The sequence below is a fragment of the Bacteroidota bacterium genome, from assembly GCA_013360915.1.
Classification (GTDB): domain Bacteria; phylum Bacteroidota; class JABWAT01; order JABWAT01; family JABWAT01; genus JABWAT01.
Genome location: JABWAT010000008.1, coordinates 57,672 through 115,342, shown reverse-complemented (window position 1 = coordinate 115,342; position 57,671 = coordinate 57,672). Strand labels below are relative to the sequence as shown.

At 49.6% G+C, this 57,671-nt stretch carries 46 protein-coding genes (2 of these 46 cut by a window edge); 29 read left to right on the top strand and 17 right to left on the bottom strand.

Annotated features, from left to right (window positions below; translation table 11 throughout):
* Nucleotides 1-764, top strand: the 3' portion of a protein-coding gene (locus tag HUU10_10480; GenBank protein ID NUQ82026.1) for a prohibitin family protein. Its footprint begins 94 nt before the window's first position; the window shows 764 of its 858 coding nt (coding positions 95-858); its start codon lies beyond the left edge, outside the window; its stop codon occupies nucleotides 762-764.
* On the opposite strand, the gene HUU10_10475 is transcribed toward HUU10_10480, so the two are convergent.
* On the bottom strand, nucleotides 765-1,538 hold the full coding sequence (locus tag HUU10_10475) for an inositol monophosphatase (protein ID NUQ82025.1): 774 nt from the start codon (nucleotides 1,536-1,538) through the stop codon (nucleotides 765-767).
* A gap of 57 nt (nucleotides 1,539-1,595) precedes the next feature.
* The gene (locus HUU10_10470) at nucleotides 1,596-1,919 is read right to left on the bottom strand and encodes a DUF971 domain-containing protein (GenBank protein NUQ82024.1); all 324 of its coding nucleotides are present in this window, start codon (nucleotides 1,917-1,919) and stop codon (nucleotides 1,596-1,598) included.
* Nucleotides 1,920-2,040: 121 nt separating this feature from the next.
* Between HUU10_10470 and sppA the strand changes: the two genes are divergently transcribed.
* From sppA to HUU10_10415, 11 genes are all read left to right on the top strand, one after another.
* Nucleotides 2,041-2,964, top strand: coding sequence for a signal peptide peptidase SppA (sppA, locus tag HUU10_10465; protein NUQ82023.1), 924 nt, complete (start codon nucleotides 2,041-2,043; stop codon nucleotides 2,962-2,964).
* Nucleotides 2,961-3,257 carry an HU family DNA-binding protein gene (locus HUU10_10460; GenBank protein NUQ82022.1) on the top strand — a complete coding sequence of 99 codons (297 nt, stop codon included), beginning with the start codon at nucleotides 2,961-2,963 and terminating at the stop codon, nucleotides 3,255-3,257. The genes sppA and HUU10_10460 overlap by 4 nt, the downstream gene beginning before the upstream one ends.
* Nucleotides 3,254-4,051: a tetratricopeptide repeat protein gene (locus HUU10_10455; protein NUQ82021.1), complete on the top strand. Its 798-nt coding sequence runs from the start codon at nucleotides 3,254-3,256 to the stop codon at nucleotides 4,049-4,051. The genes HUU10_10460 and HUU10_10455 overlap by 4 nt, the downstream gene beginning before the upstream one ends.
* Before the next feature lie 477 nt (nucleotides 4,052-4,528).
* On the top strand, nucleotides 4,529-4,843 hold the full coding sequence (locus HUU10_10450) for a YtxH domain-containing protein (protein NUQ82020.1): 315 nt from the start codon (nucleotides 4,529-4,531) through the stop codon (nucleotides 4,841-4,843).
* Between the two features lie 2 nt (nucleotides 4,844-4,845).
* Nucleotides 4,846-5,457, top strand: coding sequence for a hypothetical protein (locus HUU10_10445; protein ID NUQ82019.1), 612 nt, complete (start codon nucleotides 4,846-4,848; stop codon nucleotides 5,455-5,457).
* 140 nt (nucleotides 5,458-5,597) lie between these two features.
* Nucleotides 5,598-5,996, top strand: a complete 399-nt coding sequence (locus HUU10_10440) for a hypothetical protein (protein ID NUQ82018.1) — start codon at nucleotides 5,598-5,600, stop codon at nucleotides 5,994-5,996.
* Between the two features lie 9 nt (nucleotides 5,997-6,005).
* A complete protein-coding gene (locus HUU10_10435) occupies nucleotides 6,006-7,076 on the top strand; it encodes a D-alanine--D-alanine ligase (protein ID NUQ82017.1) in 1,071 nt (356 codons plus the stop codon).
* Nucleotides 7,077-7,080: 4 nt separating this feature from the next.
* Nucleotides 7,081-9,171 (top strand): elongation factor G, encoded by a 2,091-nt coding sequence (fusA, locus tag HUU10_10430; GenBank protein ID NUQ82016.1) that lies wholly within the window; start codon nucleotides 7,081-7,083, stop codon nucleotides 9,169-9,171.
* A 63-nt stretch (nucleotides 9,172-9,234) separates the two neighbouring features.
* Nucleotides 9,235-9,729 (top strand): HIT domain-containing protein, encoded by a 495-nt coding sequence (locus HUU10_10425; GenBank protein ID NUQ82015.1) that lies wholly within the window; start codon nucleotides 9,235-9,237, stop codon nucleotides 9,727-9,729.
* A complete protein-coding gene (locus HUU10_10420; GenBank protein ID NUQ82014.1) occupies nucleotides 9,726-11,996 on the top strand; it encodes an SLBB domain-containing protein in 2,271 nt (756 codons plus the stop codon). Before HUU10_10425 ends, HUU10_10420 begins: the two co-directional genes overlap by 4 nt.
* Before the next feature lie 145 nt (nucleotides 11,997-12,141).
* A complete protein-coding gene (locus HUU10_10415) occupies nucleotides 12,142-13,053 on the top strand; it encodes a hypothetical protein (protein ID NUQ82013.1) in 912 nt (303 codons plus the stop codon).
* Here HUU10_10415 and HUU10_10410 read toward each other — a convergent pair.
* Both HUU10_10410 and HUU10_10405 read right to left on the bottom strand, forming a co-directional pair.
* Nucleotides 13,050-14,009 (bottom strand): hypothetical protein, encoded by a 960-nt coding sequence (locus HUU10_10410; GenBank protein ID NUQ82012.1) that lies wholly within the window; start codon nucleotides 14,007-14,009, stop codon nucleotides 13,050-13,052. The two genes, HUU10_10415 and HUU10_10410, sit on opposite strands and share 4 nt — an antisense overlap.
* Nucleotides 13,999-14,793, bottom strand: coding sequence for an AMP nucleosidase (locus tag HUU10_10405; protein ID NUQ82011.1), 795 nt, complete (start codon nucleotides 14,791-14,793; stop codon nucleotides 13,999-14,001). Before HUU10_10405 ends, HUU10_10410 begins: the two co-directional genes overlap by 11 nt.
* 116 nt (nucleotides 14,794-14,909) lie before the next feature.
* On the opposite strand from HUU10_10405, the gene HUU10_10400 reads away from it, so the two are divergent.
* The 3 genes from HUU10_10400 to HUU10_10390 are packed head-to-tail and all read left to right on the top strand — an operon-like array spanning nucleotide 14,910 to nucleotide 17,327.
* Nucleotides 14,910-16,319: an MBL fold metallo-hydrolase gene (locus HUU10_10400; protein NUQ82010.1), complete on the top strand. Its 1,410-nt coding sequence runs from the start codon at nucleotides 14,910-14,912 to the stop codon at nucleotides 16,317-16,319.
* Nucleotides 16,320-16,322: 3 nt separating this feature from the next.
* The gene (locus HUU10_10395) at nucleotides 16,323-16,607 is read left to right on the top strand and encodes a 4a-hydroxytetrahydrobiopterin dehydratase (protein NUQ82009.1); all 285 of its coding nucleotides are present in this window, start codon (nucleotides 16,323-16,325) and stop codon (nucleotides 16,605-16,607) included.
* Entirely contained in the window at nucleotides 16,608-17,327 is a 720-nt protein-coding gene (locus HUU10_10390) for a hypothetical protein (GenBank protein ID NUQ82008.1), read from the top strand.
* Here the strand turns inward: HUU10_10390 and HUU10_10385 are convergent.
* The 4 genes from HUU10_10385 to HUU10_10370 all read right to left on the bottom strand — a co-directional run bounded on the left by HUU10_10385 (nucleotide 17,320) and on the right by HUU10_10370 (nucleotide 22,063).
* A complete protein-coding gene (locus HUU10_10385) occupies nucleotides 17,320-18,810 on the bottom strand; it encodes an FAD-binding oxidoreductase (protein ID NUQ82007.1) in 1,491 nt (496 codons plus the stop codon). The genes HUU10_10390 and HUU10_10385 overlap by 8 nt on opposite strands.
* A 113-nt stretch (nucleotides 18,811-18,923) precedes the next feature.
* On the bottom strand, nucleotides 18,924-19,529 hold the full coding sequence (locus tag HUU10_10380; protein NUQ82006.1) for a 2,3-bisphosphoglycerate-dependent phosphoglycerate mutase: 606 nt from the start codon (nucleotides 19,527-19,529) through the stop codon (nucleotides 18,924-18,926).
* Nucleotides 19,530-19,617: 88 nt separating this feature from the next.
* Nucleotides 19,618-20,832 carry an aminotransferase class V-fold PLP-dependent enzyme gene (locus HUU10_10375; GenBank protein NUQ82005.1) on the bottom strand — a complete coding sequence of 405 codons (1,215 nt, stop codon included), beginning with the start codon at nucleotides 20,830-20,832 and terminating at the stop codon, nucleotides 19,618-19,620.
* A gap of 7 nt (nucleotides 20,833-20,839) precedes the next feature.
* A complete protein-coding gene (locus HUU10_10370; protein NUQ82004.1) occupies nucleotides 20,840-22,063 on the bottom strand; it encodes a molybdopterin molybdotransferase MoeA in 1,224 nt (407 codons plus the stop codon).
* A gap of 29 nt (nucleotides 22,064-22,092) precedes the next feature.
* Between HUU10_10370 and HUU10_10365 the strand changes: the two genes are divergently transcribed.
* Nucleotides 22,093-22,605: an NUDIX domain-containing protein gene (locus HUU10_10365; protein NUQ82003.1), complete on the top strand. Its 513-nt coding sequence runs from the start codon at nucleotides 22,093-22,095 to the stop codon at nucleotides 22,603-22,605.
* A 3-nt stretch (nucleotides 22,606-22,608) separates the two neighbouring features.
* Here HUU10_10365 and HUU10_10360 read toward each other — a convergent pair whose 3' ends face one another.
* Nucleotides 22,609-23,103 (bottom strand): hypothetical protein, encoded by a 495-nt coding sequence (locus tag HUU10_10360; protein NUQ82002.1) that lies wholly within the window; start codon nucleotides 23,101-23,103, stop codon nucleotides 22,609-22,611.
* A gap of 148 nt (nucleotides 23,104-23,251) precedes the next feature.
* Between HUU10_10360 and HUU10_10355 the strand changes: the two genes are divergently transcribed.
* The 6 genes from HUU10_10355 (at nucleotide 23,252) to HUU10_10330 (ending at nucleotide 30,064) form a co-directional block, all read left to right on the top strand.
* Complete coding sequence (locus HUU10_10355; protein NUQ82001.1) at nucleotides 23,252-25,312, top strand: thioredoxin domain-containing protein; 2,061 nt, start codon at nucleotides 23,252-23,254, stop codon at nucleotides 25,310-25,312.
* Nucleotides 25,313-25,382: 70 nt separating this feature from the next.
* Nucleotides 25,383-25,709 (top strand): DUF4286 family protein, encoded by a 327-nt coding sequence (locus tag HUU10_10350; GenBank protein ID NUQ82000.1) that lies wholly within the window; start codon nucleotides 25,383-25,385, stop codon nucleotides 25,707-25,709.
* Between the two features lie 3 nt (nucleotides 25,710-25,712).
* A complete protein-coding gene (locus tag HUU10_10345; protein ID NUQ81999.1) occupies nucleotides 25,713-26,387 on the top strand; it encodes a hypothetical protein in 675 nt (224 codons plus the stop codon).
* A complete protein-coding gene (locus HUU10_10340) occupies nucleotides 26,347-28,092 on the top strand; it encodes a tetratricopeptide repeat protein (GenBank protein NUQ81998.1) in 1,746 nt (581 codons plus the stop codon). Before HUU10_10345 ends, HUU10_10340 begins: the two co-directional genes overlap by 41 nt.
* Nucleotides 28,089-28,850, top strand: a complete 762-nt coding sequence (locus HUU10_10335) for a DUF4292 domain-containing protein (protein NUQ81997.1) — start codon at nucleotides 28,089-28,091, stop codon at nucleotides 28,848-28,850. Before HUU10_10340 ends, HUU10_10335 begins: the two co-directional genes overlap by 4 nt.
* Nucleotides 28,847-30,064: a peptidoglycan DD-metalloendopeptidase family protein gene (locus HUU10_10330; GenBank protein ID NUQ81996.1), complete on the top strand. Its 1,218-nt coding sequence runs from the start codon at nucleotides 28,847-28,849 to the stop codon at nucleotides 30,062-30,064. Before HUU10_10335 ends, HUU10_10330 begins: the two co-directional genes overlap by 4 nt.
* 3 nt (nucleotides 30,065-30,067) lie before the next feature.
* Here the strand turns inward: HUU10_10330 and mtaB are convergent, their stop codons facing one another.
* The 3 genes from mtaB to HUU10_10315 form a co-directional block, all read right to left on the bottom strand.
* Nucleotides 30,068-31,369, bottom strand: a complete 1,302-nt coding sequence (mtaB, locus tag HUU10_10325) for a tRNA (N(6)-L-threonylcarbamoyladenosine(37)-C(2))-methylthiotransferase MtaB (GenBank protein NUQ81995.1) — start codon at nucleotides 31,367-31,369, stop codon at nucleotides 30,068-30,070.
* Nucleotides 31,370-31,450: 81 nt separating this feature from the next.
* Nucleotides 31,451-33,961: a 30S ribosomal protein S1 gene (rpsA, locus tag HUU10_10320; GenBank protein ID NUQ81994.1), complete on the bottom strand. Its 2,511-nt coding sequence runs from the start codon at nucleotides 33,959-33,961 to the stop codon at nucleotides 31,451-31,453.
* A 17-nt stretch (nucleotides 33,962-33,978) separates the two neighbouring features.
* Nucleotides 33,979-34,620, bottom strand: coding sequence for a hypothetical protein (locus HUU10_10315; protein ID NUQ81993.1), 642 nt, complete (start codon nucleotides 34,618-34,620; stop codon nucleotides 33,979-33,981).
* A gap of 119 nt (nucleotides 34,621-34,739) precedes the next feature.
* Here HUU10_10315 and HUU10_10310 point away from each other — a divergent pair, with 119 nt between their 5' ends.
* Nucleotides 34,740-35,345 carry a TrmH family RNA methyltransferase gene (locus HUU10_10310; GenBank protein NUQ81992.1) on the top strand — a complete coding sequence of 202 codons (606 nt, stop codon included), beginning with the start codon at nucleotides 34,740-34,742 and terminating at the stop codon, nucleotides 35,343-35,345.
* On the opposite strand, the gene HUU10_10305 is transcribed toward HUU10_10310, so the two are convergent.
* On the bottom strand, nucleotides 35,342-38,503 hold the full coding sequence (locus HUU10_10305) for a hypothetical protein (GenBank protein NUQ81991.1): 3,162 nt from the start codon (nucleotides 38,501-38,503) through the stop codon (nucleotides 35,342-35,344). The two genes, HUU10_10310 and HUU10_10305, sit on opposite strands and share 4 nt — an antisense overlap.
* Nucleotides 38,504-38,632: 129 nt before the next feature.
* Here HUU10_10305 and HUU10_10300 point away from each other — a divergent pair, with 129 nt between their 5' ends.
* The 4 genes from HUU10_10300 (at nucleotide 38,633) to HUU10_10285 (ending at nucleotide 48,584) form a co-directional block, all read left to right on the top strand.
* On the top strand, nucleotides 38,633-41,110 hold the full coding sequence (locus tag HUU10_10300) for a glycosyltransferase (protein NUQ81990.1): 2,478 nt from the start codon (nucleotides 38,633-38,635) through the stop codon (nucleotides 41,108-41,110).
* A gap of 442 nt (nucleotides 41,111-41,552) precedes the next feature.
* The gene (locus tag HUU10_10295) at nucleotides 41,553-45,050 is read left to right on the top strand and encodes a T9SS type A sorting domain-containing protein (protein NUQ81989.1); all 3,498 of its coding nucleotides are present in this window, start codon (nucleotides 41,553-41,555) and stop codon (nucleotides 45,048-45,050) included.
* A gap of 74 nt (nucleotides 45,051-45,124) precedes the next feature.
* Nucleotides 45,125-45,496, top strand: a complete 372-nt coding sequence (locus tag HUU10_10290) for a co-chaperone GroES (GenBank protein NUQ81988.1) — start codon at nucleotides 45,125-45,127, stop codon at nucleotides 45,494-45,496.
* A gap of 109 nt (nucleotides 45,497-45,605) precedes the next feature.
* Nucleotides 45,606-48,584: a fibronectin type III domain-containing protein gene (locus HUU10_10285; GenBank protein ID NUQ81987.1), complete on the top strand. Its 2,979-nt coding sequence runs from the start codon at nucleotides 45,606-45,608 to the stop codon at nucleotides 48,582-48,584.
* Between the two features lie 62 nt (nucleotides 48,585-48,646).
* Here the strand turns inward: HUU10_10285 and HUU10_10280 are convergent, their stop codons facing one another.
* Both HUU10_10280 and HUU10_10275 read right to left on the bottom strand, forming a co-directional pair.
* Nucleotides 48,647-49,105: an Hsp20/alpha crystallin family protein gene (locus HUU10_10280; GenBank protein ID NUQ81986.1), complete on the bottom strand. Its 459-nt coding sequence runs from the start codon at nucleotides 49,103-49,105 to the stop codon at nucleotides 48,647-48,649.
* Nucleotides 49,106-49,119: 14 nt separating this feature from the next.
* Entirely contained in the window at nucleotides 49,120-49,557 is a 438-nt protein-coding gene (locus HUU10_10275; protein ID NUQ81985.1) for an Hsp20/alpha crystallin family protein, read from the bottom strand.
* A gap of 253 nt (nucleotides 49,558-49,810) precedes the next feature.
* On the opposite strand from HUU10_10275, the gene HUU10_10270 reads away from it, so the two are divergent.
* Nucleotides 49,811-51,928 (top strand): T9SS type A sorting domain-containing protein, encoded by a 2,118-nt coding sequence (locus HUU10_10270; GenBank protein NUQ81984.1) that lies wholly within the window; start codon nucleotides 49,811-49,813, stop codon nucleotides 51,926-51,928.
* Between the two features lie 51 nt (nucleotides 51,929-51,979).
* Here the strand turns inward: HUU10_10270 and HUU10_10265 are convergent, their stop codons facing one another.
* Together HUU10_10265 and HUU10_10260 are read right to left on the bottom strand one after the other, a co-directional pair.
* Nucleotides 51,980-54,898, bottom strand: coding sequence for a T9SS type A sorting domain-containing protein (locus HUU10_10265; GenBank protein NUQ81983.1), 2,919 nt, complete (start codon nucleotides 54,896-54,898; stop codon nucleotides 51,980-51,982).
* A 95-nt stretch (nucleotides 54,899-54,993) separates the two neighbouring features.
* Nucleotides 54,994-57,165 carry a T9SS type A sorting domain-containing protein gene (locus HUU10_10260; GenBank protein NUQ81982.1) on the bottom strand — a complete coding sequence of 724 codons (2,172 nt, stop codon included), beginning with the start codon at nucleotides 57,163-57,165 and terminating at the stop codon, nucleotides 54,994-54,996.
* 197 nt (nucleotides 57,166-57,362) lie between these two features.
* Between HUU10_10260 and yajC the strand changes: the two genes are divergently transcribed.
* On the top strand, nucleotides 57,363-57,671 hold the 5' portion of the coding sequence (gene yajC / locus HUU10_10255; protein ID NUQ81981.1) for a preprotein translocase subunit YajC. The gene runs 39 nt beyond the window's last position; only the first 309 of its 348 coding nucleotides appear in the window; the start codon lies at nucleotides 57,363-57,365; its stop codon lies beyond the right edge, outside the window.

Here is a 57,671-nt window from a genome sequence, read left to right as displayed (position 1 = left end):
CCGGGCTGATTGTCATCGGAGCCATTCTGGCTGCCTCCACAGTGATCGTTCCGGCTGGTAATGTCGGAGTCAGAATCCTGTTTGGGGCCGTTGATTCGACCACCATCGGGGAAGGACTTCATTTTATCAACCCGTTGATGGATGTCAAAACCATGACGGTCCGTACTCAGGAGGCCTTTGAGAACGCCGATGTTCCTTCAAAGGAAGGTCTGAGCATCAACCTGGAAATTTCCCTCCTGTTTAAACTGGAGCCTGGTTATGCCGGTGAAATCTATCAGAAAACCGGTGAAGGGTATAAAGATATTCTTGTGACCACCACGTTTCGTTCGGCCATTCGGAGTGCGACCGTGAATTATGAAGCCAAGGATCTGTACACAAGTGGCCGGGAACTGATTGCCGGCGCCATTTTCAAAGAGTTGGAATCCAGTCTGAATCCGAAAGGAATTATTATTGAAAGTGTTCTGCTCCGCAGAATTACTCTCCCGAAACAGGTCGAAGAGGCGATCAATAACAAACTGGCTGCCGAGCAGGAGGCAGAGCGTATGCGTTTTGTGCTTCAGAAAGAAGAACAGGAAGCTGAACGGAAAAAGATTGAAGCAAAAGGTATTGCCAACTATCAGGAAACCATCAGGCGGGGAATTGATCAGAACCTGCTCAAATGGAAAGCGCTGGAAGCCGTTAATGAGCTGAGCAAGTCTTCAAATTCCAAATTTGTGATTCTGGGCGATAAGACCGGATTGCCGATTATTCTGAACGACAAATAATCAGTCAGTGGGATGACCTTCGTAGGCCTGCCGGATGGTTTCAAGCAGAAACCGGCAGGTATGCGGAGATCCTGCAATAATATTACCCGACTGCAACATCCCTTCGCCGCCACCATAATCGACCACCATCCCTCCTGCTTCCCTGACCAGCAGAATTCCGGCTGCCACATCCCACGGTTTGAGTCCGTATTCCCAAAACCCCCCAAAAACTCCTGAGGCAGTGTATGCCAGATCGGAGGCCGCTGAACCGGCTCTTCTCACACCGTGACTGCTCCTGATGACCGTATCCAGTGTCTGAAAAAACCGGTTCTGGTGAGAAAAATCCCTATAGGGAAATCCGGTTGCGAACAGGGATTCACTTACAGGACGTTCTGAAACGTGGATGGTTTTTCCGTTTTTCCAGGCACCCTCCCCGCTTATGGCATAAAACCAGTCATTTCTGACCACTTCATGAATGACGCCGAGAACTGGCTGACCCTCTCTGATCAGGGCCAGGCTGATGGAATATTGAGGAAATCCATGTGAAAAATTGGTGGTTCCATCCAAAGGATCCAAAACCCAGTATTCAGAGCCGGATAGGGACTGGCTCCAACCGGTTTCCTCTCCAAGAAAGGGAACAGATGGGAAAGTGGATTCCAGATAGTCCCTGATCACCGATTCACTTTCTCGATCGGCTGCGGTGACCAGGTCGTTCTGATTTTTCAGACCGATATCCAATTCGCCCCGGTCGCGCAGGTGCTCCCAGTGCCGGATCCGTTCCGCAGCTTTTTCCATGATCCTGATCAGGCCGGTAAGGGCAGGGTGGGGAGGAAGTGAAAACCCGGGCATGGCTTAGTGGTGATGTCCGGTGGGTGTTTTTCCCATCAGGTAGAGAAAGTCCCAGCTGTAGATACCTGTCTGGTGCCCGTCACCCCAGCGAAAGGTGACTGCATAGTTTCCCACCGGATCAATTCCGGAAAGAGTATACCGGCCAGGGGTATCCAGAAAAACCTTTGACGGTTTGGAAGTTTTCAATAAAACGGTTTCGCCGCTGCAGGTGGCACAGGGACACAGGTCTCTCAGTTTTTTAAACGGGAGATGATGTAAACTGCCATCCTGCCAGGTAATGGTTAGTTCATTCTCGCCTGTTTTCTCGATTTTTTTGGGTTGGTTCATAGCTGTTGATTTGGTTGCAAAGGTAATCACTAATAGGAAAGGAGTCATCTTAAAGTCGTTATATTGTTGATTATCAATAATCAGCCTTTTACCTTTGCCACTCTTTTTTCTAAAATTTTAAATGAGCCAGAACCGTCTTTCACCGCTTGCAATTATCGGACTGATCTTCGGGGGAGGAATCTTCCTGCTGGTCGTGCTTGTCATTTTTGCACTGGCAAATATAGATCCGACGGCCATTGGTGAGGATGAGTGGACGTCTGATCCATCATTTGGGAACAAGATTGGTGAGGTGGAACTGACTGGCGACCTGCTCGATTCACGTGAGGCAGTCGAACAAATCAATCACTTTAAAGACGCTCCTGGTATTGGTGCAGTGCTCATCCGGATTGATTCCCCCGGCGGAGGGGTGGCGGTTAGTCAGGAAATACACGATGCAGTTCGTTCCTGCATGCAGAATGGAAAGCCGGTGATAGCTTCCATGGGCAGTGTGGCTGCATCGGGGGGATATTATGTGGCGGCGGCCTGTTCGCTGATTGTGGCAAATCCGGGAACCATCACTGGTTCGATCGGGGTCATTATGCAGTATCCACAGGTCAAGGATCTGATGGACAAAGTCGGGGTGGGGATGGTAACCGTTAAGTCGGGTGATTTTAAAGATTCCGGAAACCCGTTCAGAAAATCGACCGACCAGGATCTGGACTATTTCAGGTCTGTGATTGATGATGCCTATCAGCAATTTGTTGAGGCTGTTTCTTCCGGAAGGAAATTGCCCGAGAGTGAAGTCAGGTCTGTGGCCGAAGGAAAGATTTATACCGGGCGTCAGGCTTACAAGCTCGGCCTGGTGGATACCTTGGGAAGTTATGATAGTGCGGTCCGTCTGGCAGCCGGCCTTGCTGGAATTGAGGGGACCCCTGAAGTGGTTCGTAAACGGCCCAGAGAAAGTTTTATTGACTGGCTGTTGGGAGCCGAAGAACCAGCAGCGCGGACCCTGGTAAACCGGTTAACCGCCGATAAACCCCTGATTCAATACCGGATGCTGCCATGAAAATAACCAAATCGGATCTGATCAGAGACGTGGTTCGCGGCAGCGGGGTCGAACGTGATGTGGCCGATGCAGTGGTGAATAACCTGTTCCGTGCGGTTCTGGATCACCTCGACCAGGATCATACCATTGAAATCAGGGGATTTGGCACTTTCCGGCTCGAAGACAGAAAGGGAAAACCAGCCAGAAATCCATACCGGAATGAAGTGGTCATGGTTCCTGCTAAAAAAGTACCTGTTTTAAATTTCACCAGGGAATTTAAAAAACAAATTGGCGGAAAGTACTCACTCGAATGACTCGTCTGATTTGTGTGGAATGCGGGCAGCCCCGTTTACCGGAATCGGACCGTTGCTCCGGCTGCGGACGGGAATCCATTTCCCATGAGGAAGGACAAGCCGGGTCTGCCTCACGTGAGCTGGCGTTTCCATCTTCCTGGCCGTCGGGCATCCTGTTGCTGGTGATTGCCGGAGTGCTGGCGGGTGTGGTTCTGACCTCGATGACGGTTCATGATCACAGTTCCCATTCACAGGTCAGCGGGGAACCGGTTGCTGAGGCTGTGCAGACCGCGCCGGATTTGTCGCGTGAAACGATGCATTTCCAGGCCCTGAATGCAAAAACAGAAAAGTTTGAATATGCCAGTCGTATTGCCGATTCCCTGAATCACCTGGGTCAGCCCGCTTTGGCTGCTGCCTGGTTGGAAAAGGCCTGGCAAACTGATTCAACCGATGCAGGACTGGCGCTCCGGATAGCCAATATCTGGTTTGATGCCGGAATCAAGAAAATGGCAGTACCGTATTACCGGTCGTTTCTGAACCGGTTTCCCGATCAGGCGAATGCCAGAGTGGATTATGCCACGGCTCTGATGGAAGCTGGAGAGGTGATGCAGGCGGTGACTGAACTGAAGCGGGTGCTAGAACGAAATCCGACTCATCAGGTCGCCAATCTGAACCTGGGAATACTGAACCTGCAGATCGGGCGCCCGGATCAGGCTCTGATGTATTTTGAAACAGCCCGAAAGGCCGATCCTGTCTCTCAGGCTGGGATCCGGGCCGCTGAAATGAAAAGTTTAATAAAAACCCAAACTAATTAACCAATAACGATAAGGAGACCTTCCCAGTGCCATGCGGTAGGAAAAGAAAAAGACATAAAATTGCCACCCATAAACGTAAAAAAAGACTTCGGAAAAACCGTCATAAAAAGAAATAATTGTTAAGTAACCGGGTGGCAGGGGTGATGTGGTCATCACCACCATCCGGATTCCTTTTTGGTGTGATACGTGGGCGTGTCGGTAAAAGAGGTGTCATGTTTGTGATATCTGTCACTTTATTGGCGCGTTCTTTCCGTTTTGTTGGTTATTGCTTGACATAATTGCTATATGAGCTATTATTAAGTCATTGACTGTTTTTAAATAGTCAGGCATTCCAGACTTTGGTTTTGTTGTCCTCTCTACCAGACAAAGCCACCCGTCAGGGGCATTCTTTCCGGATAGTCAGAATCAGGTGTGGAACTCCAGTGCCGGGTTACCGGCGGTCTAAACAATTCACCTCAATCTTTATGGAGGTAACAAATGGAAAGCGGTTTTGGCAAGGGCCTTTTCTGGGGTCTGGTTGTCGGGGGTGTGGCCGGAATAGTTGCTGGTGTGCTGCTTGCACCAAAAAGTGGCCGGTCTGTCCGTCATGATATTGCATCCCGCCTGAACGAGTTTATCGAATCGGACTATCCGGGTGAGGATCATCCGGAACCATCGGTTTATAACGAAGGCAAAGCCAAAGGGGAAGCACTGATTGCTGATGCCAGAGAGAAAGCAGAAGTTCTGCTGGCCGATGCTGAAAGACTTCTTGATGCGATCAAGCATAATAAACCGGTTGAGGCGACCGCCTGAGCATGAGTCTGATCTCGAAACCGGTATTCCTGATTGACGGAGCACCGCTCGGGTTTTCCTGGGATGTGGTATCGGCTCTTCTTGACAGAGGTTCCAAATTTATTGTGGCTGTTAAATCGGCTGATGGTAAATGGGAGCAGGAATTCGTGAAACAGATCCGGAAATCAAATGGCGATGGAATTGCCGTTGATCCTCCGGAAAGGACAGCTTCCGGTATTACTCAAATGCTGGATAAGGGGCTTTCCAGGTATGGCCGGCTGAACGGAATTATGTATTTCCGTCACATGAAGACCAACAATGCTGCCCAGTTTCTCGATGATTGCCAGAATAAAATTCTTCCTGGCGTTAAATCCACCCATGAGATCTACGAATCCCTTCTGAAGCCCAGAGGAGAATCCTACCGCACCTTTCTGATCCTGTCCGGTCTTCCGTATGATGATTCCCGTCATTTGATACAGGATAAAATTCAGGAAGAAGCCGGTGATCAGTTAACTTGTCTGTACACTGGATTACCACTTAAATCCAACCCTTTCCTTTCTGCTGACCAGGCAACAGATAAAGAAACGCTGTCATGGTTGGTTTCAAAGATTCAATCTTACTATCCTCCTTCCTGAGACGATCCGGGCTGTTAGCTGCCCTCCTGATCCTTTATATAGTCCCTGTCAGGGGACAGACCTTCTCTTTACTACCTGATTCAACAGAAAAACCCCGGTTTAATTGGGGCGAACCCGCCAGATCGAATGTGGTTTTCAGGATGAACCTTCCCAAATCCTACACGGAAATACGGAATCTCCCCACGGTCATCAAACCCACCAGTTACCAGATGGGGGATCTGTGGTGGTCATTTCACCCGATACAGGGGACGGCTAAAATCAGATATGAAATCACACCCTTGCCTCTTAAGGATGTCAGTTTTGGGTTTTCGAAAACCCGGCAGGTATATGAGAATGGACAAAACCTGCTCAGACCACGGTTTCTGCGTACCTTTTTTGAATTCAGTGAACCGGATCGGACGGAATTATTCTTTTTATGGCAGATAAAAAATCTCGAAATTTTAACTACTTTGCAGACTGGTTCAGTACCCGGTTCAGCCGAGCCCCGTTTTAATCCCCAGAGAGAAACCCTGACCATCCGGCTGACCTATCGGTTTTAACGGAGTGTTATGAAAAACCTGCTATTGGTATTCGGAGGAAGGTCCGCCGAACATACCGTATCCATCACATCGGCGAACAGTTTTATCAGAGGATTTACTGGCCGGCATCATCGGGTGGTTCCACTTTATATTTCTCTGGAAGGAACCTGGATGCTGCCCGGGGACAGTTCCCTGAAACTGGATCCGGATTGCCTCCGGAAGGTATCGGTACCCGAGGTGAGAGAACCCCTCTTCGACTGGATCAGACAACATGTGGATACAGTCTTTCCGCTGCTTCACGGAACCTACGGCGAGGATGGAACGATTCAGGGTCTGTTTGAAATGATCGGTGTCCCATACATCGGGGCCGGTGTACTCGGCAGTTCCATGGCCATGGATAAAGTGATAACCAAAAGTCTTCTCGAATTTAATGGGGTCCCGGTCGTCCCATACCTGAGTTTCTACAGAATGGAATGGGAAGCTGACCCCTCGGGAATTCTGAAGAGGATACCCGGGAAGCTTCCTTCCCCCTGGTTTGTAAAGCCCGCCAATGCCGGATCCAGCATCGGTATCACGAAAGTCAAAGCTGAAAAGGATTTGTCCCTTGCCATAGAAACGGCCCTGAAATATGATGACCGGGTTCTGATTGAACAAGGCCTGAATGTAAGGGAAATCGAAATTTCGGTGATGGGGAATATCAGCGCACGGGTGTCGGTTCCCGGTGAAATCATTCCGGGTGCCGACTTCTATGACTATCAGGATAAGTACCATGCAGGGAAAAGCCAGTCGGTGATTCCTGCTGACCTTTCTGAGGAAATGATTAGAAAAATATCGGATTGTGCAAAAAAAGCCTTCGCCGTATTAAATTTGGAAGGCATGGCCAGAATTGATTTCTTCATTGACCGGGAAACCGGGGCCATCTATCTCAATGAAGTGAATACGATTCCGGGATTTACACCGATCAGTATGTATCCGAAAATGTGGGTCGCCACCGGACTCTCATATGATGATCTGATTGAATCTCTGATCGATCTGGCTCATCAACGTTTCAGACAGCGTAAAGAAATCGCAAGCAACTTTTTAACCATCGGATCGAGGTAGCGTTATGAATGTGTCCAATCCCTCCGCAATCCGGAATGTGGCCCTAGTGGGACATAGTGATTCCGGAAAAACCACCATGACGGAATCGGTAGCTTTTTCACTCGGAATTACCCAGAAAATGGGTTCCGTTAATCAGGGAAATACCATTTCGGACTATCATCAGGATGAAATTGATAAGAAGATTTCGATCAATCTCGGTCTGATTCATGGGATGTGGAGGGATGTGAAAATCAATCTGATCGACACGCCGGGTTATCTGGATTTTGTTGGTGACGTTAAAAGTGCCATGCGGGTTGCCGATACAGTTGTTATCACCATAAATGCCGTTGGAGGAATCGAAGTCGGAACCGAACATGTGTGGGACTTTGCTCTGACGAAATACAAACCCACTGCTTTTCTGATCACCAAACTGGATCGGGACAACGCAGATTTTGACCGGGTTCTCGCGAAGCTGAAGGACTACTATGGCCACTATGTGGTTCCGATTCAATTTCCTGTTGATCAGGGCATCGGGCACAAAACCATCATCGACTGTCTGATGATGAAGCAGCTGACTTTTGAGCACGGTAAAAAGCAGAATATGACCGTTTCTGATATTCCCGAGCGGTTCATTGCCCGGGCCGAGCAATATCATACCGAACTGGTTGAAACCATTGCGGAAACCGATGAAGAACTCATGAACCGGTTTTTTGAAAACGGAACGCTGACCGAAGATGAACTCCGGAACGGCATTCAACATGCATTGGTTGCCCGTACGTTCTTTCCGGTCTTCTGTTGTTCACCCGAACTGTCGGTCGGAACGGAGCGCTTCCTGGATATCATCGTGAATTTATTTCCTTCTCCGGTTGAACGCGGACCAGAGCATGCCTATGTCACTGACAGCATGAAGGACCATCAGATACAACCAGATGTAAATGGCACACCCATTGCCTTTGTGTTTAAAACATCCAGTGAACCTCACCTCGGTGAAATGTCCATTTTCAGAGTTTACTCCGGACATATAGATCCGGGTATGGACCTGGTCAATGCAGAATCCCATCAGGAAGAACGGATTAATCAGATTTATCTGCTGAATGGAAACAAACGGATCGACGTCACCAAGGTTTATGCCGGTGATATTGGTGCCGTGGTCAAACTGAAAAACACCCATACCAATGATACACTCTCTGTAAAAGGAACCGAGTATCATATCCGTCCTGTCGAGTTTCCTGATCCCATGGTCCGGGTAGCCATTAAGCCCCGCTCCAAAAATGATGAAACCAGGATCAGTGCCGGACTTTACCATCTGCATGAGGAGGATCCATCCTTCAAAATCACCTTCGATACTGAATTTCAGCAGCATATCATAGAAGGACAGGGTGAATCACACATTGATGTCATTCTGAAGCGGCTGAAAGATAAATACGGCGTTGAGGTTGATCAGGAGGATCCCCGCATCCCATACCGGGAGACCATCAAGGGCAAGTCCCGTGTTCAGGGTAAATACAAGAAGCAATCGGGCGGACGCGGACAGTACGGAGACGTCTGGATCCGTCTGGAACCTCTTTCCCGTGGTAGTGGATTTGCATTTATTGATGAAGTCGTCGGAGGTGTGGTTCCCGGTAAATTCATCCCGTCTGTTGAGAAAGGAATCAGAGAGCGGATGGAACGGGGAGTCCTGGCAGGATACCCCGTTGTGGATGTTCAGGCAACCATTGATGATGGAAGTCATCACCCGGTCGATTCAAGTGACATGGCTTTCAAAATGGCCGGTTCCATTGCCTTTAAAAAGGCCTTTCTGGAATCGAAACCGATCATCCTGGAGCCGGTTTACAAATTAACGGTGAAGGCGCCGGAAGATTTTATGGGCGATGTGATGGGTGATATTTCTTCCAGAAGGGGTAAAATCGCCGGAATGGATTCTGATGGGCATTTTCAGATCATCAATGCCACTGTTCCGCTGGCAGAAATGTATAAATACCAAAGTGCACTCAGAAGCATGACGCAGGGTCGCGGAACTTTCCATCGGGAATTTAACCATTATGAGGAAGTTCCATTCGAAATTGCTCAGAAAATCATTGCTGATTACAAAGAGAAGGCAGAAGAGGAAGAATAACCCACTTTTTGAGATTCACCGGTTTACGGTCTATTTTTAACCAATAGTAATTGGAAACAAGACGTGAACCGATTGTGGTCTCCCTGGAGATCTGCCTACATTGATTCATTTAAAGATACAGCCGGTAACACCGGCTGTATCTTTTGTGACTATCCCAAGATGGACAAGGATTCAGAAAACCTGATCCTGTTCCGGGGTACCGATCATTTTATTATCATGAATCTGTACCCGTACAACTCGGGGCACCTGATGGTGATCCCCTACCAGCATACCACCCGCCTTGAAGATCTGAGCTCGGCTGCATCTGCAGAAGCTATTTCGCTGCTTTCCAGGTGCCAGGCGGCATTGGCAGCCGGGCTGAAGGCACAGGGATTTAATATCGGTGTGAACCTTGGCAAGGCTGCCGGAGCCGGAATCGATGATCACCTGCATTTTCATATTGTTCCACGGTGGCAGGGAGATACGAACTTTATGCCTGTTTTTGCCGATATAAAAGTGATACCTGAAGAGATGATCCGAACTTATCAGAAATTAAAACCCTGGTTTACCGACAAATGAAGTGCTTTGTTTTTACCTCACTCTTCCTGATGATGGCGAACCTTGTATACGGGCAGGGTGTCAATGTTGAACAGTTAAAACAACAGGCCAAAGCGGCAGGTTACTCGGACTCTCAGATCGAAGCTGCCATTAATCAGGTAAAGAAGGATCGGAACGAGGAACCTGGTTCTTCCCAAATCAAACCCGGGTCTGAAGTGATGACCGTTCCGGGGACTTCTCAGGAACCAGTATTTGTTAATCAACCGGCTCAGGCCGCCCCCCCTCACTCCGGGCAATCACAAATGGAATTGAAGAAATTCGGAGTGGATCTTCTTTCCTCGGTCCCATCATCCTTCGATCCGAACGAATATGGTCCGGTTCCTGATAATTATGTTATCGGAACGGGAGATAAGCTTCAGCTTTCCGTCTGGGGACAAAGTGAGTTTTACCTGGAGGCCGAAGTGGACCGCCGCGGAATGATACAGATTCCCACTGTTGGGCTGGTGGCCGTTTCCGGCTTAACCTTAAAAAAAGCGGAATCCGTACTCTCCGAACGGTTATCGAAAAGTTATGCAGGAATCCGTTCGGGAGAATCCCGTTTTTCGGTTACCCTGAGTAAGGTTAGAAGCATCCGGGTATTTGTGGGTGGGTTCGTTAACCGTCCGGGTGCATATAAACTGACAGCAATTGCCTCGGTCCTGACGGCTGTTTATGCTGCTGGCGGTGTCACTCCATCAGCAGATTTGAGGCAGGTCGCCATTATCCGCCCGGATGGGGAAGTCGGTGAAGTCGATCTATACAGTAATCTGCTGGGATTACCGGTTAAAGGGGATGACAGGCTTGATCATAACTACATTGTGATGGTTAAAGGGGAAAGTCGGCCCCTTATTGTCACCGGATCAGTGAACCGGCCTGGAATTTATGATCTGAAACCAGGTGAATCCCTGCTTGACCTGTTAGCCTTTGCCGGTGGTGCCACACCCGATGCGTGGCTTGGTAACGTACAGATAAACCGGTTAATCAATGGGGAAGGTCGCCGGATTTTATCGGCAGATGCAAGAAATCCGCTTGAACCGGTGGCTTTACAGGCTGGCGACGAAGTCTATATTCCGGTAACCCAAAAACGTCAGTTCGGAACCATTGAACTGACTGGTGCCGTCCGTCAACCCGGAAAAGTTGAATATAAACCCGGAATGACCGTCCGCGATGCCATTGAGGCAGTGGGTGGGCTGAACCCATGGACCTACATGGAACGGGGTCAGATACGGATTGTTGAACCAGATTCATCCTTCCGGATGGAAGTATTCCACCCGGAAAAAGCACTTGCAGGAGATCCTTCTGAAAACAAGATCCTTTCGGATAACAGTACCCTGATCCTTAAATCCATCTGGCAGGTTACCCCTCGGTTTACAATTGATGTGGTTGGTTATGTGAACTCACCGGGCAAACTTCCCTTTCACGAATCCATGACGGTGGGTGATGCTGTTTTTCTCGCCAATGGTTTTCAGGATGAGGCATGGACAGGGACAATAGAAGTCAGCCGGGTGGACCCGAAAGACAGTACAGCAACCGACAGGAAAATTGCCTACATCAGTCAGATCAACAATCCTGGTGACCTAAATCGGTTTAACCAGGCACTGACTTTCCCTTTGAAACCGATGGACCAGGTGTATATACGGAAGAATCCGTTTTTTGAGCGGCAGCGCACCGTTAAGATTGAGGGAGAGGTCAAGTTTCCGGGAAGTTACTCCCTTACAGATAAGGACGAGACGCTCTATTCGGTTATCCGGCGGGCGGGCGGGCTTAAATCCACTGCCTACCTGTCTGCGGGAAGGCTATTCAGGGAGAAGGATAAGATTGGCTTTGTTGCCATTAATTTTGAAAATGCCATTTTGGATCCGCAGTCTGAAGACAATGTGATTTTGGTACCGGGCGATGTGATCACCGTCCCGGAGCGGGATAATACCGTCAGAATCCGTGGGGAAGTGGCCGTACAAACCAGTGTCCTGTATAATCCCGGGTCATCGGTCAATTACTATCTCAGTGAGGCTGGTGGACTGAAAGAATTCGGCGATTTGCGGAAAACCTATGTTATTTTGCCAAACGGCCGTATTTTTACTCCGTCAAAATATTGGATTTATCAGCCAGAGATTATCGCAGGTTCCACCATTGTGGTTCCTGTCAAAGAACAGGAAGACCCGATCGATTGGAAAGGGTGGGTGACCATCACGACCTCGACCCTTACCTCATTGATCACGGTTTTGGTCTTGTTACAACGGACCAATTAGTAAGCAGGGGCGAGATGTCCCGACTCCTGAATTAACCGATAAATACCGGAAACTATTGCAAACAACCATCATTTCGCGTCCGGTTTGCTGCTCTCTTCATTCCCCGACTGAGGGCTCACTGGATTTTTCCAGGTATCGGTCTGGTTTGACAGAAACGGTTCGCCGTTTATGGGGACTGACAGAGACCCGATCGGAAGAAAATCCGTTTTTTCTGAGTTTTCCATCCGGGACCCACTTTCAGATCCGGTGTGGAAGCATCCCGATTCTTTCTCTTCCGATCTATAGCTCAATTTTTACCATTTACACGGTATTGGAACGGTTTCTCGGTCAACCCAATGCGGTGGCTGAGCGCCAGGATGATTGTATGGTTGCGGAAACCCGGCTTTTTGCAAGGGATGGGCAGCTTCACGATCAGTTAGCCATCGGTGTGAATTGGCCGTCAGGAGAGTGGCAATCCTCGCTGAACCCGCTGCTGAATACCGAAGCGATTTCCATCAGCCGTCAGTCTGTTTTAATAGATTGGACCACTTCAACCTGGTGGATCATTCAATCCCGGTCGGATGCAGTTATCAGAGAAACCTGTGACGTTTGCGGGGATGAGCAGATTCATCCTGTGCCGGTTCTGGAGTGGAAAGTGATTCACCCACAGCATCTGGTTAACTGGGAGAAGTTACCTTGCGATTTTCCGGCCCTGTTCAGGATGTCATCCCGACAGTATCATGGTCTGCGGTATCTGACTCATTTTCCGTTTGGGATCAATCATGAACTCCCAGACCCGACAGAGAAGGAATCCACCAGTGTTTACTGGTTCAACCCTTCCCGCTGGTCCGATCCGGCACAGGCTGCCCTGGTGATTGCGGGGCTGATCAGAGGATCCTTCTCGTGGAGACGGATGAAAAATTTCCGGGGATTTGCGATTAATCTGGAGAATATGGAGAGCAGTGTTGACACCGATGCAGTTCTGGTGCATTGGGTAGAGGACCGGATCCGGAACGTTCAGGAGACAAACCGGACCTTGCATCCTGCTGATCTGCTGAGGAAATGGTTACTTCGTTAGACCAGTTTCCAGGCTTTCCGTTTGTTATACAGGGTCTTCCTGTCGATTTCAAGGACCTGACAGGCTTGTTCCAGAGAGTCGGCACGGTTCAGGATAAACTGAATATACTTTCTTTCCAGTTCGTGAAGGGGGATTTCACCCAACGTTGAAAACAGACGCTCCTGTTCACTGTCAGCGGGAACAAAGGCCATCTCTGGTTGCGCGGATTGAGCGTGTAAAGGCTCAATTCTTATTTCATTTAACAGGTTTCCGTTCCGCTCAACCACTTTCCTGAAAGTGGCGCTCCCCGATTCATCACCCAGTATTTTTCCAAGTTCAATCAGGTAGGAAGCTGCAATCGTCTGCAGGAATGGATCATGATCCAGCGAGGTAAAAGCCTGATTAAAAAACTGGAAGGATTTCCCGATCTTTTTCAGAATTTCCCAGTGAATCAGGCCATTGATCAGGGCGATCTGGCCCATCAGGTGCTTTTGGTTGGTTTTAATGATCGAGATGTAATGTAACCCCTGAAGAGATCCCAGGCGGTATAAGGAAAAGGCAATTTTTACAAAAATATCATTTCGTGTCTGGATGTTGGCTTCATACAGAAGGGTTTGTTCGAACAGACGGATTGCTTCACGGTAGGCCCGGTGTCTGAGCTGATGATCAGCCAGATGATGATAAAAAATGCCGAGTTTCCGTTGGGAGGTGCAATATTCGTTCAGAGCAGAGGACCAACTCTGGAAGGATGAGTGTCCGTAAACACTGGCCCAGTCAAAGGCCAGACTGACCAGGTTCAGGGATTGTTGCCTGGTGGCCAGTTCGGGAAGAACGGATTCAAGGTCACTCAGAGAGGTGACCTGTTGAAGCTGAGCATATTCTTCCCGGAGATCAATTACCCGGTTCAGAACATCCTGTTCATCGCGCCGTTTCAGCAGGACGGCGGTTTGGGCGATGATGGGGGAACTACCATTCATAATGCCGCAAATCCAGATTGTATTTTAATTCCTGTATACGCTGCAGAGTCTCAATACCGGTTTTAAGGTGCAGTCGGGTAAACTCATTAAAAACCTGGCTGGATGAGGACTTTGTTTTAATTCCCTCACGTGTTAACGGGAGGTCAGATACCAGCATCAGTGCGCCGATAGATACTTTTCGGGCAAATCCAACAATAAACAGTGTGGCACATTCCATATCAATGGCAATGGCTCGTTCTTCCTTCAGTTTATTGATAAAGACTTCGTCGAATTCCCAAAACCGGTAATCGGTGGTGTGGATCACACCCGTCTTAAAAAGCAGGTTATTCTCGTCGAGAATCTGTGAGGTGATTTTCTGAATGTTAAAGGTTGGCAGTGCAGGAACACGTGGAGGTAGATAGTGTACACTGGTCCCGTCATCCCGGATGGCGGCCATCGGAAGGACAAAATCACCTACTTTTAATTTCCGGTTTAACCCCCCGCACAATCCCAGCATCAGAACAGCCTTTGGTTTCCGGTAAGAGAGAAGATCCATCACCAGGGCAGCTGTGGGAGAGCCAATCTTGTAATCTACAATGGACAACCCTGCATCGGGGGCATTCACGCAGGTAAACCCGGATCCCTGATGTAATTTTGAGGAAGGGAAATAGGTCTGAAATTCGTTAATATAGCGGGAGAAGTTGGTCAGGAGGATATAGTCCTGAATTTCGGAAGAGGCCGAACCCGTGTACCGTTCAAGCATATCAAGGCCGATAACGGACCTCGTTATCCCCTCGATGTTCATTTCGGTATTCTCAGGCCCTGAAACGTTTTTTTCTGACATGATTCCGGATGGCTGGTGATGCGATTGATTTAATAAAATATGAAATTTTGTAATTATCCACAACTTATTGGAATAATATGGCGTTAAAACTTCAATTCTGGGGTGCAACCGAAACGGTCACCGGTTCTCTTCACCATGTGATCAGTGAAGAGGGATTACATTTTTTCCTTGATTGCGGATTGTATCAGGGACGCCGTCAGGATGCCGAGGCACGAAACCGGCAGTTTCCCATTGATCCGGTTCAGGTTTCAGGGGTAATTCTTTCCCATGCTCACCTGGATCACAGTGGGAACCTGCCCTCTCTGGTGAAGAATGGATTCAGAGGGCCGGTCTATTGCACCCCCGCCACGGCAGATCTGCTTCCGATCCTTCTGAAGGACTCTGCTCACCTGATGCTGCGTGATATCGAATACATTAACAAACGAAAGGTGAGCCGGGGACAGGAGCCTCTCGAGCCCTTGTACTCACTGGCTGATGTGGAGCAAACCATCAGACAGATTGAACCGGTCCCGTACCACTTTGAGAAAAAACTGGATTCATCCCTCACCTTCCGATTTTTTGATGCAGGGCATATACTTGGTTCTGCCATCACCCGGCTGACATGGCAGGCTTCGAATGGTGAGTCCAGGTTCCTTGTGTTTACCGGGGATCTCGGAAGGGATCATCTTCCCATTTTGCGCGATCCGGAACGGTTGGATTCTGCTCACTACATCATCACCGAGTCCACGTATGGGGGGAGATTTCACGATGATCTGTCCTCGGTGGAGGATGAACTGAGCGAACTGATCCGTACTGCGATTAACCGGCGGTCCAAGATTCTGATACCGGCTTTCAGTGTCGGAAGGACACAGGAAATATTGTATGTGCTGAACACCCTGCTGACGAAGGGCAGAATACCGCAGATACCCGTTTATCTCGATTCCCCCATGGCCATTGAGGCGACGGCCATATTTTCGAAGCATCTGGAGTGCTTTGATGAAGAAACCATGCAGCAACTTAAATTGAACCTCAATCCACTGTCGCCTCCCGGGGTTACTTTTACCCGTACAGTGGATGAAAGTAAGGAATTGAACGGACTTGAAGGAGCAGCGGTGATTATCTCTGCTTCAGGAATGTGTGAAGGCGGACGGATAGTCCACCACATTGCAAACCACGCTGCCTACCGGGACAATGTCATTTTGTTTGTCGGGTACCAGGGAGAGAACACCCTGGGGCGTAAGATTCTGGATGGACATAAGCAGGTGAACATGCTGGGTGATACCTTTGCGATAAACTGCCAGGTTAAAAAAATGCTCGCCTTTTCGGCTCATGCCGATGAATGGGAAATTATTAACTGGATGAAGGCGTTTGATGCACCATCCATCCGTCAGATATTTCTGGTCCATGGCGAACCGACAGCCCAGCAAGCTCTGCAGGAATCCCTCGGCAGAGAGGGCCTCGGACCGGTGACCATCGCCAAACACAAGGACATTTTTAAACTCGGATAATGCATGAAACGGATCAAACTGACTGCTGCGGAAATAGAAGATCGTTTGGCCGGACTTCCCGGATGGAAGTCTGGCGGATCCTTCATTGAACGAACATTCCTTTTTAAAGATTTTCCTCATGCCGTAGAGTTTGTCAACAAACTGACAGTCCCTGCAGAGGAGATGCAACACCACCCCGATATCCATTGGGTCTATAACCGGCTCACGATCCGGCTGAATACACACGAAACCGGCGGGCTCACAGAACTTGATTTTGAGTTGGCCAAACGACTAAACGCACTTATCTGAATGGGAACCCCCTTTTTCCTTTGTCCCGACTGTAACACGCGCTTTTATGAGCGGGTGCCCGCCTGTCCGATCTGCGGCCACCGTTTCTTTTCGTTGCAGGAAAAAGATCCGCTTTCTGTTTGGGTTGATTATCTCTCAGCTCCAAAGGAAACCATCGGATTGTTTAACCGGTCTGCATCATCGTGGAAGTCATGGATTCCCCTGATGTTCAGCCTGTTGCTGACCACCCTCTATGCCGTGACTAATCCCTTTTTGCAAATGCCATCGGTAAACTGGGCCTTTGCAATGCCGGTTCTGAAGGCAGTATATGTGTCAGTAGCGATCTGGCTGGTGGTCCATTTTCTGTTGCTGATGTCCCTTTTTGCAGGGCTATCGGTCAATTCGGGGACGCTGAAGGTCAGTCAGGTCGCAAAATCGATGGCAGGTATGTCGGTTCCCTGGGTGTATTGTTTGCTGCTTGCCTGGCTTTTCAGGGTGTTGAACAGGAGGGGTGTGGTTTTTGAAGACTCTGTCTTTGACTGGCTGACATCCGTATTTGACTATTTGTTTCTGGCACTGGGCCTGATCCTGGCCCTGACTGCCCTGCGTCACGGTCTGGAGGTTCTGACCGGACTGACCGGACTCAGACTGCTTCTCTTTTCGGTCGGTTTTCCGCTGATGGTCTTTCTGATGGTTCTGGTTATTATCCTGCTGTTTGCAGCAGGGGTATGGCTCAGCTGATCAGCAGACGTTCCGGAATCAGAGTGCCTTGCCCCAGAATCAGATGGGGATCAAAAAACCTCTTGACGGCTGCCATTTGCCTGAGGCCGTCTTCACCATACATATCAAGCAGGTAGTCCACCTTCAGTTTTCCAACGCCGTGTTCGGCCGAAATCGTGCCTCCCATTGCAAGTGCGGCGTTGATAAACTCCCGGTAGATCACCTTACCCCGGTCATGTTCTTCTGCAGAATGGGGAAGAATGTTCATGTGAAGGTGACAGTCTCCGATGTGGCCAAAAATCACCCAACGGAAAGGGCTGTTATCCAGATGATGATGATAGGTTTTCATCATGTTGCGGAAGGACTCCTCGGGTACCGCGATATCGCTGCTGATTTTTTTAACTCTATTCCGGTTGAGAAATTCGTTGATCAGGGCAGGAAGGGCATGCCGGTATTCCTTGAAAAAATCATCTTCCTTTGGGGTCTGGGCAAACCATGACAGATCCAGCATGGCCTGGTGCTGAGAGGCCAGATCGAACCACCATGCCAGTAATTCATCTTCATTCCCCTGATTGCACTCCTGTTCAAAATAGACGGCACCGGCCGCATTGGCGGGTGTTTGCGGATATTTATCACGAAGGAAACGCAGGGATTGGTGATCGAAGAATTCGAGGCTGGTGGCCGCTGGTTTCCCGGCTTCCCAATCTGAGGCAAAGGACAGATGTCTGGCCTCATCGACAAAGGATAGCAGATGGTTTTCCTCGTCAAAAAACAGAATGGCGCTGAAGAATTTTTCTGGCTTCCGTATCAGCCGGAGGGTGGCAGCAGTGATAATTCCCAAAGTTCCCTCTGATCCGATAAACAGGTCAATCAGATCCATATCCTGCTGAACATAATAGCCAGCGGCGTGTTTAATATCCGGCATGCTGTAATGAGGAATGCTGAATTGAAAGGATCTGCCACCTGATGAAAAGGAAAAGACACCGTTTTTTGCCAGGTGTTCACCGCGCCGGATGGTCAGCGGGAATCCATCGGGGAGAATCAGTTCAATGGATTCTACCCAACGGCGGGTACTTCCGAACCGGAATGACCGGGCACCGCTCGCATTGGTGCTGATGGTTCCTCCTATAAAAGCATTTCTTTCAGTCGGATCGGGAGGGTACAGCCAGCCTGCAGCAAGAACTGTATCCTGTACGGTCCTGAGCGGGATACCTGCTTCGACCCGGATGAAGGCCTCATCAGAGGAGGTCACTTTAATCGGACCAATCTGGTTCAGGCGGTCAGTCGCAAGCAGACGGCCCTTGAATGGTACTCTGCCCCCGGTGGTTCCTGTACCGTTTCCCGAGATGGTGACCGGTGAACGGGACTGGTGGCATTCGGAAAGAAATCGCGAGACTTCTTCGATTGTTTCGGGAAACCAGACGCCATCAAGCTGACCGGGTCTGAGTCCGCTGGTATCTCCCAGCCAGGATTGGTATTCATCGGGATTGGTTTTAATAATCATAGGGCAGTCATTTTTCTGAAAATAGGAAACAACGGGCGGGCGAAAAAATTCCGGAAGGAGGGAGAAAAGTCAGTCAGCCGGTTGAATCGGCTGACTGATCAGAAGGGAATGAATCAGAGAATGACTTTTTTCAGGATTTTTCCTGTTGAATCGAAATCGTAAACAATCGGAACTCCATTCGGGATGTTCAGTTCAAGAACCTGTTCCCGGGTCAGGGCATCCAGATCCATCACGATGGCCCGGAGACTGTTTCCATGGGCGGAAACCACCACATTTTTTCCGGCAACCACTTTTGGCAGGATTTCTGATTTAAAGTAGGGAATTGCACGGGCCGCGGTGTCCTTCAGGCTTTCTCCGTTGGGAGGAGCGATATCGTAGGACCGGCGCCAGATGTGAACCTGTTCTTCGCCGAATTCTTTGGCTGTTTCAGCCTTGTTTTTTCCTTGAAGATCGCCGTAGTGTCTTTCGTTTAACGCCTGATCACGAATTACATTCAGATGGGTCTGTCCAGCTTCTTCCAAGGCATATTGCAGGGTATCGATGGCACGCTTCAAAACCGAGGTATAGGCGATATCAAACTTGATATCCTTGATTTTCCGACCGGAATCTTTTGCTTCATTGATGCCTTTGGGAGTTAAATCCACATCTATCCAACCGGTAAAACGGTTTTCCAGATTCCAGATTGATTCACCATGACGGATCAGAACTAATTTTCCCATTTCATTTTCCTGTAATAGATTAAACTGCAAAGATAAAAAATCCAGAAATCAGCGACCAGAAACCTGCATTGGGAAATCGTTAGAAGGCTTATCCGCGATTTCCGCCGATTTGCGACAGGGCTGCCTGACTTTTTGTATACTTGAGCCGGGCATCGGCCTTTTTAAGGGCATCAAGCATCCGGTCAATGTCGTCGCGGGTGTTATAAAAATGGGGGGAAACTCTCAGATATTTTTCCCGGGCAGATATGGTGATCTTTTCAGTCTTCAACTGGTCAGAGAGCGTGCCGGGATCCTGAACAATGAAACTGACAATTCCGGAATGGAGATCGTCGCGGTAGTTCAGAGCCGTCCGGTAACCCAGGGACAACAGCCGGTCACTGGTATAGGTGGCCAGGCCAACGACCTGAGACTCAATTTTATGAATTCCGATTTCGGAAAGCAGATCGATGGCTGCACCAAGCCCCACCAATCCGATGGCATTGAGAGTACCGGTTTCGTACCGCCGTGCATCGCGGGCGAGGCGTTGATTCAGATTGAACAGATCCCATGGATTTTCCACAGATAACCAGCCCACGTAGGCCTGATTGAGCATGGTCCGCAATTCTTCAGAAGCGAAAACAAATCCGGTTCCCATGGGTCCCATCATCCATTTCTGGGCACCGACTGCCAGAAAATCGATTTTCATTTTTTTAACATCGAGGGTAACGGCACCGGCCGACTGGGATCCATCCACCGCAAACAGAATTCCTTTTTCGTGACAAAGGGCCCCGATTTCTTCGATCTGAAGGCGGAGTCCCGTCAGAAACTGAACCTGACTGATGCAAACCAATTGGGTCTCGGGTCTGATCAGCCGGCGGATATCATCGGCATCGAAACGTCCGCTTCTGTCACGGATGAGATCGATTACCACTCCTTCGCGGATAAAACGGGAAAACGTTTGGGTTACCGAGGGAAAATCACGTTCATACATGATGATCCGGTCGCCTCTTTTCCACTTGAGTGCATTGGCGAGGATATTCAGACCATCGCTGGTATTGGAAGTCAGAGCTATATCTGCGGCTGTTGCGCCGATGAACCGTCCGATTTTGTCCTTGAGAGAAAGAATAAAACGGGAGAAGCCTGGATAGACGTCGATATCTCCCGTTGATCGCTGAGTCAGGTGATCCTGAATGGCTGTTGTCACCCGGACAGACAGTGGAGAGACTGCTGCGTGGTTCAGATAAACCTGGTCTCCCGTGTGAGGAAACAGGGACCGGTAAGCAGTCAGGTCCGCTGGTTTCCCCAGATGGTTGGGTGTTCGCATGAACGTATCAGGGCTGCATCAGGTTCAGCAGATGAATTTTCACTGTTGAACCTTGTGGAACCGTGCCGGTATCCTCATTGATGTGAATGATACAGTTGGCCCGTGCGATGGAAGTCATCAGACCACTGCTTTGTTTGCCGGTAGTTTTAACCGAATAGGATCCATCATGTTCCCGGGTGGCAATTCCGCGAAGGAAATGGGTCATTCCGGGGTTTTTCTGAATCGGTTCTTCGAGAACAGCCGGGTAATAGAAGTAATCGGTTTGCGGATAGGCAAGCAGACGTTTCAGCAGGGGAACGACATATTCGATAAAGCTGACATAGGTGGAAACCGGATTTCCGGGCAAACCGAAAATGGGTCGGCCATGCCAGGTTCCGAAGACCATCGGCTTGCCGGGTTTTTGCTTGACGGCCGTAATTTTTACATCCACATTGAGTTCGTGGAAGGCTTTTTTAATGAAATCACGGTCACCGATGCTGGCTCCACCGGTGCAGACAATCACATCGGCCTCTTCACCCTTCTGAATCCGGTTGGTGATATCGGAAATGGAATCTTTGGCCACGCCCAGATTGATGACATCCATACCACAGGCCTGGGCCAGTGCCATTAGCATATATGTATTTGAATTTCTGATTTTGCCGGGCGTGAGCGGTTTATCAATGGGAATCAGTTCATCTCCGCTGGCCAGAATCCCGATTTTTGGACGGCGGTATACCGGGATTTCAATAAAACCAAGGGCGGCGAGAAGTGAAATGTTTCCAAAGGTGATTTCAGTTCCTGCCGGAAGGATCACTTCACCCTTTTGGATATCCTCACCGACAAACCGGATGTTAGACAGTTCTTCCACCGTATTGAAGATTTTGATCCGGTTGCCATACGTGGGTTCAGTTGCCTCGAGGGGCACCACTGCATCGGTTCCTTCGGGAACAGGTGCACCCGTCATTACTTTTACGGTGGTTCCGGTCCGAAGCCGGGTGGTTGGTAATTTTCCGGCCGGTATATCATCGAGCGTATCGATCAGAACCGGCTTATCTGGTGTGGCCTGCAGGATGTTTTTAATCTTAACCGCATATCCATCCATGGCGGCATTGTTAAAAGGGGGCAGGTTTTCGCTGGCAACGATGTCCTGAGAGATGATCTGACCCAAGGCCTTTTTAATGGGAATATAAATGGTTTCGATGGTTTTGCCTGTTCCGAGGATGATGGATTTGGCTTCGGAATAGGAAATCATATCTTGGTGATGGTTGTTATTATTCATAAATGACAGAAAAAGTTAAACGAAAACATGAAGAGTTAAGCCGGTATGAAGGGTATATAAGGCCCAGAGTCGGCGGATTGCTGTTTGTGAATGACCATCTCCTGTTGGTTCAGCAGCAAAGTATGTTTGATCAGGACCGGTTTCATTGGCTTCCGCCAGGGGGAGGGGTGGCATTCGGAGAGCCTCTCCACCGTGCAGTTTGCCGTGAATTCCATGAAGAAACCGGTTTGTTGGTTAAAGCCGGTCGCCTTCTGTACCTGAATGAATTTATCTATGAAAAGGTTCACGCAGTTGAATTTTACTTCGAAGTCAGACTTGATGGCGGGGGACAGCAGATGCGGTTGGGTACTGATCCCGAATTGCCGGGTCATCAGCAGATAATCCGGGACCTGAAGTGGCATCCGGTTCATTCTATCCAGTCGCTCGATTTTATTCCCCGTCTGGCAGGATTGCGTTTGGAAGATGATTACCGGGCTGGTTTTCCGACCAACCCGGTTCTCCTGCAAAAATCCTGAGTCTCAGCGGATAATGAATACAGCAGCCTTACCGGAGTAGGTGTTGCTGAAATCCCTGATTTCCTTTGAATCACTGAAATAGAAATAACTCACAGCGGCAGCAGCCGTACCGGCAACCAGACCACCCACGGTTGCGCCGGGCTGATCAAGGGCCACGCCCAGGCCGACAAGGGGGCCGGCAATGGCGCCAAACCAAATGGCAGGTGCCCACAGATTTTTCTTTCTTTCCATGACCCAGGTTGCCTTGGATTCAACCAGAATCAAAGCCTGAATGGAGGCATCTTCTTCAAAAGTGGCCTTTAATTCGCGGAAGGTATCGTCATCAACAGAATCGGCAAGTGCAAGCGATTTGGTTGGCATGGCATCGGTGGGCAGGCCGAGGTTTTCTAAAGTGGGCTTAGCCACTTCCCATTGTTTTTTCAGATCCTGGGCACCAGCAATGGTGACCAGAGCGGCAACCAGACCGAGAACGGCAGTGGAACGGAAGAGAGCTTTCATACTTATTCTAAGGCCTCCAAGTTTAAATAACGGGCAAAAATACAAAAAAATTTATTTTTTTTCCAATAACCGTGACAGTCTCTTTGAACAGAGGCCCTGAAAAGGAATTTTCACCAGTCCGGTTCGGTTAAAAGCCCGGGAGGAAATGATGACACATACGAAACCAAACCGCCTGATTCAGGAAACCAGTCCGTATCTGCTGCAGCATGCAATGAATCCGGTCGATTGGTACCCCTGGGGCCCTGAAGCGCTTGAAAAGGCGCAATCCGAGAATAAACCCATTTTCCTTTCCATCGGCTATTCGGCCTGTCATTGGTGCCATGTGATGGAACACGAAAGCTTTGAAAACCCCGAAACCGCCAACTTGCTGAATACTCATTTTGTCAGTATCAAGGTTGACCGTGAAGAACGACCTGATCTGGATTCGCTGTACATGACGGCCGTTCAGATGATGACGGGTCGTGGAGGCTGGCCGATGAGTGTGTTCCTTTTTCCGGACGGACATCCCTTTTATGGTGGCACCTATTTTCCTCCGGCGGACCGGCATGGCCTTCCGTCTTTCAACCGGGTCCTGTACTCGGTTGCGGCCGCCTGGAAGGACCGGCAGGCAGAATTGCGTGCCTCGGCGGTTGCACTCACCCGATCCCTTGAAGACGTTCTGTCTGGCGCGCTTCCTGAAGGATCCTTCTCTGATGAGGACTGGGCAGGGGCCATCCGTCAGGAATTAAACAGGCTCGATCCTGTCCATGGCGGATTTGGGGGCGCACCCAAGTTTCCTCCTGCCATGCTTCTGCAGTTTATGCTTCGCTATGACCACGCCCATCCGGATGAACAGGTTCAGAAAGCCATTCGCCTGACCCTCGATAAGATGGCTGCAGGTGGAATTTACGACCATTTATCGGGAGGGTTTTCCCGGTACTCGGTCGATGCAGAATGGCATGTGCCGCATTTCGAAAAAATGGCCTATGACAATGGGCTGCTTCTGCGGGTTTACTCAGAGGCAGCCATCCGGTTTCAGGACAATGGATATCATCAGGTGGCAAGGGAAACCACCCTTTGGATTCTGAAAGACCTGACTCACCCGGATGGCCCTTTCTATTCCAGCTTTGATGCCGACAGTGAAGGAGAAGAAGGAAAATTCTACACGTGGACACAGGCTGAAATCGATCTGGCATTGCCGCCTGAAGATGCGGTGCTTTTCCGATCGGTCTATGATGTAACAGAACATGGAAACTGGGAACACACCAATGTGCTCAGATTGACCCGGCCCCTTGCGTTTCATGCCGCCAGGGCAGGCCTGTCGCCGGAAGCGTTGATTGAGAAACTGAGTAATCTCCGCGAAGTCCTTCTGAATCATCGAAAACAGAGGATTCCTCCTGCCAGGGACGAAAAAATACTGACTGCCTGGAATGCCCTTCTCATTCACGGACTCGTTCATGCCGGTTTTCACCTTCAGGTTCCCGGGGCCATGCAGGCCTCTCAGCGTGCAGGACAGTGGTTGTGGGATCAGATGTATGATCAGAATAAGGCGGTGTTGTACCGGTCATGGAAGGACGGAAAAAGAAAAATTCCTGGTTTTGCCGATGATTATGGACATTTGATACTGGCCTTTACTGACTTGGCCATGTATAGTGGTGACCAGCGATGGGCGGACCGGGCCCGTGAATTGATGACCGTGGCTCTGAAGGCGTTCCTGAAGGAGGATCAGACAGGATTCTGGATGGGGGCTTCAGGTGAAGAAACCCTGATCATCCGGCACCAGGATGGATATGACAATGCAGAACCGGCCGGCAACTCTTCGCTCACCTGGGGGCTTGTGGTGCTTGACCGGTTATTCGTCATTCCCGAATGGGGGGATCTGGCCCGAAAAATTCTCCGTCACCAGCACCAGCGCATTGTACAGTCATTATCGGCAGCGGGCTGGCAGGCCTGTGCGGCCTGGATGGCGTTTCATCCAGGTCAGGAAGTGGTTTTGTCGGGGACTATCGGAGATTCATGGAAATCGCTGATCCGGAAGAGATTTGAACCTCAGACACTGTGGTTATGGGGTGACTGGGATCCGACTCATCCATTATTCAGAGACAGGGTAGCTGACCGTTCAACCGTGACGGCGTGGCGTTGCAGTGGTATGCAGTGCGACCTTCCGGTTACCGATCCTGCCAATCTGGAGCAACAACTGAATGCCGGTCCGGTTCGGAAGCCTTCTTAGGCAGGTGATTTTTATTGGTGGATAAATTCCTGATATTTAGGACAGTCCTGCAACAAATTCCGGAAGAAACATGAAAATTACCTATGAAGTGGTTGTTGATGTCAGAAAAACCAGAGAACTGGATTGGGTGACCTGGATGACCGACCACCACATGCCATCCATCTGTCGCGTGGCGAATGTCTCGGATGCCATGCTGATTAAGTCGGATGAGCAGGAGACACCGGAATATGCCCGTTTCAGGGTCCTTTATCTTTTTAATGATAAAGAATCACTGGATGATTATCTGGAAAACCACGCAAAGGAATTCAGGGCCGAGCATGAGGAAGCCTTTGGTGGTGACTTCAAAGTGTCACGTCATATCGGAATTCTGATGAAATGGCTGGAAACCCGGCCCTGACCGTTGAGGCCATTCCCTGTCACACGGTTTGCACATCCGGTCGAGGTTGTCGATAACCAGCCTTTGGGAACACATTTTGTTAGTCTCAGTCTGAAATCTCAATGGGTGTCATCACCATTCTGGCTTCCCGGGCAGTATCTGATGTTTGACGGTGAAGATCAGGGACGGGTTGTGCGTAAGTGCTTTACCCCCATTGCAGCCGGGAAGCAAGGATTCACCGTTCTGATCAGGCGTACCGGTGGGTGGATGAATAACCGGTTGTGCGAAAGCAGACAGGGAACCATTCTCAGAATGTCGGGTGCAACAGGAAAGCAGAAACTGTTTTCTGAAGACAATCAGCCTGTATCCTGCGTGGCTTTCGATTCGGGTATCAGTTTTGCCATCAGTCTGGCCAAACATCCGGGCTCACCACCCATGCAACTTTTCTGGTCTGCGGCAGATGGTCTGATGAATGACCTGACAGTGATTTCTGAACGGTTTGAAATCCCCATCATACCGTTTGATCAGTATGAAACCATCCTTCCCGGACTCAGCCGGCAGGAGAACCGGCAGATTTTTCTGAGCGGTGACGGAAGGATGATTGCCAATCTGGAATCTCTTTTACTCAAACATGGAATTGACCGTGCCTGTATCCGCCATGAAATTTATTATAACCACCGCGACTACCTTCCGCATTAAACAGATTTTTGCTGCAGTGACCGTCATGGCCAGCCTTCAGGCCTGTTCGATGTTTGAACCAACAGCAAAACCAAGTCAGCCACAGGTGGTCAGCAAAGAAAAGGCATTGGATGCCTTTGTGGAAGGAGTCACAGCAGAATCTCTGGGTGACCCGGCCAAAGCGATCGACCAATTCAGGTTGTCTCTCATCTACGATTCTACGACCGTGCGGGCCGCCACCACTTATTACAATCTGGCCCGTTTATATCAGAGTTCCGGGCAGCAGGCACTCGCCCTCCAGCATGCAGTCGTGTCTGTGAAGTTGGATTCGGTCAATACCGATTACCGGGCTTTGCTGGCACGTCTGTATTTCGAAAATACCCTCTACCGGGAAGCCGCCCGGGAATATGAAGTCCTGGTACGGACCAGTCCTGATCAGCCCGACTTCCTGTATCGTCTGGCCATGATGTATCAGATGAGCCGGCAGATCGGACCTGCTTTAAAAACCTTCGAACAGTACATTGAAAGGTTCGGTGAGGATTTTAATGTCAGAATGCAGCAATTAATGATTCTGGATGCGCGGAATGAACGACAGCAGGTAATTAATATTCTGAATGGAATGGCTGTGGAGGATCCCGATAACACGGCTGTCAGACGGATTCTTTCCCGGGAATACCTGAAAGCAGGACAACCCGATTCTGCGGTTCAGTCATTGCTTCCGTTGCTAGAGGCGGATCCGCAGGATGTGGCCACCTTACTGGCCGTCAGTGAATTGTATTACCGTGCCGGAAAGGACTCGGCCAGTGCCGTTTATCTGAACCGTCTGTTTAATACGTCGGAAATTACCGATGACGAATTGATTGCAGCGGGACAGATCTTTGTTGAGGCCGGTAAATCGGATTCCACTACGGCCCGGTTTTCGGTCTTTATGTTTGGGCAGCTCGAAAAGCAACGGCCGGCAGACTGGCGGCCGCTCTGGTTCATGGCGGTTCATCTGATGGGATCTGATTCTTTCGGGGAGGCCGCGGAACGGTTCGAGAAGGTGGTGAAACTAAACCCATCTCTGGTCCAGGGATGGCAAAACCTTGCGGTTGCATTCCTTCAGCAGCAGAAGTACCAGGAAGCATCACTCTGGTCGGGAAAGGGACTCGAGAAACATCCGCAGGATTTCCAATTGAATTATTTCAGGGGATTTGCAGACTTTCAGCTGAATGCCGATTCTTCGGCCATCCGTTTTCTGTCGAAGGCTTCCGAAATCAATCCGTATCTCCCCGATCCCATGGTGATTCTGGCTTCGGCTTATGAGCGGAAAGGGTTGTTCGCACTGTCCGATTCATTGTTCGGGAAAGTATTGGTTCTCGATCCGAATAATGCAACCGTTCTTAATAATTTTGCTTATTCACTATCTGAAAGGGGAATCCGGCTGGATGAAGCCAAACGAATGTCTGAGGCTTCACTGAAGGCAGAACCTGAAAATGCCGCCTTTCTTGATACCTACGGATGGATCTGTTACCAGCTGAAGGACTTTCAGACGGCAGAATATTACATAAAAAAGTCGATCGAAACCGGAGACGCGAGCGCGGTGGTATATGAACATCTTGGCGATGTCTACATGGCCATGGGTAACCGTGAGAATGCAGTTCTCTGGTGGAAAAAAGCTTTCGAAAAGGATCCGTCCTTAAAAGGAATCAAAGACAAACTGGCCGGGGCAGGTGCCAAGCAATGACAAGGGTCTTGGTTTGGGTAACGTGCCTGATCCTCGGGACTTCCTGTCAGGTTTCCAGAACCATCCGGGAAAGCAATGGTCCGATGGTTTCTGATACAGAGTTACTGACCACCATTCTGGAACAGCAAAACCCAGGGCCTTTTCTGGGACAAGGATCACTTACCATCGAAACACAGGAAAAGGGTCAACGACTGACCTGCAAGGTCCGGTTCAACGGGAACGACACCCTTAAGGTTGAGGTCAATACCGGATTCGGTTATGGTCTCATCAATCTGTGGCTGACCACCGATAGCCTGTTTATTTCGAACCGTCTGACCAATCAGTTTGTCTCGACCACGTATGAATCGGATGAGCTTCAGCAATTACTCACCTTTCCGTTTGGTTACGCCGATATCCAGACGCTTTTTCTGGGCCGTCTTGTCCTTTCTCCGGACTCCAGATTGGTGAACGTGATCAGGGAAGAGGATGATCTGATCTATCTGTTCAGAAGTTCTGGAGGCAGTGAAAAGATCTGGGTGAATACAAATTTGAAAAAACCAACCCGGATTCTCAGGTCGGACCGGCGCGGAAATACCATCCTGGATATTATGTTGCAACGATACAAGACCGTGGAAGCAGGGCAAATGGCTCATCAGATCCAGCTTTTCAGGCCTGGAAGTCAGGAAAAAGTGTCCCTGTATTTTAACTCACTTGAACCCTCCGATGTGACCAACCTGCCGGTGACCATTCCACCCGCCATGGAACGGATACGATTGTGAGCAGACGGTTACTATTCCTGTTTTTGCTGCTGTTCCCGCTGGCAGCTTTTCCGCAGGATGTAAAACGCTCGGCACAGAAGCTCGAATCGATCCGAAAACAGATCAAGGATCTGGAGGATAAAATTTCTTCCACCCAGACCGCCGAAAAGAACTCACTTCAGCAGATCAACCAGTATGAGCGGCAACTGATCCTGACTCATGCGCTGGTAAAAACCATGGCCGATGAACTCAATCGGTTGAAGCGCGACATTGAAGAGACACGGCAGGATCTGATTGAAACCGAGAAGGCCATTGCCGATCTGAAAGCCCATTATGCCCGTTATGTGACCCGCGTTTACAAACAGGGAACCGATTATGAGCTGGAATGGCTCTTTTCGTCCCAATCGGTGAACCAGGGAATCCGGCGACTGATGTACATCCGGTTTTTTGCCGAACAGCGGGTGCGCGATCTTGAAGACTTTGAGGTCAGGAAAAAGCAAACGCGGGCACAGCGGCTTCGTCTTCAGGCCCAATTGGATGAGCAGAATCTGTTGTTTAAACAGAAAAAAGCCGAGGAAGGGAGTCTGAAAAAGAAAAAGGCACGTCTCGATACGGCCGTTAAGCAGGCCCGGAAGAATATTAAAAAATTCAATGACTCACTGAATAAACAGCGGCAGGAGGAAGAAAAAATTCAGAATCTCATTGCACGGCTGATTGAAGAGGAAGAAATCCGGCGGGCCAAGGAGGCAGAAAAGGGCGTCGACTCATTCAGGAAATCGAAAGACTTCACAGCAGAGCGTGTTGATTACTCGGCGATTAACCCGACTTTTCATCTCAATAAAGGTAAGTTTTCATGGCCGGTATCAAATGGAGTGATTATCACCAGCTATGGGAAAATTTATGACAAGACGCTGAAGACCACCAAAATCAGCAATGGAATCGATATTGCAGTCCCGGTAGGAACACCGGTACATACCATTGCCGATGGTCTGGTTGCCAAAATGGATTACATTCCCGGCTTCGGAAATGTGATCATTATCCGCCACAACAATTCATACCTGACGGTGTACGGGCAGTTGGAGTCAGTCACGGTTCAGGAAGGACAGAAAGTGACCGCTGGTGCAGTTATCGGGTCGAGCGGCGGGCTGAATTCAAGCAGGGGACCTTCGCTTCACTTCGAGGTCTGGTATGGAAAAGACCACCAGAATCCGGAAGTCTGGCTGGCAAGACAGTAAGGATCAGAGGACCGTTCCCACCAGTTCCTGGTCATTCAGAAAACCTGTAATCCTGACGTTTATAATCGTATTCTCTGCCGACGACGGCACCTCAACTCCCACCCGCATGTAATTTCCCGTATAACCGAAGTAATATCCATCCCGGTGGTCACCCTCGATCAGAACGGATTGGACGGTTCCGATGGCGGTTGACAGGAAGTCATGTTCTTTCTGCCGGGAGACGATCCGTAATGTGGCATTGCGTTTTTTCCGGATTCCGGCAGGCACCTGATCAGTCATCGTTGCAGCCGGGGTGTTGGATCGTTCCGAATACGTGAAGACGTGGAGGTAAGAAAGCGGCAGACCGGCAATAAAAGTGGCGGTTTCTGCAAACAATGCATCCGTTTCCCCCGGAAAACCGACAATCACATCGGCTCCGATTCCTGCATCTGGCATTTCTGAATGAATGGTTTCAATCCGGTTTCGGTAGTCTTCCGTCAGATAGCGACGCTTCATCCGCTTCAGAATGGTATCACTGCCCGACTGAAGCGGAACATGAAAATGCCTGCAGAAACGATTGCTTCCGGCCACGAAACGTATGATGTCATCGGTCAGCAGGTTGGGTTCGATGGATGAAATACGGATCCGGTCGATTCCCGATTCCTGCTCGAGTCGTTTAAGCAGGTCCAGAAAGGTTTCTCCGGTTTTCCTGCCAAAATCGCCCACGTTCACTCCGCTGAGAACAATTTCCTTTGCACCGCTGGCTGATATACTTTGTGCCTGGCTGATGATGTCGCCGACAGATGGATTCCGGCTGGTTCCACGAGCAAGCGGAATGGTACAATAGGTACAGACGTAATCACATCCATCCTGAACTTTCAGAAAAACGCGTGTGCGGTTTCCCACCTCGAGCGAGTAGGCGCCTCCGTATTCATGAACGTCTTCGATGGGGGAGGTGATGACCCGTGAGGCACCGGTTCTTTCGAAGGATTGAATGAAATCGAACAGGTGAAATTTTTCGTTTGAGCCCAGAACCAGATCAACACCGCTGATTCCGGCAATGGAATCGGGGTCGAGCTGGGCGTAGCATCCGGTGACAATGGTAAAGGCATCGGGAGAGGTTTTCTGAAAATGCCTGATCAGCTGCCGGGCTTTCTGATCGGCCCGGTCCGTCACCGAACAGGTATTGATCACAATGACATCGGCTGGTTCTTCGTTCGGTACCTCGGTAAAACCCCGGTCGGTGAACTGGCGGCCAATGGTACTGGTTTCGGCAAAGTTGAGTTTACATCCCAGTGTATGAAAAGTGACTCGCTGACGGTTCATAGGAAGCAAAAGTGTTTAAATAAAAAAAGTCCGGCAGAACGCCGGACTTTTTCTGGTTAAAACCGGACAGGTACCGACCGGTTAGTCGTTACTGTCATCCTTTTTCTTAGAGGCTGGCTTCTTTTTGGAAGTCAGACCGGCCTCTTTCAGAGCAGTCGCCATGGCAGTCTCATTTGCAGAGGCAGCAGAGGCAATCGCCTTCATGGCTTCTTTATTGGACAGGTTCGATGCTTCGGTTTCAGAAACAATCACACGGCGTTCATCGGTGTTTAACTCAATGACCACGCAGGTGAGTTCCTGATCGTTTTTATAGTGCTGGCTGGTGTTGTTCTTTTCGACCAGATGGCTTTGCGGGATAAATCCTTCAAGTCCGTATGGAAGGGCAACGACCAGAGATTTGTCGTTTACCTTGGAAACTTTGGCAGTAACCGGAGTTCCGACCGGGAATACATTTTCAAATGTCTCCCATGGGTTTTCTTCCAGTTGTTTCATTCCAAGGGAAATACGACGGTTTTCACTGTCGATTCCGATAACGGTCACATCGATCACGTCACCTTTCTTCACGATTTCACCCGGATGCCGGACTTTCTTGGTCCAGCTGAGGTCAGAAACGTGAACAAGTCCATCCACGCCAGGCTCGAGTTCTACAAACACACCAAAGTTGGTGATGTTGCGGACCGTGCCACGGGTTTTGACATCAACAGGGTATTTCTTCAGCAGATTTTCCCATGGATCTTCCTCGAGCTGTTTCATGCCGAGAGAAATCTTTTTGTTGTCCTTGTCGATGGAAAGGATCACACAATCTACCTGCTGACCCATCTGAATCTTCTCGCTCGGATGTTTAATGTGCTGAGTCCAGCTCATTTCAGAGATGTGGATAAGGCCTTCGATGCCCTTGTCGATCTCGATAAAGGCGCCGTAATCGGCCAGAGAAACCACTTTGCCGGATACCTTGGTACCGATCGGGAAGCGCTCGTCGATGTTTTCCCATGGATGCGGCTGAAGTTGTTTGAGACCCAGCGAAATCCGTTTCTTTTCTTTGTCGAAGTCGAGAATAACAACGTTGAGGGTCTGATCCAGACTGACCACTTCGGATGGGTGATTGACACGACCCCACGACAAATCGGTGATATGGAGAAGACCATCCACCCCGCCGAGATCGATGAATACCCCGAAATCGGTGATGTTCTTAACCACGCCTTCGAGAACCTGACCGGCTTCGAGATTCTGGAGAATGGCACCACGCTGATTTTCAAGATCCTTTTCAATAAGTACTTTGTGAGAAACGACCACGTTTTCGGTGGGTTGGTTGATTTTTACAACCTTGAAATCCATTTCCTGGCCAACGAGTGCATCGAAATCACGGATCGGACGAACGTCGATCTGTGAGCCGGGCAGGAAGGCTTCCACTCCGATCAGGTCTACGACCATTCCGCCTTTGATACGGCGTGAAATACGTCCGCGGATGATCTCATCCTTCTCATAGGCATTGGTGATTTTTTGCCAGATACGATAGAAGTCGGCACGTTTCTTTGACAGCACCAGAATACCTTCGCGGTTTTCGACGCTTTCAAGGAACACTTCAACTTCGGTACCGATTTTTGGTGATTCGCTGGGATGGAATTCCTGAATCGGAACCACACCATCAGATTTGAATCCGATGTCGACCCGTACATCACGGTCGGAAACAGAAATGACCCGGCCTTTAACAATCTGACCTTCTTTCAGATTGGTAACGGTTTGGTCATACAGAGCAGATAATTGCGCCAGATCATCGAACGAGTAATCCGAATCATCGTGAAGGTCTGCAGCGGAGACTACAGCACCAGCTTCGAGTTCGGATACAGAGATCCGGGATTTTTGGTTGTTGGACATTAGTTTTCCTCCGGTTAAAACGGTTGATTCCCGACGGGTGTTCATTACCTGCCGGGCTTTGCTGACCACCCACTCCACTTGTTCTTCGACTGACAGTTGGCTGTTGTCGAGGTGAATGGCATCAGCGGCTGGACGAAGGGGTGAATCGTTCCGGGTTGAATCGGAATGATCCCGTTGCCTGATTTCTTCCAGCAATTGTTCAAAATTGACAGTCTGCCCTTTGGCTTCCAGTTCCTTCTGGCGCCGTCGGGCCCGGGCAGCCGGATCGGCTACCATAAAAATTTTCAGATCGGCGCCAGGGAAAACCACTGTACCGATATCACGGCCGTCCATTACCAGTCCGCCATTACGGCCAAGGGCCTGTTGCAAACGGACCATTTCTTTCCTGACTGCAGGAATGGCTGAAACAGCACTGACCTGTGAAGTCACGTCGGGCATTCGGATGGCGTCGGTTACGTCGGTGTCACCCGCAAAAACCCGCTGTATATCCTGATCGGGTTGCAACCGGATCGGATGGGCGGCAAGAACCTTTAAAATCTCGTCGGTCTTAACCGTTCCGGGATTGATACCGTTCTGTATAAATAACCAGGTAACCGCACGGTACATGGCCCCTGTATCGGCATAGATATAACCCAATGCCTTTGCAACCAGGCGGGCGGTTGTACTTTTACCGGATGCGGCCGGTCCATCAATGGCGATGATTAAACTGTTTGACAAGGGTTCTGCTGGTTCTCTTACCGGATGGTTTTCTGGATTGCTTTTCCTTCAGCAGACGTAAACTCGGTTCGAATATCGAGATAACCCGGGTATTTCAGATTGTAGGATCCAACCATGATGGATGGTTTGGCCTTCAGTAAAAACCGGGTGGGCTGATTTCCCTCACCGGCCAGGTTAAACAGGAAGTTGAGAGCAGAATCGAAGGATTTTCCCGACAGGACCTTTTTAACATCCAGCTCGAACCTGAGCGGAAGTGTAGTAACGCCATTGTTGGCGGGTACCGATACATTCTCATTCAAAGAACCAGCCAGCATTTCAATTTCATCAATGAACAAAATCCACTCGAGCTGATTCATCGCGGCCGGAGTGGCATTCGGATTTTTTACATCCAGGTTCAGAGTCAGTGTCAGCGGAATGCGGTCACCAGCCAGAATACCACCAAGTTTTCCCAGATTGGAAAGACTCAGATCGGACTTGGAATCCACCTTCTGGAAATTGATACCCGCAACGCGGATATCCTGAACCGAGGATAATTTGAATTCACACTTAGCAAAATTCTGGGCTTCCCGGATCTGCTGTGTCAACCCGCATCCCTGAATGATCAGGATGCCGGCAATGGCAGCAAGTAAAACGATAAAATGATTCCGGTTAAGACGCATAAGCCCGTTTTTTATACAGAATTGCAAATATCAGAGGGGGTAACAATAAACGCAACCCTTCTGAAGGAAAATCGTGGTCAGGGGTTGCTACCGGGTGAGGATTGATGCCATTTTTGAGGATGATCAAGAAAATTCCGCACGAAGAGATTCCACGCTTTTCCCTGGGAGAGGTGCTGAACCAACCCCGTCATCCGGTTAAAGTGATGGTGCATAACATCCGGTCACTGTACAATGTCGGGTCTGTATTCCGCACCGCCGATTCAGCAGGGATTGCCGAGGTGATTTTGTGTGGTTACACCGGCGCCCCTCCCCGGAAGGAAATTGAGAAAACGGCGCTGGGAAGTACTCAATCGGTCAGGTGGCGGTATCATGCATCCATCTTTGATGCCATTGCTGAAGAAAAGGCAGCCGGTTACCGGATCGGCGCACTGGAAATCGCCCGTCCGTCGCTTTCATTTAATGACCTTGAGCGGGAGCATTTTCCCATGGTTCTGGTTCTGGGCAATGAAATCACCGGTGTGGATGATGACGTTCTGGCTTCCTGTGATTTTGCACTGGAAATTCCCCAGTTCGGCTATAAGCAATCACTGAATGTGGCCGTTGCTTTTGGTGTGGGTGTGTATGGTGTGGTGGACCGCTACCGCACGCTGTTTCCCGGTGAACGGCCTCCTATTCCGTTTCAGCCACCGGTTGATGCCGGCGATACATCATCGGATGCCGACTAACGCGGGTCTTCACTCCATTTTGAAGGCAACGCAATAGATACGGTAGTTCCTTTTCCCGGCTGACTTTCCAGACTGATCGTTCCTGAATGATTCTGAATAATCTGGTAGGCGATTGACAGCCCCAATCCCTTATGAGTTCCGGTCGGTCGGGTGGTGAAGAACGGATCAAATGCGTGAACCACCGTTTTTTCGGCCATCCCTTCTCCGTCATCGGTTATACTTAACTGAATCTGTCCGCCCTGTTCAGATCCGCGGATGGTGATGGTCCCCTTGCTGCCGATGGCTTCGGCAGAGTTGGTCAGTATGTTCATCAGCACCTGATTTATCTGGGCAGGGTAACCTTCAACCACCAGATCCTGGCTGATCAGGCTGTTGACCGCAATCCGGTCAGAAAGGGCAGGTTTCAGAAATAAAAGGACCGATTGGATACTTTCAGCCAGGTTGACCGGCTTGATTTCCTGTTCATCAAGACGAGAGAAGTTTTTGAGGGCCTTTACAATGCTGATGGTCCGGTTGGTTCCCGATTCTATTCCTTCAAGCAGACTGTTGATTTCATCCCGTAATTCATCAGGCTGAATTTCCCTGATGAGGGACAGTATAAGTTCCGGAGACTGACCCGGTTCTGATTCAAGCCGGGTCCTGATGGTACTGATCAGACCGGTCAGATCGAGAAGGTCCTGACGCAAGGCCGGCAGTGCCCCATGAATAAAATTCACCGGATTGTTGATTTCATGAGCCACTCCGCCGGTCAGAATGCCAAGACTGGCCATTTTCTCTGACTGAATCAGTTGTGTCTGAACCGATTTCAGATCGATCAGGGCCTTTTCCAATTCAGCTGTTCGCTCGGATACCCGCTCTTCAAGCGCTTCCTTGTCGCGTTGCAACTGATTCAGTCTGATCCTGACAATGAAACCGATGAGACCGGCAGCCATCAGCACCCAGATTGAAATCATCCACCAGGTCTGATACCAGGGAGCCAGAATCCTGAATTGAAAAGTGGCTTCTTCTGACCAGTTTCCATCAGAACGGAGACCGATAACCCGGAAAACATAAGTTCCCTGCGGCAGGTTGGTGTATTCCTTATCAGATGAGTAGGATGGGCCCGACCACTCCGGATCAAATCCATCCAGTTGAAAGCGGAAAGGCAACCGCCGGGTGGTATGAAAATCGGGCAAAGCAAAGCTGAACCGGACCGAATTGGCAGAAAAGGAAACCGGATCGGACCGGAAACCATCGGGAGGAAGGTAAAAAACAGGTCCGGTGTTGAATCCGGCCGACCGGATCACAGGTTTAAGAGAAGGAATTTGTCGTTGAACCGGACTTCGGTCAATCCGGAACAGACCTTCTGTGCCGCCCACCCAGATGATGCCACCGGGCTCGGCAAGCATGGCCCAGAATTCCATGTCGGGGACTTTCGAGAACAAGGCCGAATCGGCCAGTTGCCAGCCTGTTTCCACTGGTTGAAACAACCGGCGGTCATCGGTTACCACCCACCCGTTCTCATCTGAAATGGCCAGATAAGTGGCCAGTCCCGGCGGTCGCCCGGCAAAATCACGGTCGGCTGAGTTAAACCGCTGACTGGTCTCATTGAACCGGTAAAATCCTTGCTGGGTAGCTGCGTACAGATCGTTTCCGAACCGGTGAATCTGATTGAAACTATTTCCTGGCAATCCGGAATCAGTGGTGAAGTGAAGGACGTTTTTTCCGTCCGAATTCAGATCATCTTCGGTAAAACGGAAGAGACCGTTCAGCCGTGAAGAAGCCCAGATGGATCCGTCTCTGTGAAAGAGCAGGCTTCTGAACTGATCGGTCAGAACAGGAAGAACGCTTTTTCTCGCTCCATTTCTGCTGACCAGAACCAATCCGGATCGGATGCCCGCAAGGATGCCCCGTTTCGTAATCAGAATGGAATAGGTTGCCTCACGGGTAAGTGGTTCTGAAGTGATCCCGCTGATCGAAAACAGGCCGTCGTTGGTTGCTGCATAGAGATGGGTGCCATCAGAAGCCAGTTTCCATACCTGAGTGGAAATCCCGATCACCGGAAGGGTTTCATGACCTTTTAAAAGAAACAATCCGGAACCGGTCGCTACATAAAGGTCACCCCGATGTCTGATCAGATCGTAAACGCTGCCTGTCAGCCTTCGTGTGTCATTCCAGAAGGTGACCGGGGACCGGTAAAGCAATCGGGTCAGACCCCGCTCATGACAAATCCACAGGACACCCTGCCGGTCTTCAAAGACGGCATAAGATTTATTTTCTCTCAGTCCGTTTTCACTGGTCAGCCGATCGAGAATCTGACCTTCGGAAGAGGAGATCAGAACCCCTCCCAGTAAGGTGGGAAACGCGATTGAACCATCGCTGAGCGGTTCTGCCTGGTAGACGCGGTTCTCGGTCAGGTAGGCAGATGCCTTGGCAAATCCGGGGGAAATGGCAGCCTTCGAAAAGGTGGAATCCCACTGCAGCAGTCCCGATTGACGGCTGACGGACAGAACCTGATTTCCCGTAAATGGTAACAGGGCATACACATCTTCTGAGCCGAAGCGTGAATCCTGACTCAGAAGAGTAGCTGTGGAGCCATCCAGCTGAAACATGCCCGTTTCCCGTATTCTGATCAGGATCCGGTTATTCACCAGCCAGGCATTGGATACCGGTTGATCAGACATAAATACAGTGGCTTTTCCTTCTGAAAGCGTAAAAACTGCCTCGGGAGTGATTACAATCAGCCGTCCCTGGTGAGGAATGATTTTCCTGATCATGGACCAGTTTTGGGTTGAATCCGGAAGCAGAAGTTCAACAGGTGTAAAGGATAAGCCCTCGTTCAGGGATTGGGTCAGGTATCCGAAATGTCCCTCGCCCCCAGCCCAGATCCGTCCGTTTTCATCGCGGGCAATGGCCCTGACCGGTGTCTGATCCGGGGAAATCGGAAGCAGGGACCAAACCGATCCATCCCAGGTGAGAATGCCATCATTATTGGCTATATACAGCAGGCCGAGTGAATCCTGAACGATTCCCCAGTTCTGGTTGGCACCCGGATAATCCTCTCTGGTAAAGACCGAGGAAAACCGGTTTCCGGTTTCAGACACGGATGGCTGGGCAAGTGTCACAGCCGGGAGAAGGGTCCAGAGAATGGTGAATAGTGGACGGGCAAGCCAATTCATGCCGGAAAGTTACCATTCAGGAGCCCGAGATGAAAATTCCGGACGGATGAGTCGGGAAACCGTTTGTTCACAAACACTTAACGTTCCGGTTCATTCCGGGTGATCTCGGTTCCTGACCTTTGCAGAAACATGAACCGATCTGCGTTGTCCCCTCACCTGCCGGATTCAACACCCATGCTTAAAAAAGCCGACCTGCATATTCATAGTAAATACAGTGACCAGCCATCCGAATGGCTTCTGAGGCAGATTGGTGCCCCGGAATCCTACACCGAGCCTGATTTTCTGTACCGGACTGCCAAACGACGCGGGATGGATTTTGTCACCATTACCGATCATGACACCATTAATGGGGTGCTCGACATTGCCCACCATCCCGATGTGTTTATCAGTGTGGAAGTGACCACCTGGTTTCCCGAAGATGGGTGTGCAATACATGTTCCCTGTTATGGAATCACTGAGAAACAGTTTGCGACCATTCAATACCTGAGAGAAAATGTGTACGAGCTGCTGGCCTGGCTGCGACAGGAACAGATCGTCCATGCCTGTGCGCATCCGCTATACGATGTGGCTGGGAAGCTTTCTATGGAAACGTTCGAAAAGTGCCTCCTGCTTTTCGATGTTCTGGAAGTTGCCAACGGGCAGAGCAATGCTCAGGAAAACCGCCTGATCAGGGAAGTGGCAACCAGCATCAATCCGCTCATGTATGAACAATTGAAGGATATGCACCCCCGGTTACCACTTTCACCGGCCGGCTGGAGGAAAGGGTACACAGGGGGATCGGATGATCACAGCGGTTTGTTTATAGCCCGTGGTTACACCTACGCTCAGCATGTGAGCACGCCGCAGGACTTCATCAGGGCCATCGGCCGGGGAGAAACCGATGCCACCACGGTTTCAGAAACCTCGGTCAGCTTTGCCCATGGGTTATATTTTACAGTTTTTTCCTACTATAAAAATCAGTATTTTAAATCTGGCAGCGGTAAAGCGGATATTTCGAAGGCCCTGTCGGTGGTCGGTGGATTTGTGGGCGATGATACTGCCTCCATTTCCTTTCGTGATAAAGTAACCTACTTCATCAACCGGCTCAGGAAGAAAAAGTCTCAGGAGGATTTTAAGCAATACCTGATGACCCATCTGGTAGAGCTGAATGAGGCCTGGAACCGTGACGAAAACATCCTTGATCCGCAGAAAAACCTGCAGCTGAATCAGCAGACGTTTGAAGTTGCAAGTTACGTGTTTAACCAACTGGTCTTCCGTTTTGCAACCAAGGCCATAAAAAAGGTATCAGAAGGGTCCATCTTTGGCTCAATTCAATCGTTATCCTCACTCATTCCGCTTATGATTGGTCTGATACCCTACTTCATTTCCTTTCTTCATTATAATAAGAACAAGCCGTTTCACCGCGAGGTCAGCCGTAAGTTCTTAGGCAAGGAATTGCCGGGAGAGGAACACCCGAAAAAGGCCTGGGTGACCGATACCTTCGAGGATGTGAACGGGGTGGCGGTGGTGATCAGGAAAATGGCCGAAATCGGGATGAAACATCAGCATGAACTGGTCATTGTCACCTGTACCAATGAGGCGGTGAAGTCGGAAGGACTGGTGGTTAAGAATTTCAAACCAGTGGGGGACTTCAAACTGCCGCAAAACGATACCTTCACCCTGGCCTTCCCTCCGTTTCTGGAAATGGTTCAGTATTTCGAACGGGAAGGGTTCACCGAGGTGATCATTTCGACACCCGGCACTGTTGGAGTGGCCGCCATGTGGGCAGCCCGGTTGCTGAATCTGAAGATCAGCATGATCTATCACACCGATTTTCCCGGCTACGTGCGCTACTATACCAATGACCGGGCCATGGAAGACATTGCCTGGAAATTCATGTTGTGGTTCTACAATCAGGCCGATGTGGTTCATGTGCCATCAAGCCATTACCGGTCGCAACTGTTACGCAAAGGGTTGCCTGCCGAAAAAATGACTCTGTTTCCGCATGGAACCGATATTGACGCTTTTACTCCGGCCAAACGCACCCCTGATGCATTCAAATCCTTCGGGCTGAATGGCGAAAAAAAGGTAATTTACATCGGACGGGTTGCCAGAGAGAAAGACCTTGATCTGATCCCCAAAGTCTGGAAAAAAGTACATAAGGCCGTTCCCGATGCAGCATTGGTAATTGTAGGTGACGGTCCGTACCTGAAAGAACTTAAATCGGAGTTAAAAGGGGAACATGCCGTTTTCACCGGCTTTATGAAAGGGGAGGATTTATATCGCAGTTTTGCCTCCGGTGATGTGTTTCTCTTCCCAAGTACCACCGATACGTTTGGAAATGTCGTTTTGGAATCACTGGCCAGCGGAGTGCCGGCGGTGGTCAGCAATGTTGGCGGTCCCAAGGATATTGTGATTCATGGCGAGACCGGTATGGTTACTGGTGCCAAGGATGTGGATGCCATGGCAGCGGCCCTGATTGAACTGCTGAAAAATGACCAGAAGCGAAGGAACATGTCCAGAAAGGCACGGGAATATGCCGAAACCCAGAGTTGGGAACGGATCTACCTTAATTTCTGGAATCACCGGCAGGAACCGGCCCGCCTTCCGGAAGGAGTGATACACTGATAACCGATGGGAATTCCGGCAGATGATCCCTATCTGCCAGGAGCAACATACTGAGTAGAGGAACCGAGGCCTCCCGGGATGATCATCCCCGGAGGCTTTTTCATTTTTACCCCTGACAGGAGTCCCTGAAATGAAACCGTCCATGTTTCCCACCTATGCAGGATACCACCACCTGATTAACCGCCAGATCAGGTACCGTCTGCGCCATATCATTCTTCGTTTTCTTCCCCGCCGGCCAATCCCGGCCTGATCGAGATTACCGGATTACCCGCCAGAAAAAGGTCGGGTATTTTTGAGAAACCGGAGACCGAATAACCATCGGTAAACAGCCTGATTACCGGAAGATTAATTTTTCCGGCAGGGTCTGCCATCCGGTTGGAAGTCTCGGTTCCCACTGTTTTCTTTGCGGTTCGTAAAAATCTCAAGAGGAGAGGATTTGACTATGAAAAAAGGGTTATTGGTTGTGGGCTTGCTTCTGACCAGCATCATGGTGCATGCTCAGACAGCTCACCAAATGTCATCTGGTAACTATTCAGTTAATTTTGACGATATCGCATCCTGGACAAATACGAGCGGGACTTTTGCTGTTGGATCAGGTTCTGCGTCCTGGAAAGGATTAGCCAGTGGTGGTAGTGCCACGATTCCTGATGCTACCAGGCTTACCGCAGCTACTACCAGTTTCCAGACCGGTTCAACCGGAGGCGTTCAGAGAGGCACCAATAATATCCTTCTCCTTTCGACTGGTGCAACCGATAATTCATCGTCCGCCGCCATCGATTTATTCCTTGACTTTACCGGAAGAAATGCCGGAACAATTTCTTTTGATGCTGCCACCGTTTTTAACAGCACAGGAAACCGTGTCGGAACACTTCGGGTTTACTATACAACCAATGGAACCACGTATACCGAATTGACCGGTACCAATCTGCCTTATTCTGCCACCAACAATGTTGCTGGAAGTGCCTCGGTTTCATCGGTTTCTCTTCCATCCGCTTTTAACAATTCAGCAACCGCCCAGCTTCGCTTCTATTATCATAATGGAACAGGCGGATCGACCGGAAGTCGTCCGAAAATCAGTATTGATAACCTTGTTGTTACCTCAACAGCTTCTACCCCCACGGTTAACCTGTCAGTTTCAGCAAACAGCGGAACGGAAGCAGCTCAAACAGCCATTACCGTTACCGCAACAGCTTCGTCAGCCGTCAGCGGCAACCAAACCGTTGATCTGGCTGTCTCCGGCACCGGAATCACTGCTGGTGATTACACGCTTACCAATACCACCATTACCATTCTGGATGGTGCCACAACCGGTACCGTTACCTTCACTGTACAGGATGATGCCGCCGTTGAAGGGTCTGAAACAGCCACCCTGACCATCAGCAATCCATCTGCTGGTCTGGTGCTTGGATCAACCCTGAGTCAGGATATTGCAATCACCGATAACGATGCCAACCTGGTGAATGTGTCGGTGGATACCAATACCGGGACAGAAGCTGATCAGACGGTGGTAACTGTTACCGCCACAGCGACAACAGCGGTCAGCGGCAGTCAGACAGTTGATGTGGCTGTCTCCGGAACTGGTATCACAGCAGGAGACTATAGCCTATCGGGCAGTCAGATTACGATTCCGGATGGAAACACCACCGGTTCGGTGACTTTCACGGTACAAAACGATGCTCTTTATGAGGGAAGTGAAACAGCAACGCTGACGATTTCAAATCCGTCATCCGGAATAGCATTGGGGTCGACTCTGTCACAAAACGTGGCTATCACCGACAATGAGCCCACTGTTCAGCTGAGTGCAAGTTCAAACACCGGTACCGAAGCAGCCGGAACTGTGGTGACACTGACTGCAACGGCTTCATCTGCCGTTACAGGAGATCAGACAGTGGATGTGGCTGTATCGGGAACAGGAATCACAGTATCCGATTACACGCTGTCCGCTTCTACCCTGACCATTCTGGATGGACAGACCACCGGCACCGTTACCTTTACCATCCTGAATGACAGTGACATAGAAGGAGCCGAAACCGCCACGTTGACCATCAGCAATCCCTCCGCAGGAATGGGTTTGGGAGCAACGGTCAGCCAGAATGTGGCCATTACCGATAATGATGTGAATGCGGTAAACATTGCGGCTGTAAATTCTGCCGTGACTCAGGATTTTAATACGCTTGCAACTGCCGGAACAACCAATTCAACGCTTCCGACCGGATGGTTGTTCAGCGAAACCGGTACATCAGCCAATACCACGTATGCGGCCAGTGACGGAACATCCAATGGCGGGAACACCTACAGTCTGGGTACTGGTACCGATACAGACCGTGCGTTTGGTGGTTTGCAATCAGGCAGTGTCATTCCTGTAGTAGGCGGCGCCTTTATCAATAACACAGGTGTCACGGTTACCGAACTGGCAATCAGCTATACCGGAGAACAATGGCGGTTGGGAGCAACCGGCCGGAATGACCGCCTGGACTTCCAGTATTCCACCGATGCCACGAGTCTGACGACCGGAACCTGGACCGATGTGAATGAATTGGATTTTACAGCACCGATCGGTACAGGAACTGCCGGCGCGCTGAACGGAAACAACTCAGCCAACCGTGCGGCAGTCACCTTTACTCTGACTGGTCTTTCCATTGCAGATGGTGCAGTGTTCTACATCCGCTGGAATGACCTGAATGCAACCAGTTCAGATGATGCTCTCGGGGTGGATGATTTCTCCCTGACAGCCAACCCGGTCGTAAATCCCACCTCCGGTAGCTATACCGATGCAGGTTTCTCCTCACCCACCACCCTTACCGGTGGTCTGAACATTTCGGGTACCCTGACCATTGGTGCTCAGATTAACACCGATGGAAACACCATCAACCTTGGCGGCACCGGATCGATTACGGGAGAAACACCTGCCACCTACATCATCGGTGCTGTTCAGATTCTGCCAACGATTAATGGTGCTCCGCTGAATAATATTGGCGGGCTTGGAGTCGACATTAATCCTGGATCTGCAAACATGGGTGTCACCACCATTATCCGCGAAACCGGCAGCGCCTTTATTATCGGCGGCAGCGTTGCACAACGGTGGACCATTACTCCGAACAGTCAACCCGGCGAACCAGTAACGGTAACGCTGACCTGGCCGGATGAAAACAATGCTGGAGTGGATGTGGATACCAATCCGATTCTGTTCAGAAGTCAGGATGGAGGAACCACCTGGTCACCTATTCCTGCGCTCAGCTGGAACACAGCCGGAAATCCGAATACAGTAACGTTTCAGGTAAATTCCTTCTCAGAGTTCACCATTGGTGATAATGACTCGCCACTGCCCATTGAACTGGTCAGCTGGCAAGCCATCCCTGGCAATCAATTGGTGGTTCTGAAGTGGAAGACTGCATCAGAAATCAACAACGCCGGCTTTGAAATCTACCGGTCCACCTCCCGTGATAAGAACTTTATCAACATCGCTTCTTATCGCAGCAATGGCAAGGACGCCCTTTCAAGCAAAGGTAACCGGGGCGGCTCCTACGAGTTTGTAGATGCTGGTGTTTCCAACGGTGTCACCTATTATTATCGTTTATCCGATGTGTCCTATGATGGTCAGAAAACCGATCACGCGGTCATCGAAGCCATTCCGACGGCTGGTTCAACGGGCGGATCTGAGTATCAGAAACCCATCGAATTTGCCGTGTCTTCTGTTTACCCGAATCCATTTAATCCGACCGGTCAGTTCAGTTTTGACCTGCCAGAGGATGGATTGGTTACGATCAGGGTATTTAACCTGATCGGACAGGAAATGGGTGTTCTACGCAGTGAGTTTATGAAAAAGGGAAGAGGGTATTCTCAGACCATTTCTCTGGGCTCTATTTCAACCGGAACGTATCTGCTTAGCGTCGAACACAACGGATCCAGACTAATGCAGAAATTCACGGTGCTGAAATAACAGCCACTGTTTCGTAATTTCGGGAGGCCGTCTCAAAAGGACGGCCTCTTTTTTTTTATTGAAAGGAAAGACACATGCGGTTTAAAAAGGAAATCATCGTTATTGGCGACCGCCTGCTGATCAGTCCGGATGATTCAAAGGAAAAAACGGATTCGGGCCTCTATTTACCTCCCACGGTAAGGGAAAAAGAAAAGATCCAATGTGGTTACGTTGTAAAAACAGGACCTGGATATGCCATACCGAATCCCTCGGCCTTGGACGATGAACCCTGGAAGGAAAAAAGGTCTGAAGTGAAATACATTCCCCTGCAGGCAGAAGAAGGGGATTATGTCATGTATCTGAAGGATCAGGCCATTGAAATTCACTTTGATGGAAGCCGGTATTATATCGTTCCTCAGTCAGCCGTCATGGTGATTGTCCGGAATCAGGTAAGATCGGAAGATTAAGGACTTTATTGTCTGTGATCGAAATCGCATTAGTCGTCAAATCTTGTTATATCATATTGAGAATTGTCAACGTACTTAGTACTTTCGGCCTTTTAATCCAGAGGACTCTATGAGAAAACTGTTATCACTGGTTTTGTTTCTTTTACCAATCACCGGTTTCGGCCAGATTTTTGGACCCGAAGGGCTCAATATGCCCGGCGCCTGGAATAGCTGGACCAACCCACCCTCAAACGTTCCTGCATTGGGAAGTTCCACTCAGGTGGTTGGTGGTGAAGTCACAAGAATCACAACCGGACGCGGAACCGGCAGATACACCACCACATTCAGTGCGGACGCATCAGGAGCGGACGTGGTTGGAGGTAGTTATGAGTTCCTGTTTACATCCGGACCTTCCGGAAGTCCGTACAACAACAAATGGTCGGGTGTGAGTGTTTCCCTGAACACCATTCAGACTTACATTAAGGAAGATGCGACTAACAACTCCATCACCCTGACCAACGGACGCTGGTATACCATGAACTGGCTCGATTCCGGGTACGGAAATACATCAGGAATCTTCCTTGAAACAGACTTTGAACCGGTAACCATTTCTTCGGTTACCCGGGATATTTCTTCTCCTACCCCCGATGATGCTGTTGAGGTAACGATTACCCTTTCTGCAGCGCCTTCCACCGGTGAATTGGTCTATCTGCTCTATACAGGAGATAACTGGGGCGTAACTGGTATCGGTGAAGTTACCATGACGGGTGCAGTGGGAACCTACACCATTCCTGCACAGCCAGATGGAATAACCATTCAGTATTATGCCCTCACAACCAATATTTCCTCCGGGTCTTGGGGATCTTCAAACGTTGATATGCTTTCACTCCGTGCAAGCAGTTTGTTCAGCTACACATCGACCCCCGCGCCTGATGAAACTGCACCAACCGATGTTTCCGATCTTTCTGCCTCTGCTTCGGTTAATGCCGCTTCTGTTACCCTGAATTGGACTCCGGTAACCGAGGACAATTTTGATACCTATGAGATTTATTACAATACCACCGGAAATCCGGGACTGAGCGATACCAAAGTTGACGAAACCGGGATCGCTGCTCTTGGAACCAGAACAACCTCTTCTGCAACCATTACTGGATTGTCTTTCGGAACCACTTATTATTTTAAGATCAGAGCCAAGGATGCCAGTTCGAATGTTTCCAACTTGTCGAACACTGCCAACACAAGCACACCTGCCCTGGGTTATGATCTGTGGTTGTTCAGTGGTCTGGTTCCTGAAGGTGGAGCTGGTGTATCTGCCAAAGGAATTGCCGGATTGGCAGAGGCTACTGTTTCGGCAACCGCCACCGGTACGGCTGGTTTCCTTTATCGTCGGTTTGACTGGGCCCACAAATGGGGTGGCCCGGTAACAGTTAATTCGGCAGGAACCCTTTCCTCCTACAACGATCAGGATGGTTCCGTTGCGGTAACAAACGGCAGATATTACACCTTTAATGTTCCTGCAGCACCCGCATTTGACGGATCCAATCCCGTTGCAATTCTTGAAACCAGTGCTTTACCGGTTACGATTTCTTCTGTTACCCGTGATGCCGCTTCTCCGCTTGAAGACGAAGATGTAACGGTCACTGTGACACTAAGCGATTCCAAATCGGCGGAGGAATTGGTTTATATCCGTTACACAACCAATGGCTGGACCTCTGACAATGCGGTTGAAGCAACCGTTTCCGGTACAACCGGTACGGCTATCATTCCTGGGCTTTCTGCCGGTACCGTGGTGAGTTACTATGCACTTACCACCACCGTTTCTTCCGCATCATGGGGCAGCAATGTTGACCTGTTAACCCTCAAAGCAAATACAAATGCTGGCTCCAACTATTCCTATACAGTGGCTGCCAATGAAAATCCGACTTCCGGAACGGTCGTAAATACCACCTACAACAGTCCGGTTACCCTGACTGGCAATGTAACCGCTTCAGGAACCGTTACCATTGCAGTTCAGATTAATACCGGTAGTAATTCGCTTCTGTTGGGGTCCAGTGGTTCTCTTTCGGGTGAAACACCGGCAACTTACATCGTTGGAACGGTTCAGGCTCTGCCAACCATTAATGGTGCCCTGGTCACTAACATTGGCGGATTGGGAATCAATATCAATCCTGGCACTGCCAATATGGGAGCCACTACTGTTATCCGTGAAACAGGTGCTGCCTTTATCATCGGTGGAAGCATTGCTCAGCGCTGGACCATCACTCCGACCACTCAACCCGGCGAACCGGTTACTGTAACCCTTACCTGGCCGGATGAAAACAATGCCGGGGTGGATGTGGATGGGACCCCCATATTGTTCAAAAGTGAAGATGGCGGAACCACCTGGTTCCCGATTCCGGCTACCAGTTGGAATACCGCTGGAAATCCGAACACAGTTACCTTCGATGTAACCTCCTTCTCAGAATTCACAATCGGTGATGGTGATTCACCCCTGCCTATCGAACTGGTCAGCTGGTCTGCCGTACCAGGTAATCAGCAGGTTTCCCTGAAATGGAAAACCGCATCGGAAATCAACAACGCCGGATTCGAAATCTATCGGTCCACCTCACGTGACAAGAACTTTATTAACATCGCTTCCTATCGAAGCAACGGCAAAGATGCTCTTATCAGCAAGGGAAGTCGTGGCGGTTCTTATGAGTACGTGGATGCCGGTGTTTCCAACGGAATTACCTACTATTACCGTCTAACGGATGTATCCTATGACGGAAAGAAAACCGATCACGCGGTTATCGAAGCTATTCCGACGGCCGGTTCAACGGGTGGATCTGAGTATCAGAAACCCATCGAATTTGCTGTGTCTTCTGTTTACCCGAATCCATTCAATCCGACCGGTCAGTTCAGCTTTGACCTGCCAGAGGATGGTTTGGTCACGATCCGGGTCTTTAACCTGATCGGACAGGAAATGGGTGTTCTCCGCAGTGAGTTTATGAAAAAGGGAAGAGGGTATTCACAGACCATTTCCATGGGCTCTCTCTCCACAGGAACGTATCTGCTCAGCATTGAACACAACGGCTCCAGACTGATGCAGAAATTTACCATTCTGAAGTAAGCCAACGAATGCGACAACAAAAAAGGGGCTCTCAAAGCCCCTTTTTTGTTTTTCACAACTTGTTATGAGTGGGTTACGATCGGAATTTCCCGCGGCTTGACCGTTTCCATTTTTGGAACCCGGATGGTCAGCTGACCATTGGAGAATTCAGCCGAAATCTGGTCGGTTTTTACCTGATCGGGTAACAGGAAGGACCGATAGAATTTTCCGGTAATCCGTTCGACACGGTGATAGTTCCGGTCCTTGCTTTCCGATTCAGCCTTCCTTTCACCGCTGATAATCAGACGGTTATCGGCCAAGGACAACTTCACTTCATCCCTGTTCACACCCGGTAAGTCGAGCAGGAGAATGAAGTGATCTTTATCCTCCAGAATATCCGACAGTGGGGCCCAGGAAGATTGTTCGTAAGCTTCTTCGCCTGAAGCCTTTCTGCCAAAGGGATTGATCATATCGAACAGGCTGTTCAGTTCCTTTTCCAGGGAGAGCAGGTCCTGTCCGCTTTTCCAACGTACGAGTGACATGGTATCCTCCTATTTTAACTGATTATGATTTGAATATCACGGGCAACTGCCTTTTCACGCTTGGGCAGTGTGATAAGCAACTGTCCATTTTTGAATTCTGCTTTGATTGCATCGGTCTGTACGCTTTGTGGAAGGTCGAACCGACGGAAATATTTTCCATAAACCCGTTCCTGACGATGTACTTTACCCCCTTCGAGCTCTGGGAGTTTCCGCTCACCGGAAACCGTCAGGGTGTTGTTTTCCATGGTGATTTTAACATCGGCAGGATTGACGCCGGGCAGATCCAGAATCCATTCAAACGCATCCTTGGTTTCTGTGATATCGGCAAGTGGCGCCCATACCGGATTTACCGGCTCAGCGGCCAGATTGCGGTTAAGGGATTCGAAAAGTCGCGTCATATCCCGTTCAATCCGGTACAAGTCATAGTCTGGGCGGAAACGAATGATAGCCATTGATTTAACTCCTTATTTAATTGTGGTTTCCGACCAACTATTTTCCAAATGGTGTGCCAAAAGGAAGGTATTAACATTCTGACAGTCCTGGCCTGAAAGCTTTACAGACTGATCTGAAAAAATTTCAAACCGGTTTGCCGGCCTGACAGTGACGGGTGACAAAAGGTGTTGGATCAAACAACTGGTTCACCCTCACGGGTGATTCCGGGAAGCCAGCCCCTCGGTATCTTTGCGGAAACAAAAAGGAGTTCCGATGCGTGCATGCCTGATAGCGATGATCCTGCTTTTTTCCCAACCTGGCTGGTCACAATGGACGCGGATAACCGGTCCGGATGTGGCAACCGTTGAACGGTTTTATGAAAAAGAAGGAGTTTTATATGCCATGGGTGGAGGGTCGCTTTTTAAAAGCACCACCCTTGGAGAGTCCTGGGAATTGCTTACGGATGACCTGCCCATTTTCTTCTCCGTTTCAGGTATTTACGAATTCAACGGTGATCTGATAATAGGTACAAGTCGCAGTGCTTACCGGAAAGCCAGTGGAAGCTCGGTCTGGCAGGAAATCAATGCCGGCATTCCACTTTCCGGATTTTATCCGTATGCACTGAATGAGATGTTCAGAGAGGGGGATTCCCTGCGGGCCATGACGAGCCGGGGTCCGTTAACCTGGGTGCCGTCTGCAACCAAATGGGTGTGGTCCTCTCATGCCTTTGCAAAAAGAAAACCCAATGCCTTTGTTCAAAGCGGATATCTGGGATCCGACGTCTGGCTTTTGGCAGCAGATACGGTTCTGCAATCAACAGATAAGGGAAAAACCTGGGTGCCCGCCACCGGATTCGAATCCTTTGAAACCATCAGGAAATTTGAAAAGGCTGGCGGAGATACTTTGTTTGCCATGGGAAATAAGCTCTACCGTTCAACCGATAAAGGCCTGACCTGGCAGTCCTTTATGGGAGATATCAGTTTTTTATCTGATCAGGTCATGGCTGTCTATAATGGCCGTGTTTTCCTCAGAAACAACAGCTCCATTTTTTCATCATCTTCTTCAGCTCCTGTCTGGACTGAAATTCCGATTCTGGCACCTTACATGGAGCCGATCCGCCAGATGGCGTTTGTCAACGGGGTCCTGTTTGCCTCTTTTAAATACTCCGGATTGTGGAAAAGTACCGACCGCGGATCCACTTGGGCTTCTGCAAACAGTGGAATGTCGAACAGTCAGCCTTTGGAAACTTTTAAATTCCCGGGTGTGCACATATTCGAGTTCGGCGACTATCAGTATTGGGCCTGGTTTACAGGGTCGGGCACCTGGAAGCGGATAAAAATGCCGTATGAGGGAAATCTTGATAATGTCGAAAACAACATCAATGATTTTGTCCTGAGCGGAGATTCACTCTATGCCGTGTCGGGCGATACCTGGGTTACCACCGACTGGGGGCAGAACTGGAAAACCCTTTCCTCGCGTGGATTCAGTACGTTGGTGCTGACCGATTCCATCTGGGTGGCAACGGGTAGCAGCGGACCCGAAATCTCAAGAAACCGCGGAAGAACCTGGACGGTGTCAAACAGTGGTGTCGGAAACCGGCCGGCCATAAAGATGGTGGGAGTGGACGGTCAGTTTGTTGCAGGAACCGCAAGCAGTGGTGTATACCGATCCCTCAATGGCGGGCAGACCTGGGAGTATGTCAATAAAGGATTTGGTTATCCCAATGGGAATTCCTTGTACAGTTTTACCTATCTGAATGGCTATTTCTATGTGACCAATCAGGGTGCTGCAGGGTCACCAGTGTTCAGAAGCAATGATTTCTCGGTCAACTGGACTGGTTTTGGACCCGGACTAACCAACAATGGCAGTGGTTATATGGTGGATGGAGACGGAAATACCCTGGTTTATGCGGGTTATCTCGATAAATTTGCCTACCGGACCGATGGGCAAACGTCCTGGACCAAATACAGCACGGGTTTGCCGGAAGGAGAGCTCAGTTTTGTTTCCATTGTCGGGAAAGAAATCTGGGTTGGTATAAAAGGACGGGGATTGTTTGCAATACAGGGCTCCAGCCTGCCGGGAGTGGCCGTGTCGGTTGAATCTGCTGAAGAGGAATTAACACCCGGCTCTTTAACTATTGATGGAAATTATCCGAATCCGTTCAATCCATCAACCACCATCCGGTTTTCAGTAGGAAGTACCCTGCCGGTTACTGCAGAAATCTTTTCCATAACCGGTCAGCGTGTGGCTGTACTGGCCAGAAATCAGGTTTTCAATCAGGGGGATCACGAACTGCGGTTTGATGCTACCGGATTGGGAAGCGGTGTTTACCTGGTGAGGGTAGTTGCCGGAAACAATCAGAAAACTCACCGGATGATGCTGGTCAGATAAAAAAAAAGGGGCTGTCCGGATGGAACAGCCCCTTTACTGGTTTCAATTCTCTCAGCGAACCAGAAGCAACGTTCCGGTCACCGATTGCCGCCGGGATACCACCCGATAGTGGTATAGCCCCGAGGCCAACTGATCGGCTTTAAACGGAACTACTAAAAGTCCTGCCCGTTGATTGTCCAGGTTGATTTCCCGGATCAATTGTCCCAACGTATTAAAAATGGAAATGATAACCTCTCCATCATTGGGCAGGTTGATTTCCAGATTGGTGGTCGGGTTAAACGGATTCGGGTAAGCCCGGGCGGTTAAGATCTCAGATGGGTTTTCGATTACTTCCACAAGCGGTGAGTATGTCCAGGATCCATCCATATCGATTTGTTTCAGTCTGAACCAGACTTTTTCCTGTTTCATATTGACCGTTACCGAGTAACGTTGAGGGTCGGTGGTTGTGCCATGACCAGGAACAAAGTGTACCATTTCCCAATTCATCCGGTCTGTTGACCTTTCGACTTCAAAACCAAAATTGTTGGTTTCGGTCCGGGTTGACCAGGAAATCACCACAGACCTGCCTGCAACCTGCGCATTGAAACCATCCAATTCCACAGGAAGTGGCGTTTCACCATTGCTGATGGTAAAATCTGAAAATCCGGTAACCGCAAAGGTGACCGATCTCGGATTGGTGTTTGTTATAAAGCTGGCATCAATGGCTGTCCAGGTGGCACCACCATCGCTGCTTTTAAACAGAACCAGCGTTGCCAGGTTTTTACCATTATCATTGCTGCCAGGCCAGGTCAGCGTGACACTCACATCTGAGGTTGGCTGATTGGTTGGTGTTATGGTCCAGATTTGATTGATTCCGACTCCGGCACTGTAACCCGGACCCGATTTCCGGGTGATCTGTGTATTACCAAGTACCTGACCCAATGGATCAATCGAAACTCCCAACCCGGCCAGATTGCTTTCTTCTGATCCGCTCAGATTCCGGATCGTCTGAACAATACCCTGAATGTAAGTGGATGGTGTTTCGCCAAGTATCAATCCTGTTGGAGCGAGGCTGAGGATATTGCCGCTGGTGTTTACAGGAGCATTCACGGTAATAATTCCGCTAACGGTCAGATTGCCTGTTAATGTGGTTCCGGTAGTGAATTCGACGTTGGGAACCTCGCCAGAGGTCGGATTGCTGATGACTCCGACAGAATAGGTATAATTAAGCCCATTATTTGTGTTTGCTTTCAGTGTCAGAAGATCCACCGCCCCTCCCCAGGATTCCATTCCGACGGTGGTCGTCAGGACATAGTAATTTACGACCGTTCCTTCTGGTTGCATCGGGATGGTTCCAATGGCAGTGGTTCCGGAGATGCTGGCTAAACTGGCCATGGAGTTTGCCCATCCATCGGTGGTATACCGAATGTAAACCAATTCTTCGGGAGAAGGTGAAGATGACAGTGTTATGATAATGTTGACCGCTTCGTCTGGTTCGGGGGTCAACGTTGTTTGATTGACTTCGGTGATTGTAACCGGAACGTTGCTGGTTTCGAGAATGGCAACAGGATTTCCATTACCATCTGCCGGATTCAATGGAACGTTAAAAGTATAAAATTTGCCGTTTGTTACAGCAACCGAACCATCCGCACCATTAAACTCACTCAGAGTGCCGGCCGAATTGATTGCAACCGATCCGCCCCATTTCCTGTTCCAGTCAAATTGCCGATACAGAAAGCCGGCTGTTCCGGTGGCATTGGCACTGACCGTGGCCTCAGCAAGTCCAGCAAGGCCCTTCGGAGACACAGAGGCTCCCCCTTCCGGAATGAGACCATTGAACAGCCACAGATCATGTCCCAGAACAGAGGTGGTTGCCTGTGCAGAATTGGAAAGGTCTGCCACATTTCCAGCCTGATCCTTTGCCCGGATGGCAAAATGATAAGTGGTGTTCCAATCTGCCAGTGTGATCTGAAGCTCAGAAGTGCTGATTGTTCCCAAAGCGGCATGTGAAGTCTTATCCAGTTTCGAATCGGTAAGTCCGGGATTTCCGGTGGAATTATAATAAATCTCGTATGAATCAAAGTTGGCTTCAGTTACCGGCGACCAGGACAGGGAAATGGTTTTTGATTTGGCAACCGATGTGGCACTCAGGTCTGAAACAACCGTTGGAGGGGTGACATCCGGGGCGGATGTGGACTGGTAGGTTGCAAGACTGCTGGTCCGTAAGGAAAGCAGATCAACATTGTTTGAACCCCATGACTCTGAAAGAAAAGGGGTGGTAAGTGCATAGTATTGTATGGTGGTTCCGTTTAATTGAGCCGGAACGGTGATGGATCCGCTGGAACCTGAAAGGGAAACCAGTTCGGTTGTTCCGGTTGTCCAATTGTCGGTTGTGTATCGAATGTACACATATTCCCCGGTAGCAGGAGCCCCGGAAAGGGTCACCGTGATGTCGACATCGTCTTCTGGTGTCGGATTTTCAGGATTTCTCGTTAAAGACGAAATGGAAACGGGTTCCGAACTGGTTTCAATAAAAATGGCTGAGGTATTTCCGTATCCTGAATCGAGCCAGTTAAGCGTATACCACTTTCCGTTGCTGACTGTAATGGAATTATTAGCCGGATTTTCTTTCAAATAGGTTTGAACCGTATTCAACGCTACCGTCACACCCGACCACTTGTTGTTGTATGGACTTCCGCCTGGTCCGGATGTAAACAGGAATTCATACGTTCCTCCCACCACATCGGCACCGGAAGCGGCTGCACTAAAGGTGGTCGTATATCTGCCGGTTCCTCTTCCCGACGTGATTCTTGTGACTTCGCCACCGGTAACCTGAGTGGCGCTTCCCAATGCTGGTGCATTAGAAGGGGGATTGGTCCAGCTATTCCAGGCGCCGGGGAGATTCAATCCTTCCGGCTGATAAATCTGCGAAAAGGCAGGGAAGGAGAAAAAAAGGAGTGAGAGTAAGAGGGTGTAACGTTTGTTAGTCATTGATTTCTCCGTTCTTCATTGATCTGTGAGTTTATAATAATAAAAAAGCCCATCAGGAAAAAGACCTGATGGGCTTTTCTTAAAGGTCAGACAGATTATTTGATCAGTGACATGGTTCCGGTCACGATTTGTCCATTTTGAGTGATCCGGTATTGATACAACCCAGACGACAATCCTGCTCCATTAAACGGTACCGTATGAAGGCCGGCTTGCAAGTCGGGAAGCAGTTGAGAATATACCCGCTGTCCCAAGGTGTTGAATACTTCCAGACTGACTGTACCAGCCACCGGTATGGAAATCTCAATGGTGGAAACCGGGTTAAACGGATTCGGATAATTCCGGGCCGTCAGGAAATGGGTGGGTGCTCCTGAAACCTCGACCACAGTGGAGTAACTGAATGATCCATCCAGATCGATTTGTTTCAGACGATAGCTGGCCTTATGTGCCGAAACCACTTCGAAGAAGTAACCCTGAGTAGATTGAGTGGTACCTTTTCCGGCCACAAAACCAACGGATTTCCAGGATTGACCTGCCAGTTTTTCCTCTACCTCAAAGCCCGCATTGTTTGTTTCAGAACGGGATGACCAATTCAGGCGAACACGGTCACCCTGGCGGGATCCGGTAAAGGAGGCCAGTTCAACCGGGAGAGTCACACCGGAAGCATAAAAACTGAGGTTTGAAGTCACTTCAGGAGCCGACCAGCCAGTTGAGTTGTCATCATCCGGCAGGCAGTCGAAGGCCCCATGTTCGGCATTGTTTCCTGTGATGTAGAACTGAACATCTCCATTCTCTGCTCCGCCCAACATGGCCTGAGAAACACGGACTTCCACAAAAGAGGCTCCCTGTTTGTACCAGATGTCCTCAAGCAGGGTGCCATCGTCATAGGTCCAGGCAGTGCCATTCCATGCGTTAAACTGTGCAGTTGCAGCTGAATTTCCTTTGCGGATGCTGAAATCGGGTTTATCTGTGTGATCATAATACACACCCAATCCCCAGCTATCCTGAGGTGCGCCGCCGGATGTTGTATTGATAATGAACACCCAACGCTGCCATCCTTCAATGGCCAGGTTTACGCCCAGATAGATATATCCATCATGATATTTTACATACAGATCGGTGGCATTTGCACCACCCCATCCATCTGTGGTGTTTGATGCGGAGGCAACAGGAGGTCCCCATTTTAATTGGCCATCAAAGGTACCATCCATCAGAATGTAAGGTTCTGCAACCGTGGTTGCTTTATCTGCATCAGAAAGCGTTCCCTTGTTCCCGGCTGCATCCACTCCACGGATTTTAAAGAAATAATCAGTACTCCAGTCTAACCCGGTCAGAGTAATTGAACTTGTGCTGATGGTTCCCAGAGAAAGATAATCGGATTTATCCAGCATGGGGTCCGTGGTGGTTGGAATACCAGAGGTGCTGTAAAAAATTTCATACGTTTCGAAATTTTCTTCGGTGACAGGAGTCCATGTCAGTGTGATTCTGTTCAGATTGGCATCCGCTGTGGCAGCCAGGTCTGTAATAGTAGTCGGGGGGGTGGTATCGCCAACATTGCTGGAGGTATAGTTATAATTGGTACCGCTATTGTTGTTTAAACGGAGGGTATAATAGTCCCGGTCCGATCCCCAGGAAGTGGACAGCACTGTTGATGACATGGCATAATAGGAGACATCGGTTCCTTCGGGTTGTGGAGGAAGGGTTGCCGTTCCCGTTGTTCCCGACAGGGTAACTGCTACAGCCGTGGCTGAAGACCAGTTATTGGTTGTGTAGACCACGTAGAATTTCTCTTCGGTTCCGGGTGTACCACTCAGCGTAACTGTTACTTCGACTGGTTCTTCCGGAATGGGTTGAAGAAAATCCCGTGTAACAGCGGTGATGGTAACCGGTTGAGCCGTGGTTTCAAGGATACCTATTTTGTTGCTGGTATTATCAGCAACAGGTGAAGTTGGTACATTAAGAGTATAATACATTCCGGCCGTAATGGCAGCAGATCCATCTGAACCGTTGTATTGATTCAGAACTGCTACAGTATTAATTGAAAGAGCTGCTCCCCACTTTTGTGTCCAGTCGGTATTCCGGTAGAGAAAACCGGCAGATCCGGTTGTGGTTGCAGTAACAGTGGCAGACGAAACTCCGGGAATTCCTTTCGGACTGACGGCTGTTGGGGCTGCACCCCACCCGTTCCACATCCAAAAATCGTATGTTTGAGTGAAAGCGGTTCCTGCAAAAACAATCAGCGAAAGAACCGAAAGTAGCCATTTTTTCATTTTTGGGTCTCCTTATTTGTTGAAGCGCTTCCAATTATCACAATAAATAATTAAATGTCAAGAAACGGTGACATGGTTGGTCATTAAATTTCGATTAGTGGGATTGTGTTTGCATGTTGTCTTCAAAACCACTGCGGTAAACAGAAATTTCCCTGCGTTTTTCCTATCTTTACGCCCTTTAAAAAACAGGAGTTCCTATGTTAGCCATGATGTTTCTGATTCTTTTTGCTCCGCCAGCTGGTTCTGAAGGTGGTGCCGGTAGCCTGATCGGTTCACTTCTGCCCATCGTCCTGATCTTTGTTGTGTTTTATTTCTTCATGATCCGTCCGCAGCAGAAGAAGCAGAAAGAACGTGAGAAAATGCTCGACAGTGTGACCAAAGGTGATAAAGTGGTTACCATCAGCGGTGCCCATGGCGTGGTCGAATCGGTTGAAGAAGGCAATACCGTTGTGATCCGCCTGATTCCTGCCAATATTGCGATCAAATTTGATAAATCCAGCATTTCC

Coding starts and splice junctions, on each gene's coding strand:
- HUU10_10410 (NUQ82012.1), bottom strand. CDS start 14,009: ATGAATGGTAGTTCCCCCATCATCGCCCAAACCGCCGTCCTGCTGAAA.
- HUU10_10385 (NUQ82007.1), bottom strand. CDS start 18,810: ATGATTATTAAAACCAATCCCGATGAATACCAATCCTGGCTGGGAGAT.
- HUU10_10380 (NUQ82006.1), bottom strand. CDS start 19,529: ATGGGAAAATTAGTTCTGATCCGTCATGGTGAATCAATCTGGAATCTG.
- HUU10_10420 (NUQ82014.1), top strand. CDS start 9,726: ATGAAGTGCTTTGTTTTTACCTCACTCTTCCTGATGATGGCGAACCTT.
- HUU10_10295 (NUQ81989.1), top strand. CDS start 41,553: ATGAAAAAAGGGTTATTGGTTGTGGGCTTGCTTCTGACCAGCATCATG.
- HUU10_10440 (NUQ82018.1), top strand. CDS start 5,598: ATGAACCTTCCCAAATCCTACACGGAAATACGGAATCTCCCCACGGTC.
- HUU10_10390 (NUQ82008.1), top strand. CDS start 16,608: ATGGGAACCCCCTTTTTCCTTTGTCCCGACTGTAACACGCGCTTTTAT.
- HUU10_10405 (NUQ82011.1), bottom strand. CDS start 14,793: ATGAACATCGAGGGGATAACGAGGTCCGTTATCGGCCTTGATATGCTT.
- HUU10_10400 (NUQ82010.1), top strand. CDS start 14,910: ATGGCGTTAAAACTTCAATTCTGGGGTGCAACCGAAACGGTCACCGGT.
- HUU10_10475 (NUQ82025.1), bottom strand. CDS start 1,538: ATGGAAAAAGCTGCGGAACGGATCCGGCACTGGGAGCACCTGCGCGAC.
- HUU10_10445 (NUQ82019.1), top strand. CDS start 4,846: ATGAGTCTGATCTCGAAACCGGTATTCCTGATTGACGGAGCACCGCTC.
- HUU10_10285 (NUQ81987.1), top strand. CDS start 45,606: ATGAGAAAACTGTTATCACTGGTTTTGTTTCTTTTACCAATCACCGGT.
- HUU10_10305 (NUQ81991.1), bottom strand. CDS start 38,503: ATGAATTGGCTTGCCCGTCCACTATTCACCATTCTCTGGACCCTTCTC.
- HUU10_10365 (NUQ82003.1), top strand. CDS start 22,093: ATGACAGAAAAAGTTAAACGAAAACATGAAGAGTTAAGCCGGTATGAA.
- HUU10_10350 (NUQ82000.1), top strand. CDS start 25,383: ATGAAAATTACCTATGAAGTGGTTGTTGATGTCAGAAAAACCAGAGAA.
- fusA (NUQ82016.1), top strand. CDS start 7,081: ATGAATGTGTCCAATCCCTCCGCAATCCGGAATGTGGCCCTAGTGGGA.
- HUU10_10315 (NUQ81993.1), bottom strand. CDS start 34,620: ATGCGTCTTAACCGGAATCATTTTATCGTTTTACTTGCTGCCATTGCC.
- HUU10_10275 (NUQ81985.1), bottom strand. CDS start 49,557: ATGGCTATCATTCGTTTCCGCCCAGACTATGACTTGTACCGGATTGAA.
- HUU10_10290 (NUQ81988.1), top strand. CDS start 45,125: ATGCGGTTTAAAAAGGAAATCATCGTTATTGGCGACCGCCTGCTGATC.
- HUU10_10460 (NUQ82022.1), top strand. CDS start 2,961: ATGAAAATAACCAAATCGGATCTGATCAGAGACGTGGTTCGCGGCAGC.
- HUU10_10470 (NUQ82024.1), bottom strand. CDS start 1,919: ATGAACCAACCCAAAAAAATCGAGAAAACAGGCGAGAATGAACTAACC.
- HUU10_10455 (NUQ82021.1), top strand. CDS start 3,254: ATGACTCGTCTGATTTGTGTGGAATGCGGGCAGCCCCGTTTACCGGAA.
- HUU10_10435 (NUQ82017.1), top strand. CDS start 6,006: ATGAAAAACCTGCTATTGGTATTCGGAGGAAGGTCCGCCGAACATACC.
- HUU10_10270 (NUQ81984.1), top strand. CDS start 49,811: ATGCGTGCATGCCTGATAGCGATGATCCTGCTTTTTTCCCAACCTGGC.
- HUU10_10370 (NUQ82004.1), bottom strand. CDS start 22,063: ATGATTTCCTATTCCGAAGCCAAATCCATCATCCTCGGAACAGGCAAA.
- HUU10_10340 (NUQ81998.1), top strand. CDS start 26,347: ATGAAATTTATTATAACCACCGCGACTACCTTCCGCATTAAACAGATT.
- HUU10_10395 (NUQ82009.1), top strand. CDS start 16,323: ATGAAACGGATCAAACTGACTGCTGCGGAAATAGAAGATCGTTTGGCC.
- HUU10_10300 (NUQ81990.1), top strand. CDS start 38,633: ATGAACCGATCTGCGTTGTCCCCTCACCTGCCGGATTCAACACCCATG.
- HUU10_10360 (NUQ82002.1), bottom strand. CDS start 23,103: ATGAAAGCTCTCTTCCGTTCCACTGCCGTTCTCGGTCTGGTTGCCGCT.
- HUU10_10280 (NUQ81986.1), bottom strand. CDS start 49,105: ATGTCACTCGTACGTTGGAAAAGCGGACAGGACCTGCTCTCCCTGGAA.
- HUU10_10450 (NUQ82020.1), top strand. CDS start 4,529: ATGGAAAGCGGTTTTGGCAAGGGCCTTTTCTGGGGTCTGGTTGTCGGG.
- sppA (NUQ82023.1), top strand. CDS start 2,041: ATGAGCCAGAACCGTCTTTCACCGCTTGCAATTATCGGACTGATCTTC.
- HUU10_10265 (NUQ81983.1), bottom strand. CDS start 54,898: ATGACTAACAAACGTTACACCCTCTTACTCTCACTCCTTTTTTTCTCC.
- HUU10_10310 (NUQ81992.1), top strand. CDS start 34,740: ATGATCAAGAAAATTCCGCACGAAGAGATTCCACGCTTTTCCCTGGGA.
- HUU10_10375 (NUQ82005.1), bottom strand. CDS start 20,832: ATGCGAACACCCAACCATCTGGGGAAACCAGCGGACCTGACTGCTTAC.
- mtaB (NUQ81995.1), bottom strand. CDS start 31,369: ATGAACCGTCAGCGAGTCACTTTTCATACACTGGGATGTAAACTCAAC.
- HUU10_10335 (NUQ81997.1), top strand. CDS start 28,089: ATGACAAGGGTCTTGGTTTGGGTAACGTGCCTGATCCTCGGGACTTCC.
- HUU10_10355 (NUQ82001.1), top strand. CDS start 23,252: ATGACACATACGAAACCAAACCGCCTGATTCAGGAAACCAGTCCGTAT.
- HUU10_10260 (NUQ81982.1), bottom strand. CDS start 57,165: ATGAAAAAATGGCTACTTTCGGTTCTTTCGCTGATTGTTTTTGCAGGA.